The sequence below is a fragment of the Methanoculleus sp. UBA374 genome, assembly GCA_002508705.1.
GTDB lineage: Archaea > Halobacteriota > Methanomicrobia > Methanomicrobiales > Methanoculleaceae > Methanoculleus > Methanoculleus palmolei.
Window position 1 is genome coordinate 11,401 of record DAYL01000033.1, and the last position, 41,049, is coordinate 52,449.

Annotated in this window: 40 protein-coding genes; 12 read left to right on the forward strand and 28 right to left on the reverse strand. The window is 60.8% G+C overall.

Annotated features, from left to right (window positions below; all coding sequences use genetic code 11):
• The coding region (locus BRA42_RS11670) for a CARDB domain-containing protein (protein ID WP_342771583.1) at positions 1-811 on the forward strand (811 nt) is incomplete at its 5' end.
• Positions 812-1,010: 199 nt separating this feature from the next.
• Positions 1,011-2,252, forward strand: a complete 1,242-nt coding sequence (locus BRA42_RS11675) for an oligosaccharide flippase family protein (RefSeq protein ID WP_292405565.1) — start codon at positions 1,011-1,013, stop codon at positions 2,250-2,252.
• Positions 2,253-2,263: 11 nt separating this feature from the next.
• Here BRA42_RS11675 and BRA42_RS11680 read toward each other — a convergent pair whose 3' ends face one another.
• The gene (locus BRA42_RS11680; protein WP_292405568.1) at positions 2,264-4,483 is read right to left on the reverse strand and encodes a DUF2206 domain-containing protein; all 2,220 of its coding nucleotides are present in this window, start codon (positions 4,481-4,483) and stop codon (positions 2,264-2,266) included.
• Positions 4,484-4,683: 200 nt separating this feature from the next.
• Entirely contained in the window at positions 4,684-5,850 is a 1,167-nt protein-coding gene (locus BRA42_RS11685) for a glycosyltransferase family 4 protein (RefSeq protein WP_292405571.1), read from the reverse strand.
• 493 nt (positions 5,851-6,343) lie between these two features.
• Between BRA42_RS11685 and BRA42_RS11690 the strand changes: the two genes are divergently transcribed.
• Positions 6,344-7,792 (forward strand): right-handed parallel beta-helix repeat-containing protein, encoded by a 1,449-nt coding sequence (locus tag BRA42_RS11690; protein ID WP_342686273.1) that lies wholly within the window; start codon positions 6,344-6,346, stop codon positions 7,790-7,792.
• 83 nt (positions 7,793-7,875) lie between these two features.
• On the opposite strand, the gene BRA42_RS11695 is transcribed toward BRA42_RS11690, so the two are convergent.
• The 5 genes from BRA42_RS11695 to BRA42_RS11715 form a co-directional block, all read right to left on the reverse strand.
• Positions 7,876-9,078 (reverse strand): glycosyltransferase, encoded by a 1,203-nt coding sequence (locus BRA42_RS11695; protein ID WP_292405576.1) that lies wholly within the window; start codon positions 9,076-9,078, stop codon positions 7,876-7,878.
• Complete coding sequence (locus BRA42_RS11700) at positions 9,075-10,160, reverse strand: CapA family protein (protein ID WP_292405579.1); 1,086 nt, start codon at positions 10,158-10,160, stop codon at positions 9,075-9,077. The genes BRA42_RS11695 and BRA42_RS11700 overlap by 4 nt, the downstream gene beginning before the upstream one ends.
• A gap of 535 nt (positions 10,161-10,695) precedes the next feature.
• On the reverse strand, positions 10,696-12,243 hold the full coding sequence (locus tag BRA42_RS11705; RefSeq protein ID WP_292405582.1) for a beta-ribofuranosylaminobenzene 5'-phosphate synthase: 1,548 nt from the start codon (positions 12,241-12,243) through the stop codon (positions 10,696-10,698).
• 72 nt (positions 12,244-12,315) lie between these two features.
• On the reverse strand, positions 12,316-13,470 hold the full coding sequence (locus BRA42_RS11710; protein WP_292405585.1) for a cofactor-independent phosphoglycerate mutase: 1,155 nt from the start codon (positions 13,468-13,470) through the stop codon (positions 12,316-12,318).
• A gap of 135 nt (positions 13,471-13,605) precedes the next feature.
• Entirely contained in the window at positions 13,606-14,535 is a 930-nt protein-coding gene (locus BRA42_RS11715) for an NAD-dependent epimerase/dehydratase family protein (protein WP_292405588.1), read from the reverse strand.
• A 208-nt stretch (positions 14,536-14,743) separates the two neighbouring features.
• Here BRA42_RS11715 and BRA42_RS11720 point away from each other — a divergent pair, with 208 nt between their 5' ends.
• The 6 genes from BRA42_RS11720 to BRA42_RS11745 all read left to right on the forward strand — a co-directional run bounded on the left by BRA42_RS11720 (position 14,744) and on the right by BRA42_RS11745 (position 19,365).
• Positions 14,744-15,616: a methanogenesis marker 12 protein gene (locus BRA42_RS11720; RefSeq protein WP_292405591.1), complete on the forward strand. Its 873-nt coding sequence runs from the start codon at positions 14,744-14,746 to the stop codon at positions 15,614-15,616.
• 89 nt (positions 15,617-15,705) lie between these two features.
• Positions 15,706-16,323 carry a 6-phospho-3-hexuloisomerase gene (hxlB, locus tag BRA42_RS11725; protein ID WP_342770583.1) on the forward strand — a complete coding sequence of 206 codons (618 nt, stop codon included), beginning with the start codon at positions 15,706-15,708 and terminating at the stop codon, positions 16,321-16,323.
• A 173-nt stretch (positions 16,324-16,496) separates the two neighbouring features.
• Positions 16,497-17,042: a pyruvate ferredoxin oxidoreductase subunit gamma gene (locus BRA42_RS11730; RefSeq protein WP_292405597.1), complete on the forward strand. Its 546-nt coding sequence runs from the start codon at positions 16,497-16,499 to the stop codon at positions 17,040-17,042.
• Complete coding sequence (locus BRA42_RS11735) at positions 17,042-17,302, forward strand: 4Fe-4S binding protein (protein ID WP_292405600.1); 261 nt, start codon at positions 17,042-17,044, stop codon at positions 17,300-17,302. The genes BRA42_RS11730 and BRA42_RS11735 overlap by 1 nt, the downstream gene beginning before the upstream one ends.
• Positions 17,302-18,456 carry a pyruvate ferredoxin oxidoreductase gene (gene porA, locus BRA42_RS11740; protein ID WP_292405602.1) on the forward strand — a complete coding sequence of 385 codons (1,155 nt, stop codon included), beginning with the start codon at positions 17,302-17,304 and terminating at the stop codon, positions 18,454-18,456. The genes BRA42_RS11735 and porA overlap by 1 nt, the downstream gene beginning before the upstream one ends.
• Complete coding sequence (locus tag BRA42_RS11745; protein ID WP_292405604.1) at positions 18,457-19,365, forward strand: thiamine pyrophosphate-dependent enzyme; 909 nt, start codon at positions 18,457-18,459, stop codon at positions 19,363-19,365.
• A 1,035-nt stretch (positions 19,366-20,400) separates the two neighbouring features.
• On the opposite strand, the gene BRA42_RS11750 is transcribed toward BRA42_RS11745, so the two are convergent.
• From BRA42_RS11750 to BRA42_RS11820, 15 genes are all read right to left on the reverse strand, one after another.
• Positions 20,401-20,976 (reverse strand): LysE family translocator, encoded by a 576-nt coding sequence (locus BRA42_RS11750; RefSeq protein ID WP_342770584.1) that lies wholly within the window; start codon positions 20,974-20,976, stop codon positions 20,401-20,403.
• On the reverse strand, positions 20,973-21,587 hold the full coding sequence (locus BRA42_RS11755; protein WP_342770585.1) for a DUF5803 family protein: 615 nt from the start codon (positions 21,585-21,587) through the stop codon (positions 20,973-20,975). The genes BRA42_RS11750 and BRA42_RS11755 overlap by 4 nt, the downstream gene beginning before the upstream one ends.
• Positions 21,527-22,732, reverse strand: a complete 1,206-nt coding sequence (gene thrC, locus BRA42_RS11760; RefSeq protein WP_342770586.1) for a threonine synthase — start codon at positions 22,730-22,732, stop codon at positions 21,527-21,529. The genes BRA42_RS11755 and thrC overlap by 61 nt, the downstream gene beginning before the upstream one ends.
• A 71-nt stretch (positions 22,733-22,803) precedes the next feature.
• Entirely contained in the window at positions 22,804-23,547 is a 744-nt protein-coding gene (locus tag BRA42_RS11765) for a metal-dependent hydrolase (protein ID WP_292405616.1), read from the reverse strand.
• 9 nt (positions 23,548-23,556) lie between these two features.
• The gene (locus BRA42_RS11770) at positions 23,557-24,354 is read right to left on the reverse strand and encodes a nitrilase-related carbon-nitrogen hydrolase (RefSeq protein ID WP_342771139.1); all 798 of its coding nucleotides are present in this window, start codon (positions 24,352-24,354) and stop codon (positions 23,557-23,559) included.
• Positions 24,351-24,560 carry a hypothetical protein gene (locus BRA42_RS11775; RefSeq protein WP_292405621.1) on the reverse strand — a complete coding sequence of 70 codons (210 nt, stop codon included), beginning with the start codon at positions 24,558-24,560 and terminating at the stop codon, positions 24,351-24,353. The genes BRA42_RS11770 and BRA42_RS11775 overlap by 4 nt, the downstream gene beginning before the upstream one ends.
• Positions 24,557-25,210, reverse strand: a complete 654-nt coding sequence (locus tag BRA42_RS11780) for a MarC family protein (RefSeq protein ID WP_292405624.1) — start codon at positions 25,208-25,210, stop codon at positions 24,557-24,559. Before BRA42_RS11780 ends, BRA42_RS11775 begins: the two co-directional genes overlap by 4 nt.
• 221 nt (positions 25,211-25,431) lie before the next feature.
• Positions 25,432-25,881, reverse strand: a complete 450-nt coding sequence (gene ndk / locus BRA42_RS11785; protein ID WP_292405627.1) for a nucleoside-diphosphate kinase — start codon at positions 25,879-25,881, stop codon at positions 25,432-25,434.
• 5 nt (positions 25,882-25,886) lie between these two features.
• On the reverse strand, positions 25,887-26,078 hold the full coding sequence (locus BRA42_RS11790; RefSeq protein WP_292405630.1) for a 50S ribosomal protein L24e: 192 nt from the start codon (positions 26,076-26,078) through the stop codon (positions 25,887-25,889).
• A gap of 2 nt (positions 26,079-26,080) precedes the next feature.
• The gene (locus tag BRA42_RS11795; protein WP_011843564.1) at positions 26,081-26,290 is read right to left on the reverse strand and encodes a 30S ribosomal protein S28e; all 210 of its coding nucleotides are present in this window, start codon (positions 26,288-26,290) and stop codon (positions 26,081-26,083) included.
• 12 nt (positions 26,291-26,302) lie between these two features.
• A complete protein-coding gene (gene rpl7ae, locus BRA42_RS11800) occupies positions 26,303-26,671 on the reverse strand; it encodes a 50S ribosomal protein L7Ae (protein ID WP_292405633.1) in 369 nt (122 codons plus the stop codon).
• A gap of 184 nt (positions 26,672-26,855) precedes the next feature.
• A complete protein-coding gene (locus tag BRA42_RS11805; RefSeq protein ID WP_342770588.1) occupies positions 26,856-28,856 on the reverse strand; it encodes a DUF2298 domain-containing protein in 2,001 nt (666 codons plus the stop codon).
• On the reverse strand, positions 28,846-29,826 hold the full coding sequence (locus tag BRA42_RS11810) for a lysylphosphatidylglycerol synthase transmembrane domain-containing protein (protein ID WP_342770589.1): 981 nt from the start codon (positions 29,824-29,826) through the stop codon (positions 28,846-28,848). Before BRA42_RS11810 ends, BRA42_RS11805 begins: the two co-directional genes overlap by 11 nt.
• Entirely contained in the window at positions 29,810-30,529 is a 720-nt protein-coding gene (locus BRA42_RS11815) for a dolichyl-phosphate beta-glucosyltransferase (RefSeq protein ID WP_292405640.1), read from the reverse strand. The genes BRA42_RS11810 and BRA42_RS11815 overlap by 17 nt, the downstream gene beginning before the upstream one ends.
• Positions 30,522-31,754, reverse strand: coding sequence for an NAD(P)/FAD-dependent oxidoreductase (locus BRA42_RS11820; RefSeq protein WP_292405643.1), 1,233 nt, complete (start codon positions 31,752-31,754; stop codon positions 30,522-30,524). The genes BRA42_RS11815 and BRA42_RS11820 overlap by 8 nt, the downstream gene beginning before the upstream one ends.
• A 115-nt stretch (positions 31,755-31,869) precedes the next feature.
• On the opposite strand from BRA42_RS11820, the gene BRA42_RS11825 reads away from it, so the two are divergent.
• Complete coding sequence (locus BRA42_RS11825) at positions 31,870-33,036, forward strand: tubulin/FtsZ family protein (protein WP_292405646.1); 1,167 nt, start codon at positions 31,870-31,872, stop codon at positions 33,034-33,036.
• Positions 33,037-33,046: 10 nt separating this feature from the next.
• Positions 33,047-34,129: a hypothetical protein gene (locus BRA42_RS11830; RefSeq protein ID WP_292405650.1), complete on the forward strand. Its 1,083-nt coding sequence runs from the start codon at positions 33,047-33,049 to the stop codon at positions 34,127-34,129.
• Positions 34,130-35,043: 914 nt separating this feature from the next.
• On the opposite strand, the gene BRA42_RS11835 is transcribed toward BRA42_RS11830, so the two are convergent.
• From BRA42_RS11835 to tuf, 3 genes are read right to left on the reverse strand one after another with little or no spacing between them, the layout of a single operon-like run.
• Entirely contained in the window at positions 35,044-36,723 is a 1,680-nt protein-coding gene (locus BRA42_RS11835; protein ID WP_342770590.1) for a flippase activity-associated protein Agl23, read from the reverse strand.
• A gap of 12 nt (positions 36,724-36,735) precedes the next feature.
• Positions 36,736-37,044 carry a 30S ribosomal protein S10 gene (rpsJ, locus tag BRA42_RS11840; protein ID WP_011843573.1) on the reverse strand — a complete coding sequence of 103 codons (309 nt, stop codon included), beginning with the start codon at positions 37,042-37,044 and terminating at the stop codon, positions 36,736-36,738.
• A gap of 30 nt (positions 37,045-37,074) precedes the next feature.
• A complete protein-coding gene (gene tuf, locus BRA42_RS11845) occupies positions 37,075-38,352 on the reverse strand; it encodes a translation elongation factor EF-1 subunit alpha (protein WP_292405655.1) in 1,278 nt (425 codons plus the stop codon).
• Positions 38,353-38,528: 176 nt separating this feature from the next.
• On the opposite strand from tuf, the gene BRA42_RS11850 reads away from it, so the two are divergent.
• Positions 38,529-38,831 (forward strand): hypothetical protein, encoded by a 303-nt coding sequence (locus BRA42_RS11850; RefSeq protein ID WP_342771140.1) that lies wholly within the window; start codon positions 38,529-38,531, stop codon positions 38,829-38,831.
• 29 nt (positions 38,832-38,860) lie between these two features.
• Here BRA42_RS11850 and BRA42_RS11855 read toward each other — a convergent pair whose 3' ends face one another.
• The 3 genes from BRA42_RS11855 to BRA42_RS11865 are packed head-to-tail and all read right to left on the reverse strand — an operon-like array spanning position 38,861 to position 40,930.
• Positions 38,861-39,742 (reverse strand): 4Fe-4S binding protein, encoded by an 882-nt coding sequence (locus tag BRA42_RS11855; RefSeq protein ID WP_342770591.1) that lies wholly within the window; start codon positions 39,740-39,742, stop codon positions 38,861-38,863.
• 37 nt (positions 39,743-39,779) lie between these two features.
• Complete coding sequence (gene cobS, locus BRA42_RS11860; RefSeq protein ID WP_342771141.1) at positions 39,780-40,490, reverse strand: adenosylcobinamide-GDP ribazoletransferase; 711 nt, start codon at positions 40,488-40,490, stop codon at positions 39,780-39,782.
• The gene (locus BRA42_RS11865; RefSeq protein WP_342770594.1) at positions 40,487-40,930 is read right to left on the reverse strand and encodes a phosphatidylglycerophosphatase A; all 444 of its coding nucleotides are present in this window, start codon (positions 40,928-40,930) and stop codon (positions 40,487-40,489) included. Before BRA42_RS11865 ends, cobS begins: the two co-directional genes overlap by 4 nt.
• Between the last annotated feature and the right edge of the window lie 119 nt (positions 40,931-41,049).

The following is a 41,049-nucleotide window of genomic DNA, read 5'->3' on the forward strand; positions in this document are numbered from 1 at the left end:
GGGCGTCTGGTCCGACACCTACATCCGGTCGATTGCTCCGGGCGCATGGGTCACGCTGACTGCAAACGGCGGTTCGGCCGGTGCAACCTGGAAGGCCGCCCTCGGCACTCACACTGTGAAGGCCACCGTCGACGACGTCAACCGGATCGCCGAGAGCGACGAGACAAACAACGTCCGCGCCAAGCAGATCACGGTCTCGAAGGCTGCATCGACCCCGACACCGGTCCCCACCACTCCGGCTCCCTCCGGGAAGCCGGACCTGGTGGTAACCGATATCTCCTGGGAGCCGGCAAACCCGGCCTCCGGGGATGCGGTGACGCTCAAGGCGACCGTCAAGAACCAGGGTGACGCCGCGACGCCTGCGGGCGCTAAACACGGCGTCCTCTTCACGTTCGACGACGGTGCCGCCGGTTCGGGCGTCTGGTCCGACACCTACACCCGGTCGATTGCTCCGGGCGCATGGGTCACGCTGACTGCAAACGGCGGTTCGGCCGGTGCAACCTGGAAGGCCGCCCTCGGCACTCACACCGTGAAGGCCACCGTGGACGATGTCAACCGGATTGCAGAGAGCGATGAGAAGAACAACGTTATGAGTAAAAAGATCGTCGTCGGAGCCCAGCAGGCTCCCGTGAAGGGAGACCTCAACGGAGATGGCAGCGTGGACTGGGCCGACGTGATAATCGCCGCCGATATGGCGCAGGGAAAGACGGACCCCAGTGCGGCTGCCGATCTTGATGGAGACGGCACCGCGGGCTGGAAGGATGTTGCTCTGCTCGCCGACTTCTTCTTCGGCAGAGTTTCATCACTGTAACGTCTTCCGGGAGGCAGGCTATCCACCTGTCTCCCCGATTATTCCGCCCGCAGTTGCCGCTCCATATCTCGTGGCTATGATCTTAACCTTTTCTCATGGTCTGTGAACCCTGCCGGACAGACGACGCCGGAACGTCTCTTCCATCGAAGCGGAAGCGGCGGATACATCTATATAGGTTCCGCCCAATACTGGCGGCCCGATGGCAGTAGCACTCCCCAAAAATTTCAGCGAGGTCAGACAGCAGTTTCAGGAGCCGCTTATCCGGAATTCCTTCTTCATCATGGCGTCGTCGTTTGTCGCTGCGGGATTTGGGTTCTTCTTCTGGATGATCGCGGCCCGGCTCTACTCCCAGGCTGATGTGGGCATTGCTACTGCCCTGATGTCGTCCATGGGGCTTCTCATCCTCATCTCCCGGCTCGGCCTGGACCAGTCGGTTATCCGGTTTTTTCCCACCCGTGACAAGAACAAGGTGCTTGGAACCGCCCTCCTCGTACCGACCGCGGCGGCGCTCGGTGCGGGGCTCGCCTTCATCGCCGCAGTGGACGTCGTATCCCCCGAACTTACAATTGTCCGGACAATCGCGCCGCTCTACCTCGCCATCCTAGGAGCCTACTCCATCACCTGGGTCCTTGAGGGTGCGTTCAATGCTCTCCGAAAGTCCGAACACTACTTCACCCTGAACCTGATCTACGGGTCGAGGATTCTCTTCCTCTTTCCCCTGGTCTTCCTCGGGGCGACGGGCATCTTTAGCGCCTTCGGTCTCTCGTTTATCATCGGCCTCGCCTTTGCCCTTGTTCTCCTCTCCCGGTGCTCCATCCGGCCGGAATTGGGCGTGGACCGGGCCTTCCTGCGGGAAGCATGGCAATTCTCCGCCGGTGCATACGTCGCCGGGATACTGATGTCCGCTCCGAACATGGTCATCCCGATCATGGTGCTTCACGTGCTGGGGGCGGAGAGCACCGCCAACTACTACATCACCTACGCAATCGTCTCGATCCTCTTCATGATCCCGTACGCGTTTACGACCTCGCTCTTCGTCGAGGGGAGTCACGGAGGGGAGATGAAGAAGAGCGTGCTCCGGACGCTTGCAAGCATGTTCGCCCTGCTGATACCTGCAATCATCGGGCTCTCCCTCTTCGGGGAGCCGATCCTCAACCTGATCGGCAAGGATTACGTCGAAGGGATGGCCCTGCTCCGGGTGCTCGCCGCATCCGCTCTCTTTGTCTCCCTCTGCCAGACCTTCATATCCATCGCAAAGGTCAGAAACGATATCCGGAGCCTCATGATTGTCAGCGGGTTCATCAGTGTCGCCCTGCTCGGGCTTGGGTATACCATGATGAACCGGTTCGGCCTCATCGGCATGGGGTATGCGTGGTTCGGCACGTATGCGGCAGGCACGGTCCTGATCGGCGTGATCCTGAAGAAGAAGGGCTGGATCTAATCGCCTGTTCTTCACCGGTAATACACGACGGCACCGACGTTGTCGTAGATCCGGTTCCGGTCCCGGATGTACTGCACGGCGTCGGTATAGCCCGCCACAGTGACCGTGCCCTTCTGCGCCTCGATCCTGACGTTCTCCCGCACCAGGTTGTAAGTGCCGAAGTAGAGATACGAACTCGGCTCCATCAGTGAAGCGTTTGCCGGGAGGTATCGCTGATGGTCCGGATCGAACCCCAGCAGGAGCCACCAGCGCGTGCCGTCAACGTAGATGGGGCGCTCGCTCCCTCCTTCCTGGAAGAGCCATTTTGCTCCCTGCACCTCTTTGCCGTTGAAGACCGGTTTATCTTCGGTGGTTTCAAGCGCCATCGATGTCGGGCTGTCGTTCACGACCTGGTAGATGAGCCCGCTGTTGAAGAGGAAGAACACGACAAAAAATACCGATAGCGCCTGATAGGCCGTTCTCATGAACGGAACAACCTTGAAACCGTGTATTTTTCCGATCAACGTCTCATAGAGCGCTATACCGCCGATGACCGCAAACGGGGCAAGGAAGATCAGGGTGATATGGTAGAGTCGGCTGGTGTTGAGCGAGCTTGCAAAGAACGGGACGATAATCCCGGCTACGTTGATGAGGAAGAAGACAAGCGAGATGGCGAGGTACTCGGGCTCGATACGCCACCGCCCGCGCTTTGCCGTGAGGGTTGCAAGCAGTCCTGCGGCGATGAGCCCCTGGGTGGCGATATGGACGACTTTTGCCAGACTGTGCAGGGGCGTGATCGACTGAGTGGTGAGGATCTGCATCCCCTGAGCGGCTTTCGGGCTGAGGGAGTTTGAAAAGAGAGTATCCCCTATCCTGTCCCCGATGCCGGCAATGGTGGCAAATGCCATACCTCCGGCTACCGTCGAGTACCAGAGGTAGGCGAGGGCGGCAAAGATGAGGATGTAAGGGAGGGCGAGCGTCCGGACCGATCTTCCCCCGCCGGTCCCCGCCGGGGCGAGCGGGTCGATCTTCAGGAAACCAAACCGTTCGGTGATTTTTTCCGGCAGCCGGACCTGCAGGCGTTCGAAAACGACCAGGAGCAGCCATGCCGGGATGAGCGAGAAGAGGTAGATGTACGAGAGGCCGTAATGCGAGACGATCATGGCAAAGCCGAACGTGACCATGAGGAATGCCCGTCTGCCCCTGTCCATGACCTTGTCGATCATCACGAACGCCGTCAGCGCAAGGAAGAGTTCGGCGATCTGCTGGCGGGCAAGGGAGATCATCTCGTTATAAAAGGTGAAGAACGCGACGAAGAAGAAGATCGAGAAAAATCCGATCTTCGGACTCGTCTGTTTTTCTATCACCCGGTAGAGCCCGAGCGGCACGAGCGCAAAGAGGAGGGGGTAGATGATCTTGAAGACCCAGATGGGATCGAGATCGCAGATGAGCGAGTAGGTGGGGACGAGCGCAACGACGGAGAGCATTCCATTCGTGTTATACGGGATGTTCATGTCCCAGAGCCCCGGTATCAGCACGCTGTTTACGAGGTGGAGCTCGTGATGGATATCGTAGCCCCAGACATACTCCGATATCAACGCGGTATGGTAGAGGAGCGCGAGCGCGATTGTGTAGACCGCCAACGGATACGCGGACGCCGGGACGAGGCGGTCGAACCCGACAGCGATCCCGGTGACGGCGACGAGGACGAGGAGCAGGAAGAGCAGGGTGACCATGTGGTATTCGTCGCGCATGTGCGTCCCGATGATCGCAAGGAACGGGAGCAGCGCAAGGAACGGTACCGCGGGGGAGGGTGGAAAACTAACCTCTACCACGGGGCTCACGGCGGCATGCTCCCGGTCTCTGGTGAGCGCGAGGTAGAGCAGGACCTGCACGACGGCGATGATCGTGAGAAAGAGGATTGCAAACGAGAACGGCCGTGCATACCCGAGCAGCGGGTAGACGGTGTTGGCGGCGAGGCCGGTAAGCATGAGAACGACAAGACTCAGCCCGACGGAGTAGAGCGCCGTCTCGATCGTGCCGAGATTGTGGAGTCTGAGTGCCTTCAGGACGAGGACCCCGGGCAGGAAGGTGAGGTAGAGAAAGGCCAGGGCCTCTCGTGCAATCGGGATATGATACCCGACGAGACCCAGAGAGACTACACCGATGAAGGCAATCTGGAATGCCTGGAATGCCCAAAAAAATGTTTTGTTATCCCAGTCGTTCATCTGGAACGGGTTGAGCAGGTGCATGGTCTACGTACCTCTGGTGAATCCCTGGCCGATCCTGTGTCCGAGAGACGTCTCTCCCTTTTCGGTGGCATGCAGGCAGCGTTCGGTGCCGTATCACTGCACCTACTCTTAGGTCCATCTATTAATGGATTTCGCCAACCCGGCCTTTTGCGGCATCCCTTCCTCATGCTGCAACGGTTTCCGCCGGGAGGCACGGGAGATCAACGCTCTTTTCCGACGACGGAGGCTGTCCCGGCGGGTGCCCCGTCTGCAGGCTTTCCCGGGGGAGCCGCGAGCTCACCGTAGACCGCGAAGAGAGATTGCACGATCGTGGACCAGGCCATGTCCGTCTTCAGTTTTATATAGCCCTGTTCTCCCATGAGCCGGCACGCCGCCGGGTCTTTGAGCAGGCTCACGATTGCAGAGGCCAGCGCGGCCGGGTCGCGTGCGGGCACGATATATCCGGTCTTTCCGTCGTCGACGACCTCGGGCAGGCTCCCTACATCCGTGACCACCACCGGCCTTCGGAACCCGTAGGCGGTCGGTATGACGCCGCTCTGGGATGCTTCGACGTACGGGAGCGCCACGACGCTCGCCTGCTGGAAGAGCCGGGCCCCCTCCTCGTAGGGGACTCGATAGTTGTAGACCTCGAATGCGTCCCTGTTCGCCATCGCCATCTCATATCTGGCGAAATCCTCGCCCGTCCCGGCGACGACGATCCGGGCGTCCGGAACTTCCCGGGTGATGAGCGGCTCGGCCTGGATCAGGTAGTCGAGCCCTTTGTAGCGGTGGATGCGGCCGAAGAAGAGGACCCGACGGCCTTCCGGTTCCCGGCCCTGCTGCTCGAACTTTATAAACGGCGCCACTTCGTGCTCGCCGATCGGGATGACATGCACCTTCCGGTCGGGGATGCGGTAATTTTTCACCAGGATATCCCTGAGTGCTTTCCCGTGGACGAAGATCCGGTCGGGGAAGAATCTTGATACGAACAGAGTGAGACGGTAGAGGTGGGAGCCAATATCCAGGAGCCGGTCTTCGCCGGGATGCGGTTCAACGTCGTGGAACGTCGCCACCAGCGGATAATTCCGGAGCATGGGGAGGAGCGGGCAGAGCATGGGGTTGTTCACCTGGAAGTGGACGATATCTGGCTCGAAGTCGTTGATTGCGGCGACGATCTCCCTGAGCACCGGGTAGCATGACGGACCGAATTTCCCGGCGTGTCGTGAGTAGCCGAAGATATGGACTTTCACCCCCGGGTCGATGCTCTCCAGGTACTCCTCCGACCGGTAGTCCGGCAGCAGCAGCAACACCTCGGTGTGCCGGGCAAGTTCGTTCGCCATCTGGATGGTGTAATCGTAGAACCAGAAGGTCAGACAGGCCACTCGCATAGGCCTCCCTCTGTGAGGAGGCTGTATATAGATTTGTGCCCCCGGAAAGGGTGGTCTTGAGCCCCGTGCGGTCTTGCCCGCTCCAGTGCTCAGGGTGCATCCGGCGCCCGTGAGCCTGATTTCCGGTCGATGGGGCTATCTTCCCGTCGTTTCACACCATCGCCGTGCAGCGAGGGTCCGGGTCCCGCGGTCATCCAGGCGCACGGAGCCGATCTCTCATCCACACCGCCGGAAAGCGATTTAGAATGGGTCGTTATGGGTGATCGGAGGGGGTCCGGCGCGAATATTTATAATTTCCGATTTTCCGGAAACTGATAGTATAATATTTTTCTGCACCGCTTGTTCTTCGCCCTGCTCCGCCTTCTTCCGAACCGGCTGATGCTCGAAGGTTTATATTCTAAGCCAATAATTCTCCGCAATTTTATTTTTTGAATAAAATATTTATACACCAATCAAAAGACGGTAGTGATACCTCACAGAGAGGCTGAATGGCATGATAGACAGGAAAAACATACTCAGACTGACTGCACTACTCCTGGCGTGTTTCCTTGTTCCGGCACTCGCTCCGGTGAGTGCAGCCGAGTCTGCAAGCCCGGCCACGCTCACCGTGGCTGCAAGCGATAGTACCGAACTGTCCAAGAACCAGGCAGACTATGTCTGTGATGGAGTCAACGACCAGGCCGAGATCCAGGCAGCGCTCGCCGCACTGCCCGAGGGCGGTACGGTCGCTCTCTCGGAAGGCACGTTCAACTGTGCCGGTGTCATCGCACCGCCGGCGGGGACGACGCTTTCCGGCCAGGGCCCGGATGCGACGAACCTCGTGTTCACCAACGACGGGCGCATCGACGTCGACCGTGAGCATGTGACCCTCGACGGGTTCCACGTCGAAGGCAGCGGCTACAGCAGCGGCGTCAAGTGGCTCGGCGTGATCACCGTCCGGGCAAGCCATGCTGCGGTCCACAACCTCACGGGAACCGCGGATGCAAGCATTCAGGCGGTTTTCCTCCTGATTCACGATCCGGCGGTATACGCTCCGACCCTCGAGGACATCGAGTTCGTCAACTGCAAGGCCGTGGACACCGGGACCTACGGGTTCCTCCACAACGCCTGGGGTTCGTCGAACAAGGTGATCAAGGACGTCCGCTACGAGAACTGTGCCGCGATCAACTGCGGGAGCAAAGGTGCGTTCAACCCCTGGATCACCGGGTTTGACTTTGCGGAGTTAAACGACATCGAGGGTCTCCGGGTGACGAACTGCCTCGCTGAGGGTAACCTCGAGTCCGGATTCCACTTCGAGTTCGACCCGAAGGTGACGGACGCCGTCCTTGAGAACTGCGTGAGCCGGAACAACGGGCAGAAGCCCTACCCGGACCGGCCCTACCAGCAGAGCGACATGTCGACCCACTACTTCGGGGCCGGCTACTACGCCCCGAACGCCGACGTGACGTTCAAGAACTGCACGGCGGAGAGCAACTCGCTCTACGGTTTCTACACGACGAACGGCGGAAAGCTCTATGATTGCGTCGAGAAGGACACCGGTGCCGGGAAGACCGACTACACCCAAAGACAGCCGGCCGGCTACTACAGTGCTCCGTGCCGCTCTGCGAACCCCTCCCTGGTGATGGAGAACTGCACGAGCATCGACTCGCACGGTTACGGTATCCAGATCGATCGCGCGAGCAACGTCCAGATCGAGAATTTCCAGATGGTGAACCCGGCCGGGATCGACGGTAAGGGTTCAAGTCTCGGCGGCCAGTTCAGCGACGCATCGGTAGACATCATCGCCTCCGGCGATCAGGTCGAAACGCTGGTCTGGGCAAAGGACAATCAGAACGCCCAGTACACCGGTGAGATCACCTCCGACTCCCCGAAGGCGTTCCTGGTTGAAGGCGGCCAGAATGTCCGGACAGAGGGCATGACGGTTGCACCTGCCAGCGCGTAAACCTGTTGATACTCTCGGACCCGTTCCCGGGTCCGCCCAATCTTTTTTGGTTTTTTTAAGAAAAATTTGCCGGGGTGTCTCGTTCAGGCCCCTCCCGGCGGGCGCCTGCTCTGGCCGTTGTTTACGATACCCGCATAGAAACGCTCGACGTCGTGCATGATTGCCTGCCAGTTGTACCGCGTTCGAACAAGTTCCTTCGCCTGCTTGCCGAACCTGGCCCGTAAGGCGTCGTCGGCAAGCAGGCGCCCGATAGCATCGGCCAGGGCCTCCGGCGTGTACGCGGTTGTGAACCCGACCGTGTTGTCGACCCATCCGAGCAGGTCCCCCTGCCCCGTCGTCACGATTGGCGTTCCGCAAAGGCATGCTTCGAGGAACGTGACCGGAAACCCGGTGAAACTCGGCGTCACGAAGACATCGGCGTCGGTGTATGCAGCCATCTTATCCTCCTTGCTCACGAACCCTGTGAAGATCACCCGGTCTTCGAGGCCGAGCGACCGAACCCTTTGCTGAAACTTGCCGTCGTGGCCCACACCCCCTCCCACCAGCATAAGGACAACGTCGTCTTCCTCCTGTGCCACCTTTTCAAACGAGCGGATCAGGAGGTCGATCCCTTTTGTCGGATCGAACCGTCCCAGGTAGAGTACGACCCGCGTGGCGTCGTCGATGCCCCACGCCGCGCGGAACCTGCCGCGGGGCGGAAGGTTGGGGTACTCGGCAAGGTCGATACCGTTAGGGACGATTGCAATCTTCTCCTCAGCGATGCCCAGGGCGCGGTAGCGCTCCGCTTCCGTCTCGTTGAGTGCGATCACTCCTGCGGCGTCGAGGAGTATCCTCTTCGACCAGAGCCGGTCGAAGAGCCGCTTCATATGGGTCGAGCCTGTTTCCTGCGGGAGCGCCCCGTGCGCCTGGAGGACATAGGGGACGCCGTACTTCCTCCCGTAGTGCGATGCAATGACGGTAAGCAGGGTGCGATGGTCGTGGATGTGGATCAGGTCGAACTGCGCCACATTCTTTCTCGCAACCTCAGGCATACGGTAGGGTATCACCGGCAGGGTCGCGCCCCCGGCGTACTTTCGCAAATTCTCAAAGTAGTAGACGTTCATCCCGTCGACGCCGGTCGGACGGTTCGTGGGCAGGTCGTTTGGGTAGACGCTCCTGTTCGTCGTATAGACCGTGATGTCATGCCCGTTCTGGTGGAGGTTGTGTGAGATGTCGTACGCGACCCGTGCCACCCCTCCCGCCTCCCAGAGCGGTTTGAAGAACGGGGTGACCTGCAAGATCTTCATGCATGCCCCCCCGCATGCCGTTGTCTCAACCGTTTTCTAATCAGACCCGCATAGCAGTTCAGGCAGAACGGCGTCACCAGCCAGACCCCGCATTCGACCAGGGGCGCGAGTCCGTGCCGCCGGATCCGGTAGCGGTAACTGTCCATGTTGTACGTCAGGTAATTCTCACCGATCTGCTCAAACCACCATTTCCGGGTGATCTCTCCTTTCTGCACCCGGTCCGAGCATTTCGCGATCCAGTGCCTGACCCGTTCCCGGGTCCGCCCTTCCGCCACCGCGGGCTGGAAATTGCTGTTGATGACACAGGGGGTGACTGTGTAATCCCGAATACCGTACCGGTCCAGGTCTACCGAGAGGATCATGGAACTCTTGATCTCCTCCTTGAAGAGTTCGGTATCGAACTGGAAGTTCCCGAGGGAGTAGGCGATCAGGCCGCCGTTGTACTCTTCCAGCCCCTGAATTGTGTGAGAGTGGTGTCCGAGAACCAGGGTCGCCCCGTTGTCGATGAAGTCGTGGGCGAGTCTGACCTGATCCGGGGAAGGGTAATAGACGTTCTCGATCCCCCAGTGCAGGGAGACAACGATATGATCGCAACGGTCCTTTAATGCCCTGATATCCTGGATGACGGTTCTTCTCTTCAGTTTTGAAAGCGTAACACCCGGGGGTGACCGAAACCTCCCGCTCGTGTAGCCGAGAAAACCGATCCGGACCCCATTCCGTTCGAGGACCTGCCCCCGTTCTCTCTGTCTGTCGCCCCGTGCCCCTCCGATATAGGCGATACGACGGGTTTCCAGGCCGTCGAGAGTTTTTTCGAGCCCTTCCCGGCCCATGTCGAGCGTGTGGTTGTTCGCCACGCTGAGGATGTCGAACCCGGCGTCTTTGAGGTAATCGCCTGCTTCAGGAGGGTTTGCATTGATCCAGCGCTTTCTTCTTTCGGTGCCGCTCTCGGAGAGGACCGCCTCCAGGTTCCCGAAGAGCAGGTCCTTCTGCCGGAGTTCGTGCTGTATCAGGGCAAACGGTTTTTTGCCGTTCCTGGTCCAGAGCAGCACGTCCCCGACAGCCTGCAGCCGCATCGCCGTCATGCCGCTGTTCTCCCGGCAGTCCTTTTGCTGCCCTTCGAAGGCCCCGGTCTGAAACCCGGCCTCGTCGCTCCTGGCGCCGGAACTCTGCTGATATCTCCGAAAAAAGGCTTCACGTGCAGATAACCTGGTATACTGTATTCCCCCTTGATGCGTTGAGTTCCAGACGGAACGTGCAACAATATATAGTTTGCTCCGCTTACGGTTTCGCTGGCAGCCGGGATTTGAGCATGTAGTGACCCCGGCGCTCCGGACGGGGCATGGAGGACGCCTGCCGCGTCACATTTCCGACTGCCGAACCATTAACTGTTCTCGCATCGACTATTTATCCGGACCTTCGAACGGCAGATGATGAGAGTTACCCCCACTGATTGGTGATGAAGCAGGGGGCTGATGCCGCATCGACTCTTCTCTTTCAGGTATCCATAGACCGGTACGTGGGCGTCGTTCGGGAAGGCACGGGGCAACCCTATCCGACGTGAGCGGTCGGCACCACGGCGATTATCCCTGTTCAAGACGCCGCATCACGGATCTCCTTTCATTCCCCCCGCACGACCGCCCCGCAGTTCCTCGCCCGCGTCAGGAGTACCTTTCCCCCATAGTCTCCGAGCACCTCCCTCGCCGCGCGGGCCGCATCCTGCATATCCGTATCGCCGACGGCGTAGACCGTCGGCCCGAACGAGCTCAGGCCCGCACCGGCGGCACCGGCCTGAACCGTCGCCTCGATGAGCGAGGAAACGACCGGGTGCTGCATGGCCACCTCGACCTTCTTGAACCCGAGGGTTTGAGTCCTGTTGACCGCCGAGCCGAAGAGGTCGAGGTCGTGCTCGACCAGGCCCGGGATCATCCGCATGAGCACCTCGTGGCAGAGTTCCCGCACCTCATCTAGCGGAACCGGGCAGTACGTGCGGAAAAGATCGGCCTCTCCGCTCCCGTGCGCCCCTGCACCGGTATCGGGGGTGACGAGCAGGATGCGCCAGTCCTCCGGGAAGCGGTGCCGGGTGAGGACCGGCGGCGGCGCCACCCCCCGCGATGCCGCCGACGGGCGGAAGTCCTGCTTTCCTCCCGGAGAACCGAACCGGTGCCCGCCGTCCAGGATGAACCCCCCCTGCTCGAACGCCGCCGTGCCGATCCCGGACGTCCCCCCGCGGCCGACGATCCGCGCAAGGTCGGACACGACTGCGTCCCGTTCGTAGAGCCGGCAGAGGGCGGCGGCGGTGGCGAGCGCGACCTGCGTCCCGCTCCCGAGCCCTGCATGCTGCCGGGCGGCGGCATGTAGCGTGATTTCGGCGCCGCCGGGGAGTCCAAGCCCTTTCGCCACCGTCCGGGCAGCCTCCGCGACCCTGCGCCGGACTTCCTCATCGCCGCCGTGCACGCTGACGTCCGGCCCTTTGCGCGCGTCCAGGACGCATCCGGGCTCGTCGAGGGTGATCCCGACCCCGCCGTCGACTCTGCCCGAGGCGCCGTTCATATCGAGCAGGGTGATGTGGATCCGGGACGGAGCATCGACCAGAACTCTGATCTCGTCCGTAAACGACGTGAAGGGGAAGACCTCCTCGATTGCGATCAGCGGCTCTTCACGGTGGATGATCCGGTACTCCCGGGAGAGCATCGATTCGCACCGATGAACGCCGAATGTCCGGGCCAGGTCCGTACCGGCGGGGACGATGCGGGCATCGGTGATCTCCCGGCGCGACTCTATCCGGTGACGGCGGAGGATCCTGCCGATGGGAATGTCCGCCCTCATGAGGTCCTGCCTGAACTCCGGGGCAAGCCGCCGGAGCGGGGTGCGGGAGACCGCGTAGATGAGGACTTTTCCCGTTACGCTGTCCTTTAACTCGACGATGCGGTAATTGACTTCGTCTCCGGGTTCGATCTCGAGTGCCGCCGCCGTCCCGGCGTCGGCGGCGATGATATCCTGCACCCGGGTGGTGATGGTGACGGGATGACCGGTTGCCATCTCGAGGAGGTTTGTCACCGACCCGTCGGTCCCGATGAGGACCTTCTGCATCGGGGAGAGCCTCCCCACACGCTGCTCGATCTCCTGGATCCTCTCACCGATCTTCTCTGTCGTCAGGGGTTCCATACCTGAATAGGTGTAGTGTACAGCGACTACAAAAAGGTGGTGCCGGGTCGTCCGACCCTGTTCCGGGCCGGTTCATCTTGAGAAGAGCAGAGGGAGGAGATCGGGCGCCTGCATGAGCCCGAACGACCCTTCTGCCGCCTCGCGCTCGGAAAAAGCACAAACGTTGTCCCTCCCTTTCCCGAGTATCGCAAACGGTATCGGGTCCGCGGTGTGGGTCTTGCACCGTACCGGCGTCGGGTGGTCGGGGAGGACCGCGACGGTCGTGTCCGGTCGGTCGAGGATGATCCCGACCGCTTCGTCGAGCCGTTCGATTGCCCGCACCTTCTCCTCCACGCTTCCCATGTGCCCGGCCTCGTCGGGGGCCTCAACGTGCATGTAGACGAAGTCGAGGCGGTCGAGGGCATCGACGGCGTACCTTGCTTTCGCCTCGTAGTCGGTGTCCAGGAACCCGGTGGCGCCCGGAACGCGGATCACCTCCATTCCGGCAAGGCGTGCGATGCCGTTCAGGAGGTCGACTGCGGAGATCATCCCCCCGGAAAGTCCGTATTTCTCCAGGAAAGGCGTAAGCGACGGTCTTGTCCCGCCGCTCCACGGCCAGATCCCGGTTGCCGGGGTCTTTCCCTCCTCTCGACGGCGCAGATTGACCGGGTGGTCGGCAAAGACCTCCCGGGACACCTCCATGCTGTCGAGGAGGACCTCAGCATCGTCCCCGCGCGGGAGGAACGCCGCCACCGGCTGACCGACGATGTCGTGGGGTGCGGTGGTCCCGGCTCCATGCGCCCCCGGGACGACCAGCAGGTTCCGGTAACTGACCCCCGGGTAGACCCGGACCTTCCCGAGTGCGGCGTCCAGAGCGCGGAGGAGTTCGGCACCCTCGGCGCTCGAGATGTGCCCGGCGTTGAAGTCCTCCATCTTCCCGTCCCGAACCGTGACCAGGTTGCAGCGGTAGGCCATCTCCCCGTCCCGGAGGGCGACTCCCATATTGGCCGCTTCAAGCGGCCCTCTCCCGGTATAGAAGGTGCGGGGGTCGTAGCCCAGGATGCAGAGGTTCGCGATGTCGCTCCCTGGTTCGAACCCCTCCGGGACGGTCCGGAGCATCCCGCACCGTCCCTCGCGGGCGATGCGGTCCATATTCGGTGTGTCTGCATATTCGAGGGGTGTTCTGCCCCCAAGTTCGGCCAGCGGATCGTCCGCCATACCGTCCCCGAGAATGACGACGTACTTCATGCATGCCCTTCGTGCTGTTTTGATATTATATTTCAATTCGGCTGCAAGTATAGCCGGGTAATTGCTGTACTTCCGTTTGGCGTTGTATTGCTTATGCTCTTTGGCGTAATCATCCTGGAGGGGACCCGTGCGCCGTTATTCGAGCATGGCGCGAACAGCCGTGCGCACACTTTCTTCCGAGGTGGTCCTGCACTGCCAGCCAAGACCCTTGAGTCTCTCGACCGAGAGCTGCATCCTCGGCACGTCGCCGACCCAGCCGCGTGCACCGCCGGTAAACCGGTAGCGGACACCGGAGAGCCCCATCTCCTCTGCGACGATATCGGCGATCGCGACGACGTCGATCCAGTCTTCAGATCCGATGTTGAAGGTGTTTATCGTGTCGTGGGAATGTTCGATCCCGAACTGCACGGCGCGGACACACTCTCCTACCTCCAGATAGGATTTTGTCTGCCTGCCGTCGCCGAGGATCTCGAGTTCGTGCGGGTTTTTGCGAAGTTTCCAGATGAAGTCGGAGATGACGCCGTGGCCGCTCCGCTCACCTATGATGTTTGCGAACCGATAGACCCACGACCGCATCTCAAACGAATGGCAGTACGACGAAATAAGCGCCTCACAGGCGAGTTTCGTCGCGCCGTAGACCGATATCGGTTCGAGCGGGGTATAGGTCTCCGGCGTCGGGATGACGGTGGCATCGCCGTAGACGGTCGAGGTCGAGGTGAAGACCAGTTCCGGCACGCCATACGCCCGCATCGCCTCGAGTACCCTGTGTGTGGCGATGATGTTGTTTCTCACCTGGGACTCCGGGGTCATGGCGCTCTGCCGGACGTCCGGGTCTGCGGCGATGTGATAGACCCGGTCGGCGCCCTTGATGCGCTCCTGCCAGCCGTCGTCGAGCAGGTTCCGCCTGAGGAAGGTGACCTGCCCGCTCGCTCTGTGGTGTGCGAGGTTCCGCTCGGTACCCGCACTGCAGTCATCGACGACCAGCACGTCGTCACCCGCCGCGACAAGGGCGTCGACGATGTGTGAACCGATAAACCCGGCACCACCTGTTACGATACAGAACATGATAGAGTAATGTCCTTCTCCCGCTATAGGGTTACTGGATGACGGCTCCATCCAGAGCGCCGGGTCTTTTCCTTGCCGGTTCCTGTCGCCGTCGGCGCGGAGGAGTAGGCGAAATGGTGGCACCAGGGTAGTGCAGCCTGATTCCTGCCCCTTCCCGCGGGGGATCCGAAAACTTACTTCAACCCCGGATGTAAAGAGGTACGGTATCATGTTTATCGGCATCGACCACGGCACTACCGCGATGCGTTTCTCCACCGGCGAGGAGGATTATAAGATCTCCCGCGAAGAAGCCCGGCATTTTACGGCCGACGATCTTGCCCGCCTCTCTCCTCTCGACGAGATCGAGGGAATTGCCGTCTGTTATTCGATGGGCGACGGTATCTCGGCCATCACCGATATCAGGAAGGTTACCGGCCGGGGCGTCGTCTCCCGGGAAGGCGCCGGCAAGCATATCGGCGGCGGCACCCGTGTCTACGACGAGATCAGGAGGAGCGGTCTTTCTGCCGTCGTGATTCCCGGACTGCACCGTGCATCCCCGACCGATCCGCGATTCAAGGCCTACTCCCACCAGGCGAGCCCCGAGAAAATCGGGATCCTGTATGAGGTCTCGCACGACCTCGGCGGGGATATCGTGGTCTGCGACACGAGTTCGAACACCGTCACCCTCCTTGTGACCGGCGGCCGGATTGTCGGTGCATTCGATGCCTGCATCTTTGCGCCCGGCACCCGGCACGGTGCTCTCGATGTGGATGCCATCCGTCGGATAGACCGGGGTGAGTCCACGGCGAACGACGCCTTCCTCCACGCGGGCGTGGACAATACGATGAACCCGGAGTTCCGGGTAGAGACGATGGCCATGTTTGCCGCGATGGAGTGCGCCGCGATGCTCCTCCTCAATCCCGGCGCAAAGGTCGCCCTCGCCGGCTCCATGGCGTCTGCCGTTGCACCGGGTGTGGAGGCGCTCCTTTCCCGGAAGGTTGCCGTCTACGACGAGTGGTGCGCGGCCCGGGGGCTTGCCAGGATCGCCCGTGACGTCTTCTCGGGAGCAACCGGGATCCTCGGGCTCGCGGTGGAGCGATAACCCGCACCTTGGCTGTGCTTCCCATCCATACTCTTTTATGTGACCCCGGGTTGTTGTATAATGCACTGAAAAAGAGAGGGACCAGAGACATGCAGCCGGAGTGCCCCAGTATCGCCAACCTCATGCTCCTGATGACGGCACGTCTCGAAGAGACGGCGCGTGCCCTTAGCCAGGAGACTGCCGGTCGGTTTATCGATGAGATCCTCAATGCAAAACGGGTCTATGTGGCCGGCGCCGGACGTTCAGGACTCGTCGCGAGAGCGTTCGCCCAGCGCCTGATGCACCTTGGGTTTGAGAGTTACGTCATCGGCGAGACCATCACGCCGGCGTTCAGGCCGGGGGACGTGCTCGTCGCCTTCTCCGGTTCCGGAGAGACCCGGTCCGTGGTGGACGTCTGTGAGACCGCCCGGGAGATCGGGGGGAGGATCTGCCTCATCACATCGTCACCGAACTCGCACATAGGGCGCATGGCCGACTGCATCGTCGAGATCGGGAATAACCAGTTCAAGGATGCGGATATTCCGCAGGACTTCGAGATCCGCCAGCTTACCGGTCAGTACCGGTCGGTGTCCGGCTCTTTTGCCCCTCTCGGGACGCTCTTTGAGACCGCCGCGCTGGTCTTCTCCGATGCAGTCGTCTCCGCTCTGATGGAAGTGAGGCACTGCACCATTGAGGAGATCAAGAGCCGCCTCGCCAACGTTCAGTAAACGGGAACTTGTCCCGGCACCCCCCCGGGTTTTTCTCTCTTGTTGCCGGAACCGGAAGAGCGCTTTTAAATCGCCTGCGGGCGATGAACGTTCCGACATGCCCGGAACCCGGCCGTGGACTGAGCGCCGGTGTATTTATATTATTAATCATTAAGATTAAAGGGGGTTTTTGTTTGAGAGAGTTACGCATACATGGCAGGGGGGGCCAGGGCTCCGTGACCGCCGCCGAGCTCATTGCTTTCGCAGCATTTGAAGGCGGCGTGTATGCCCAGGCGTTTCCGGCCTTCGGCGTAGAGCGACGGGGCGCCCCGGTTCAGGCCTTCGTCCGCTTCAGTGATGCAAAGATCCGGCTGCGCAGCCAGATCTACGAGCCCGACTACATCATTGTGCAGGACCCGACCCTGATCAAGGATGTAGATGTCTTCATGGGCATGAAGGCGGGCGGCATCGCCATCGTCAATACCGAGAAGCCCGACTTCGGTGCCCGGGTCCCGGAGGGCGTGAAGGTCTACACCATCGATGCGACCACCATCGCGCTCGAAGAACTGGGTGTGCCCATCACCAATACCACCTTGATGGGCGCTTTCGCCGCAGCCACCGGTGAGATACAACTGGAGCCGCTGGAGCACGCGCTGCGGAGCCGTTTCTCCGGGGCTCTGGCCGATAAAAACATCAAGGCGGCGGAGCGCGCATACGACCTGATCGGAGGTGCCGCGTAATGGCGTTGCGGGTCGGCTGCGTCGCGCCGCCGGGCAGGGCGCTCGAGAATAAGACCGGCGCCTGGCGGGTCTTCAAACCTACCTTTGAACCTGAGAAGTGCACGAAGTGCGGCATGTGCGCTATGGTATGCCCTGAAGGGTGCGTCCACGAGACGGAGGAGGGCACGTTCGAGCCGGACCTCGATTACTGCAAAGGTTGCGGCATCTGTGCAGAGGTCTGCCCGAAGAAATGCATCCGGATGGAGAAGGAGGAGAAATAATGCTTGAGTTTATGGAAGGGTCGCACGCGGTGGCCGAGATCGTGAAACGCTGTCGTCCGCAGGTGATTGCAGCGTATCCAATCACGCCGCAGACGCACATCGTCGAAGACCTTGCGCAGATGGTGGCGAACTGTGAGATCGATGCCGAATACATCACGGTCGAGAGCGAGTTCTCCGCCCTCTCCGCCTGCCTCGGTGCGAGCGCGGCCGGGTCCCGGGTCTACTCGGCCACGACCTCCCAGGGTCTCGCCCTGATGTTTGAGGTCTGCTTCAACGTGGCAGGGATGCGCCAGCCGATCGTGATGACGATTGCGAACCGCTCGCTCGGTGCGCCGCTCTCCATCTGGAACGACCAGCAGGACTCGATATCCCTGCGCGACTCCGGGTGGCTGCAGTTCTACGCGGAGGACAACCAGGAGGCTGCCGATCTCCATATGATTGCCTACCGGGTCTGCGAAGATCACGATATCCTCCTCCCTGCCTTCGTCTGTTTCGACGGGTTCATCCTCTCGCACACCTACGAACCGGTCTCCCTCCCCACCCAGGAAGAGGTGGACGCCTACCTGCCCGCTTTTAACCCGTATCAGCGGCTGGACGCCGAGGCGCCGCTGAGCTTCGGGATGTATGCGACGCCCGAGTATTACATGGAGTTCCGCTACGAGGTCGACCGGGCGATGCACCGTGCCGGAGAGGCGTTTGCGAAAGCAGGGCGTGCGTTCGGCGAGCAGTTCGGCAGGGACTACTCCGATCCTGTGGAGGGCTACCGCCTCGAGGATGCTGAGACCGTGCTCGTCGCCATGGGCTCCATCTGCGGCACCATCAAAGACGCCGTCGACGAGATGCGCGAGCACGGCCGGAAGGTGGGACTCTTGAAGATCCGGATGTTCCGGCCGTTCCCGGCCCGGGAGATTGCGGATGCGCTCGAGGGTGCCTCGACGGTGGCGGTGCTTGACCGGAACATCTCGCTCGGCTGCGGGGGAGCGGTCGGTACCGAAGTGAAAGCGGCGCTCCAGGGTTCCGGTGCGGCTGTATACGACTACATCATCGCCCTCGGCGGCCGCGATGTCCGGAAGCGGGACATCGCCGCGGTTGTCGACCTCGCAGAGAAGGGGAAAGGAGACATGTTCTATGGATTACGAACGGAGGTGCTCTGAATGGCTGAAGTAGAACAGGGGTGCGCGCTCTTCTCGGCGGGACACCGGGCGTGCGGAGGGTGCGGACCGGCACTTGCGGCCCGTCTCCTCCTCAAGGCGACCGGAAAGAACGTCATCATTGCCGCAGCGACGGGGTGCATGGAGGTCTTCTCCACGCCCTACCCGGAGACCGCGTGGGGAGTCCCCTGGATCCATTCGCTCTTCGAGAACCCTGCAGCGGTTGCATCGGGCATCGAGGCGTCGCTGAAGAGGCAGGGGCGCAGCGAGAAGGTCGTCTGCATCGGCGGCGACGGGGCAACGCTCGATATCGGCATGCTCTGCATCAGCGGCGCCTTCGAGCGCGGTCACGACATCACCTACGTCTGCTACGACAACGAGGCCTACATGAACACGGGCATCCAGCGGTCGGGTGCGACGCCCTACGGCGCGAGCACCACGACGAGCCCCGCGGGGAAGTGTTCTCCCGGTAACGTGCATCAGAAGAAGGACATGCCCGCGATCCTCGCCGCCCACGGTGCGCCGTACGTGGCAACCGCTTCGATCGCCTACCCGAACGACTTCGTCCAGAAAGTCGAGCGCGCGATCAACACCCCCGGGCCCTGTTACATCCAGGTGCACACCCCCTGCTGCACGGGGTGGGGCTTTGAGTCGGGGGAGACGCTCGCCATGGGAAAACTCGCCATCGAGACCGGTCTCTGGGTGAACTACGAAATGGTCGACGGCGCGGTAGAGAAGGTAAAGAAAGTGAAGCGAAAACCCGTCGAGGAGTACCTCTCAAAACAGAAGCGGTTCCGGCACCTCTTCAAGCCCGCCCGGCGGGACGATGAGATCGCAAAGATCCAGGCGATCGCCGATGCGAATGCCGAACGGTTCGGGATAGACATCAAGCGGAAAGAGCCTTCGGAGTAAACCGGGTCGGCGACGGGACCCCTTCACATTTTTTTTTGGTCGAGCCCGCACGAGGCTGGCCGTCTATCGGACGACCCCTTTTCCCGGGAGCCACCAGTAGTGCCGGTGTTTCATCGACGGTAACCTATAAATAGTTCCACTTCATTAGAACTATTTGTTATCCGATGTTACGTATGATATTATTCATCATACTATCGGAGAGCGGCCTCCCGGGCCGAAGCCGGGTGGGATTGATCGGGAAACCTTCTTCCGTTCTTCGCACCGCCGGTTGCTACAATCCGGTCCGCAGGCATTGTTGTCTGAACAATGAAGGCATGAGGCTGCCGCAGGAGGTGATATGACAAGACGCAGGTCGATCCATCCAGAACCGGGACCTCAAATGAGGTCCGAACCGTCCGGTCCTGGTGAGGGTGCCTATCTCCATAGGGTAATGGATTTGTTCCGGGGTCAATCACGATAAGGCCGACCGGATGAAAGATCTACTCCGGAACTGCTCTCGAATAATGAAGATTCCGTCGAATGCCGTGTTCTCCTCCGTTAAATGTCCGTCCATCCGGCCGGCCGCTTTTTTTCCGGCGTCCCGCGTGTCTGGCGAATCGATGAGTGTACAAACCTTAAAGCAGGTATATCTCCTGGATGTTTCGACCCGCCGATAGCGGTTGCGACGCTGTTTTTGTGATCGCACCCGACGGCCGCAATGTACCTCAGGAATTCGCTCATTTTAGAATCCGCACAGAACTCCCTCAACTCCCCGGCCGGCACAAAAGAGGTGGCAACGAGTACGAGATCATCGGTCTTCTCAAACTCCTGCCCGTCGGCCAGTCGTTCCCCCCCAAAACTTGCGATCTTCCAGAATCGGTGCTATCGCTCATGTTAGCGTCCGGCGACGATACGGTCTCCCGCGACGCCTTAACGGGAGTCGGCCGCACCCGGAATTCGGTAGTTTGACCTCCGGGAGCTTCTTCAGAACGTTACTTTAGCGAAGTACTGTGCCCGCATCGTCGGAGTTCGGGACCACCGACAGAAGGCCCGGGATCAGGCCGAAAGGATCGTCCAGATAAAGTACAGTCCGAAGAGCATCATGGCGATCCCGCTCGCCTGCACCACTCGTTTGTAATGGGGACCGAGCACGTTCGCTCCCCGTGAGACGGCAAGAGCAAGGAGCCCGAGCCAGGCGATGTCCGCACCGATGTGCCCGACGTAGAACGCGCCAAACGACGGGTGGAGTGCGAGAAACCCGACGCCGAACGTGAGCCACCAGACCCACCAGTAGGGGTTGCCGAGCGTGCAGGCCACCCCGAATGCAACCGGCATCCGGGCCTCTTCGTTCACGACGGCGACTTCTTCCGCGTGGAGAAACTGCCCGATACCGAGTGTGATGAGAACGCCCGATCCGAGGAGAGCGATGAAATCGATGTAGGGGACGTCGCGCACGCCGCAGGCTATGGCCGCGACCATGACGGCCTCGGGGATGCCGTGCCCTGCGACAAGCCCTGCAACGAACGGCGCCGGTCGCTGCGAACCGAGGCCGAGGACCGAGGCGGTCATGGGTCCGGGCGATGCGGCCCCGGAGAGCCCGATCAGGAACGACGCAACGATTATATCGATCATCCCCCGCCCCTCCGCCGCGAGAGGAGGAGAGGGAGGAGCATGGTGAGCGCGACCGCGAGCCATATGGTCCCGAACGTGGTGAGCAGGATCTCGCGGTCGGGGGTATAATAGCGGACCTCCACGCCCGTCGTCCGGTTCCAGGCGATCTCTGCGGTTCCGTTCGTCCCGGAGGAGACGACTCCTCCAGGGCTGATCATGCCGATAAGCGGGTTTCTTACGTCGAGCCCCTCGGGCAGGGTGACGGTTACGGCGTACGGGTCATCGAATGCCGCCACGAGGTGGTTGTTTCTCACGGGAGCCTGGTAGGTGACGGTGTAGTTCCCCTCCGGGAAGGTGATGACACCCCGGCCCGCATCCTTGTATTCAACCGGTCCCGAGGGGCCGAGCACTTCGATATCTTCGACCTGGAGCGGGACCCGTTCCCCCATCAGTCCCGGGGTCCAGAAGGCGTGCTCGCTCCCCGTAACCTCGACCGATGCTTCATAGGCGGTGCCGTCGGAGACCACCCGGAAGGCGGCCTCCCCGGCCGCAACCGGGGTGCTGACCAGGATCAGCGCAAGACAGAGAGCAATGACTGCAGGTCCGCGTCGATCTCGAGGGGAGGTTCGCATTGTCGTACCACTGTTTCAGGATCTTTTAAGAGATGCCCGGTCACCACGCAGACGATCCGCTCATCCTTATCGATCAGACCGAGTTCGGCGAGTTTCCGTATTCCGGCAACCGAAGCTGCAGAAGCGGGCTCGACGCCGATGCCCTCTTTTCTTGCGAGGTCCCGCTGCATGGCAAGGATCTCTTCGTCCGTCACGGCCGCCGCCGTCCCGCCGGTTGCGCGGATGGCGACAAGCGCTTTCTCCGCGTTTACCGGAGCGCCGATCCGGATTGCGGTCGCAACGGTCTCGGGGGCGGCTTCCGGGACCAGTACGTCGAGGTTTTGCTCTATCGCTTTCACCAGCGGCTGCGAGCCGGCCGCCTGGATGCCGGTCATCATCGGCAGACGGTCGATGAACCCGAGCGCCTCAAGTTCGCGGAGACCCTTGTAGACCGCGGAGATGTTGCCCGCGTTTCCGACGGGGAGGACCATCCGGTCGGGCACCTCGCCGCCGAGTTGGTCGACGGCCTCAAACCCGATCGTCTTCTGTCCCTCCAGACGGTAAGGATTGACCGAATTTAAGAGATAGATGCCCTGGCTGATGCAGAGCTCATGTACCATCTCGAGTGCCCGATCAAAGTTGCCGCGGATGGAGATGACCCGCGCGCCGTGCATAAGTGCCTGAGCGACCTTGCCGAGGGCGACCTTCCCCGCCGGCAGGAGGACGACGCAGGGGAGGTCGGCCTTCGCCGCGTAGGCGGCAAGGCTTGCCGAGGTGTTCCCGGTGCTCGCGCAGGCGACGCTGGTCATCCCGAGTTCGCGGGCCATGCTGACGCCCACGGTCATGCCGCGGTCCTTAAACGAGCCGGTCGGGTTCATCCCCTCATGCTTTGCGTAGAGTTCGGAGAGACCAAGTTCCTTACCGATCTTCGTTAAGTGGTAGAGCGGCGTGCCTCCTTCCTGGAGAGAGACCGGCTCGCCCCTGACCGGAAGAATCTCCCGGTAGCGCCAGACCGAGAGGGGGCGCCGGTTCCATTCATCCCGGGAGACGTCAATGCCGTCCAGGTCGTATTCGACGGTCAGCAGGTGTCCGCAACGGCTGCAGGTATAGATGATCTGGTCCGGCGTGTAAGTTGCACCACAGTGAACACAGACGAGACGGTACATAGAAAACCGTTGATCGCCCGAATACGTATAGATATGGTATCCCGGATCGGCGCCGGGTTCCGTCGACCGGTTCAACCGCGCCGCTCGCGCCGGACGCGGCAGATGAGCATGAAGAGGAGCCAGAGGACAATAGTGCCGGCGAGCGCAAGAAGCCTGAGGTCCTCGGACGATGCAGTGGTCACGAACGGTGCAATGAGCATTCCGGCCGCCGCCAGCACGAGAACGACGGCGAAGGCTGCCGGACGCACTTCGAGACCCCCCTGTGTCCGGATGCTGCCTGCTATCCGCCTCCGGGAGAAGGGGTAGAACCAGGCGATGCCGGCCCGGGTGCAGGTGTCCTCAACGAGGTGGAGGACGCACCCCGCAAAGAATGCACACCCGAAGGCGGGGAGGAGTGTCAGAGGTCCGCCGAGCCAGGTGAGGATGAGGGCCAGGTAGCCGGAGAGGATCAGGGAGGTCAGTCCGATGCCCGCGAACGAGTGGAGCAGCCCCCGGTGCCGGTGCCGGTAGCTCTTCCGGAGGAGCAGCGAGAATACAAGGGAGAGCGGGTAGTAGATGAGATACCTGATGGTATAGCCGAAGATTGGAAGCACCACGGCAAGGCCGTTTAAGACCTGCCCCCTCTTTCCTTTCAGTCCGCCGATCCTGCCGTTGAATATCGCTGCATCGACGGCGTCCGCGTCCGGTGCGAGCGATCCGACGAATACGCCGAAGAAAAGAACGGCAATCCTGACCGGGTCGAGGACGGGAGCCCAGGGAGCAATTACGAGTCCGGCCGTGGCGAGACTGAGAGATACGTGCTGGTCACCCCGCATGGACGATCTCTAGAGTTTAGAGAGCAATCTGTGATAAAGGTCGCTTCTGCGGTCTGAAAGTGAAGGGAGCCTGATCCGGGCCTCACGAACCGCCCCCGGGTCCAGTTCCATAATGAGGACTTCTTCGCCGGCCCCGCACCGGGCGATGACCGTGCCGTCCGGGTCGGCGCCGAGCGATCTCCCACAGTAAATCCCGCCCGGCCCGCCGGCCGTGTTGATCCCGGCCACGTAGTACCGGTTCTCGATGGCGCGTGCGGAAAGCAGGGTCTCCCAGTGGGAGAGCCGCGAGCAGGGCCATGCAGCCGGCACCAGCATGCACTCCGCCCCGGCGAGCGCGTAGATCCGGAAGAGTTCCGGGAACCGGAGGTCGTAGCAGACGGCAAGCCCGAACGTCATTCCGCCGACGGTGAAAGTTGCGATCCGGTCGCCTGCAGCGTAGTTGTCGTCTTCTCCATCGGGAGAGAAGAGGTGGATCTTTGCATAGGCAGCGAGGAGTTCGCCGCCTGCATCCAGCACGACGACGGTATTTCGGGGGAGGCGCCCCGGCACCGCTTCGACGATCGACCCTGCGACCGCGATATCGTTCTTTTGCGCCACATCCCGAAAGGCCGCCGCGAGCGGGCCGTCCACGGGCTCTCCGGCGGCGGGAGAGACCGTCGGGGACCAGCCGGTTACAAACTGTTCGGGAAAACAGATAAGCGATGCTCCGGCCGCCGCGGCCTCCCCGGCCATCCGGCCTGCCGCATCGAGCACCCTGGCCGGGCCGCCCCGACCGCCGGCAACCTGGGCGAGCGCTATCCTTGTCATCGCTGGGGCGACCGAATTTCGTCCCGGTCCCTGCAGGAGAGGATGAGCACGAAGGCGCCGAGGACGACGAGTGCGGCGAGTACCACCATGATATACGGGGCGAACGGGACCTCAACTGCGAATATCCGTGCTCCAATGAGGAGCCCGCCTGCAATGATGCAACTGCTGACGAGGACCGCCCCGAGAAATGTCCGGTCGGGTTTCATACGGAGCCTCCGGAGAGTATGGGGAATGCGGCCCGAAGCCCTACGATGATGAACTGGACTGCAATCGCGATGAGGAGCATGCCCATCAGCCGGTTGACGGCACGAAACTCCCGCTGGCCGATGCGCCGGACGATGAGATCGGATCGTTGCATCATGTAGTAGGTGATCCCGATCGCTGTGACAACGGCAAGCGGTACGACGGCGATTGCGGCGATGCCTATCAGCATCGCCTCGTTCATCAATACGATCACGGAGGCGATTGCGCCGGGCCCCGCAATCATCGGAATCGCAAGCGGCATGATGGCGATGTCGTCCGTGTCCTGTCCCCCGTACTTCTCGGTAGCGGTCATCTTGGCCCGCGAGGTCTTTGCGTAGACCATGTCCATGCCGATCCCGAAGAGAAGAAGACCGCCTGCGATACGAAATGCTTCGATGGAGATGCCGAAGAGTTGCAGAATCCATCCGCCCACGAACGTGAATATCAACAGGACGATCAGGGCGAACTGGCTTGCATCATGTGCGACCTTGAGTTTTGCCGGCCCGTCCATCGTGTTCGTGAGGGAGACGAAGATCAGGGTGGCTGCGAGCGGGTTCACTATGATGATGACTGAAGAGAAACAGAGCAGCGCAAAACTCAGAAAGTCCACCATTCGCGATCAGGTATATGACAGGTCCAATATTAGCCCTTGTGGTTTGCCGGTGGAACGGACGATCCGGCTTTGCAAAAATCTCCTCAAGAATGGTCTTCTCAGGCCGGATGGACCCAAATCCTGTTGACGCCCGAAGGCACATCCGGGCACGCTGTTTTTGCGTCGGAGACCCGGAAAAAAAGTATGCGTTTGGTCCCGCCGGCATCGGGCGGTCTACGGCTTCACTCGTAGATTACGGACTCGTCGATCTTTTTGTAGTCGACCAGTTCGCCGGGTGCGAAATGGATGCCGAGTTCGCGGGCGGCGCTCTCGGGAGAGTCTGATGCGTGGATCACGTTCCGCCCGATGTCGAGGGCGAAGTCGCCGCGGATGGAGCCCGGTGCAGCCTCGGCAGGATTTGTGGCGCCGATCATCCTGCGGACGACTGCGACGGCACCTTTCCCTTCCCAGGCCATCAGGAAGCAGGGGCCGCTCATGATGTAGGCCGCGAGACCCGGGAAGAAAGGCTTCTCCCGGTGCTCGCGGTACTGCTCAATAACCCGTTCTTCGGGAAGGAGTTCTAACCTGGCCCCTGCGAGTTTGAGTCCCCGGGCTTCAAACCGGGAGACGATCTCCCCGATGAGTCCGCGCTGGACGCCGTCCGGCTTGACCATCACAAAGGTGCGTTCCATACCGGTCACTCTTTGCCGCGGGCTTTGCGCCCCGCCGCGGTCCACTCGACGCGACGCGGCACCCGACCGAGTTTGTAGTTGTTCTGGCACTTCGTGCTGCAGAAGTAATAGATGGTCCCGTCTTTACGGACAAACATCTTGCCGGTGCCGGGTTCGAGCGTCTCTCCGCAGAAATTGCAGACGTATTTGTCAGCCATGTTTACCGCCTCGAGAGTTTCTTGGCTTCACGCTCGGTCTCGAGCAGCGAGAGGATGTCCCCCTCCCTGATAGGGCCCACCGTATTGCGGGTGATGATCCGCCCCTTGTTCGGGCCATCGAGGACCCGGCACTTCACCTGCTGGGCTTCGCCATGCATACCGGTCATGCCGATGATCTCGATAACTTCTGCGGGCGTTCCGTCGTTTGCCATTGCTCTTACTCCTCACGCTCTCAGTGCTGCAATCTGCTTTGCGATCTCGTCGACGAGGTCCTTCGCCTTGCCCGACTTGACGATAGCGGCGGCTGCCGAGCCGACTTCAAGGCCGCTCGCGGAGCCGATATCGTTCTGCTTCGTGATGTAGACGTACGGGATCTGCTTCTCTTCGCAGAGCGGCGGCAGATGCATTACAATCTCTTCAGGCTCAACGTCCGAACCGATGAGAACCAGCTGGGCGATGCTCCGCTCGACTGCTTTTGTTGCCTCGTTGGACCCTTTCTTCACCTTGCCGGTATCTCTTGCGATCTCAAGGGCTTCAAGGGCCTTATTCTGGATCTCTTCCGGAATCTCGAATTTTACGTATGCCTTTGCCATAACTCGCCTCTTTCGAGGGCAGATTTCTACTGCCCCGTCATCATTCATCAGTAGCGTAGCTGATCGAATGCGCTCTATTATGTCAATAGGAGGACTGATAAATGTTTGTCATTCGCCCTCATGCGACGAGGATACCGTTCGGCAGTTCCGGCGGCCGGAGATGTGTGTGCGGCTGCTTACGCTATCATGCAGGGATTCGGTAGATCTGGACCCCCCGGGCGTCGTAGATGAGTTCGAGCGTATCCGTCGGGATCGAGACATTATAGCGTTCGCGCTCTTCTGCACCCACGTAGAGGAGCGTGGCGTTGTATGCCCGCGCGAGGTCGACAGTTCGGGACGGTTGTTCATAGATAGCCCGCACGTCGGCGCTCCGCTCGCCTATGCGTCCTTCGTCCCCGCGCCACATGTACTCGTGGAACGGCATCCCGATGACGGCCGGTATCCCGGTGAACGACGAGACTCGTGAGTAGTAGGTGTAGTCCCCGCCCTCCGCCTCGACAATGATGTTGTCGCCGGGAAGATCCCGGAGGAACGTGATCGCCGCCGCATCTTCCGGATGCGAGCCCTCAAGGTACGCCGCCCCGTCCAGGGTATGGCTCCCGTAGCCGAAGTCGACGTTGATCGCGAAAGGTGCAACAAGGAGGAGCGCCGCGGCGAGAACCGGCAGTACCCATTTTGTCCCGGCAGGCATACGCCGACCTATTCCGGCGTTCCGGAGCCACTCCCCGACGACGGCAAGGCTTGCCGTTCCCATCAGGAACCAGGCGGGGAGATAGAACTTGAAGACCGTATTCATCCGGAAGTAGGTCTCCCCCATGTTGTCCACAAGGTAGACCAGTTCGGTGGCGAGGATAATCAGGAGCCCGAGGATGGCGAGCGTGTCGGCGGCCGAGAACCGGCGGCGGGCGAGGAGGTAGGCCAGCGGGACGGCGGCGATGGCCGCGGCCGGATAGCCGGCGAGCACGAACGGCACCGCGGCGAGCAGCAGGTAAGGGCGCTTTTTGATGTCCGGGACGCAGGAGGCGGTGAGGATCGCGAGGAAGAGTCCATGGACTAACAGGAACTCCACCGGATCGGAGGGCACCGGAACGATCCCGATCCCTTCGATACCGGGGCTGTTGAGTTGCAGGTAGAACGGGAGATATGTTGCGATGGCAAGCGGCGGCACCACAGCGAGCACCATCCAGGACCGCTCCCGGTCCGGTGAAAAGTTCCCGTAGCGCCGCCATACGAGGAGGCCGAAGACCAGCGTGACCGGGGCGTAGACCAGCACGTCCCAGGAGTTGAACCCGGGCATGGACCCAAGGGAGAGGGCGGCAAGCCCCGAGAGGATTACGCGCCCCCGCGCCGTGAGGGTCCCCCACCGCATGTAGGCAAATACGAGGAGGAAGAGCAGGAGCCCCTGGTTGAAGAAACTCATGACGTGCGGGTGTACGTCGCCCCAGAGCATCGAGAAGAGGGGATATTCGTTGATCGTGTTCGTGATCGTCCGGGTGCTCCCCCAGAGGACATCGAACCACGAATCTCCGATCGCGATGTGGTAAATCGCCGAAGGGTTGGGGAGGAAGAGCGCAAGCACCGGAAGCCAGCGATAGCGCTCAAGGAGGAGATGCCCGAGGGCGTAGAGCGAGACAGCGGCAAGACCGAGCACCGTCGGGAGGACAAGATTGAATGTTATCGTCGAAGGCACGCCGGCCGTAAGCCCGAGCGCTCCGCTCATCCAGTAACCGAGATAGTAGTAAACGTCGAGCGTTCCTCCCGCATACCAGGGGTCGAGCGGCGGGACGGCCGGCTGCCGCATGATCGACGCGAGGATTGCGTGGTCCATGAACTTCTCGGCGTAGGAGATGGTCGGGTTGATCCAGCGCACCTCAAGCATGAAGAGGAAAGGGACCAGGAAGGCGAGGTCCCAGGTGAGGCCAGATCGTAAGCGCTCTCGTGTGTAGAATCCCTGCGACCCTGCATAGGCGACTATGGCGAGGAACGGCAGGAGGGGGAGCCAGACCGGGAGGCCAAGTTGTCCACAGTACCAGGACCCGAGCGTGAAGAGGAGGACCGATACCGGGTATGCGACGGCGGCCGAGAGAGTGCCGAAGGTGCGGTCGAGTGCAGGCCAGGTGCCGAGGTGGAGCAGTTTGACAACCGCAAGCCAGAGCAGCACGGAGACAATCAGTTCACCTGCCAAACGTCTCCTCCTTCTCGATCTCCCTGGAAAAAGCCTTTCTTAAGAGGTCCATCGACCAATCGCCGAAGTAGTAGATCGATCCGACCCCGCCGACGAGCGTGACCAGATTCTTGACCAGGTGGTCGATGACGGCGATCAGTGTCGCCGTGGCGACCGGGGTTCCCGCGAGCCCGAGGGTCAGCGCGAGTGCGAGTTCATAGGTTCCCACCCCCCCCGGGGTGATCGGGACCGCCTTGACGAGGTTTCCGATGACGATTGCAAGGACGACGATGGCGAACGGGACTGACTCCCGAAACATCAGGACGACCGCGTAGCAGACCAGCACATCGACGAGCCATATGAGGAGCGAGGACCCGCCGAGGGTAAGAAGGGCCCGGGGATTGAGGGAGACCTGCTTCACCTCGTCGAGCATCCTCTGGATGGCAACGACGATCCGGTTCTCGGACTTCAGTCTGCCGGACCAGAGGAGCACGGCAAAGAAGACGCCGCCTGCGGCGAGGGGGACGATGATGACCGTGATGAACCAGTCGGGAACGTCGAGCACCGCGAGGACGAACGGGAGCGCGACGGCGCCGAGCACCGCGATCATTATGATATCGAAGACGCGCTCGACGACGATGGATGAGAACCCCTGCGAGTAGGTGGCGTCGTCCTCGTGCTTGAGGATGAGCATCCGCACAAGGTCGCCGAGGCGTGCGGGGATGATGAGGTTCGCCGTCTGGGAGACGAAGATGCAGGCGATCGAGAACCCGAGACTCTCTCTGATGTCAAGGCCGTTCAGGATGAACCGGTACCGGAACCCCCGGAGGACCCAGGCGACGACGCAGATCCCGACGGCGGCAAAGAGGAAGGGTATCACGGCGTGTTCGAGCGTCAGCAGGAGGTCGTCCCAGACGCGGTAGAGCATGTAGCCGACGATCCCGATCGCGATCAGGGTGGGAATGACGATCGCGCTAGCCTTTTTCCACATGGAGTCTCCACCAGAGGCGTAAGATCGCCGATCCCATCTCGACAACGTCTTTTCTGCGCACGGTCGTCCCCTCCCCCTGCCGCCACCTCACAGGAAGTTCTTTTATGCGATATTCGTTCTTCTGGGCCCGTATCAGCACTTCGGTGTCCCAGAACCAGTGGCCTGCGGTCACCGATGGAAGCAGGTCGAGGAGCCGGTCGCGCCGGAACGCTTTGAACCCGCACTGGTGGTCGTGGAGCGAGCTTCCGAGGATCGTCCTGACCAGCATGTTGTAGCCGCGGCTCGCGATCTCCCGGCCCCCGCTCCGGGTGATTACGCTTTCCGGGAGGAGACGGGAGCCCGTTGCGGCATCGTAGCCGTCGCGGACGGCGCCGACGAGTTCGGCGAGGTGCTGCATGTCGGTGGCAAGGTCGACGTCGTAGTAGCAGACGATTGACCCGTTTGCCCCGGAAAACGCACGATTGAGGGCCCGACCCCGCCCGAGCCGCTCGTCGGAATGAAGCAGGCGGACCCGGGGGTCGTTCGTTTCGTACGCTCTGACGAACTCGGCGCTCCCGTCGGTGCTCCCGTCCTCGGCGACGATCAGTTCGAACCTCTCCGGGGCTATCGACTCCAGTGCCTCAAGCGACCGCGGTATGGCGGTCTTGAGCGCCGTAAGGTCGTTATAGACCGGCAGGACGGCGCTCACCTCGATCTCACGCATTCGGGAACCTCGCGAGAACCCGCTTTGCCGCTTCCTGTCCGGCGACGACCGAGCCGTTCATGCTCCGCTCCGGGTAGTTCGGGGGGCTGAACATCCCGGCGAGGAAAAGGCCGTGCTCTTCGTAGGCAGGCAGGCGATTTCGGAGCCCGGTCGTGTAGACCGGGCCTGCATACCTATCGACAGCGAGCCGGTGCCAGTGCACCTCATCTTCGCTGACGGAAAATCGCCTGCAGAAATCCGTGAGCATCGACTGCTCGAAGCCTTCCGGGAGCCGGTCGGTGAAGTAGGACGCGAGGTAGATAAGATGTTCGCCGTACCACGCGAGCGGGGCGAAGTTGGTGTGCGAGACCACCGCACCATAGGGGGCCGCGTCCTTCATGTTCAGCCAGTATATGCCGCGGGTTACGTCCCGGTCGAGTGCGAGGGTCATGCAGGCGGCGCCCTGGTAAGGAATCGGGGTGATATCGAGTCCGGTGAGGTCCGAAGTCACCTGCAGCGGGAGTGTCGAGACGACGGCGTCGTAGGCCTCGTTGTCGACAAGCCAGCCGTCGCCGTTTGGCCGGATCTCCGTGACGGGGGAGTCGAGCATGATCGAGGCGCCCCGCTTCGCTGCTGCTTCTTCGAGTCGGGCGATGAGGTGTCGGAATCCCCCTTTCAGGTAGCCCAGGCGCTCGCCCCGGACACCCCGGTCGGATCGGATTGCGATGCGGGATATGAGCCAGGCCGCCGAGACTTCGCCCGCACGATCCCCGAATTTGCTCTTTAAGAGCGGTTCAAAGAACGAAGCGTAGAGGCCGGGACCGAGATGTTCCAGGATATATTCCTTTGCGGTGACGCCGTCGAGCGCTGAGACGTCGAGCCGCCGCGAGCGCAGGGTCAGCAGGCCGAGGCGGGCTTTCTCGGCGAGTGTGAGGTGGGGGTAGCGCAGGATCTCGGTCGGGGTGGTGAGCGGGTGGATGGTCCCGTCGACGTAGTAGCCGGTGGACCCTCGAAGCCATTCCAGCCGGTCGGTCAACTGCAGCGTATCGAATAGGCTGAGAAGGCTGGTATCACCGGCAAAACAATGGTGGTAATACTCTTCGATCCAGTAATCGTCAATCCGGTACGAACTGAGGCATCCTCCCGGAATGGGGCGTTTTTCGAAGAGATCTACCTGGTGTGTTTCGGCAAGTTCGAGAGCCGAGACAAGTCCGCACAACCCTCCCCCTACGACGCAGATCTTCATTGCTCATCACTATGTACTGAAAATTATAAGAACACTTTTGAAATATAAAGTATACAATGTCTTTATACATAAACGGCGATATTATTAACCAGTCCATATGAGGGTGTGAAGCTGAATGAGGGTCTTCTTTATAGGATTCGGTCAGGCTGGGGGCAAAATTGTCGATATGTTCATTGGACAGGACAAGCGGATGCAGACCCAGAATTTCAGGGGAATTGCAGTCAACACAGCACGTACCGACCTGATGGGGCTTAAAAATATCGAACTTAAAGATCGGCTCCTGATCGGGCAGACGGTGGTCAAAGGCCACGGCGTCGGGACCGATAACGTAACCGGTGCACGGGTGACTGCCGATGAGATCGACGCCATCATCAACGCGATCGACTCGAGGGGGACGCATGATGTCGATGCCTTCGTCATCATCGCCGGTCTCGGCGGCGGGACCGGTTCCGGGGGCTCGCCGGTTCTTGCCCGGCACCTGAAGCGCATCTACCGGGAACCGGTCTACGCGATCGGCATCCTTCCCGCTCCGGAGGAAGGCAGGCTCTACTCATACAATGCAGCCCGTTCCCTGAGCACCCTGGTGAACGAGGCGGATAATACCTTCATCTTCGACAACAGCGCCTGGAAGAACGAGGGAGAGAGCGTTAAAGACGCCTATAACCGGCTGAACGACGAGATCGTCCGCCGGTTCGGCGTGCTCTTCCGTGCGGGCGAGGTCGGTAAGGCGGGTGTCGGGGAGATGGTCGTGGACTCAAGCGAGGTCATCAACACCCTGCGCGGCGGCGGCATCAGCACCGTCGGATACGCCATCAGCGAGAAGGTCAGCCCGCGTACAAAGCAGAATCAGGGGCTCTTCTCCGGCCTGATGCGCAAGAAGGAGAAGACCGAAGAGGTGCTGACCGGGGAGGACAAGTCGGCGAAGATCATCGCTCTCGTCAGGCGTGCCATGCTCGGGCGTCTCACCCTGCCGTGCGATTACTCGACGGCGGAGCGGGGTTTGGTTCTTCTCGCGGGCCCGCCCGATGAGATGGACCGGAAGGGTGTGGAGAAGTCGAAGAGCTGGGTGGAGGAGAACATCGCAGGCGTCGAGGTGCGTGGCGGGGATTACCCGGTGCAGAGCGACTACGTCGCAGCTGTCGTGGTCCTTGCGACGATCGGGGACGCTCCCCGGATCACCGATCTCCTTGAGATTGCAAAGGCTACAAAGGAAGATGTCATCAAATCGAAGGAAAAGCGCTCGACTATGTTCGATGACGGCATTGAACCGCTGTTCGAGTGAGGGGGGCATTATGAAGGCGAACAGCGGCAAATGGATTGTTCTCCTGCTCGCACTCTTCTGTTTCGTGCAGGCTGTATCGGCATTCGACGTCAAGACCGAGACCGTTGACCCGTCGAGCGGCGCTCTCGAACCCGGTCAACAGGTGAGCGCGCGTTATGTGCTCACCTACGATATGATCACCTCCGACCTGAGCGATGAGACGTTCGAGCTCAGCACCGGGCTGCAAAATCCCTCCTGGGACATAACGGTCTACCACGACGGGGTTGGGACCCCAATCAAGAAGGCCGGGTATTACCCGGTCCTGTTGGAGTTCGAGATCGACTACGGTCAGGGTGATACCGAACTGGACATTAAGGTGCGTGGCACCGTCCCTTCGAGTGCGAGCGGAACGATTCTGGTGACCAAGATCGAGCACCTGCGGGATAAAGATGTGAAGGACACTCATTCCGTGACCCGGGACGTTGTGAGCGCGGGTCAGGTCGAGGATTCTCTCTCCGCCCAGCAGCAGCGCCTCAAGGACCTGAAGGCCGACATGGATGGAAAGGCCGGAGAGGGCGTGGACGTCTCTGCCGCACAGACCAAGTACAACGCCGCGAGCCAGGCGCTCACGAGCGCCGCGGCGGCAAGTCCGTCACAGGCAGCGGGTTACATCACCACCGCCACGAAGAATATAGACGAGGCGAAGTCGCTCCTCGATAGGGCATGGGCCGAGAAGGAGGTCTCGAACGCCGCCGCGACAATCGAGTCTCTCGACGGGATGATCACCTACTTCGTCGAGAACCGCTCGATGGCGAGCGACCCGCAGGTGGTCGCCATCATGACCAAGCGCGAGAGCTCCGTCCAGTTCTACTCCCAGGCAAAGGATGCCCTGAACGCGAACAACTACTCTCTCGCGCGTTCGAAGGCAGCCGATGGTCTGAATAAGGCGAACGAGGCCCTGACCGATGCAAACGCCCTCCGGGAGAAGCTCGGTGAGGGATTCAGCCTCGGCGGCAACCTCCTCCTCTACATCGGCATCGGGGTCGTCATCATCCTGATCGTTGTGGGTGTTGTGATCTACCGAAAGAGGACCGGCTGGGACGAACTCGGGTGACCCCGGCAACTAACTCCCCTCTTCTCCACACCAGCTTTTTTCGTCCGTATCCTGCCCCTCCCGGACCTTGAGTATTCGCGGGGCACCAGTGTCTCTGACTGGACGTTTTTCTTGCCGCCATAATCGATCCTCAGCCCGTACGGATGAACGGCATCCCTTGGGTCGAATGCATGTTCATCCTGCATATGGCAAGGGGGCTTGTAGGCCGGGGACGCCCAAACCGACGCCTGGGGGGGGAGGCGAAGTACTCTCACGCAAAGATTCGAGCACCGTGATCTTGTGCGAAATGCGGGAAATGGAACGTTTGAAACGCGAAAATTCCGGAGAGGTTTGAGGCGCGATCAAAGGGAAACCTGATGAAAAACAGTAACCGGGGCGGTCCCGGAATAAGGTATTTCATTGTCCCTTATTGTGCATCCTCGAAGGACGTAATCGATTTTTCATCGGATATCTCCATGACTGCCCTCGCCCCCCCACCAAGGGGGGACGGGGGAGGAGCGCCGCAGGTGCGGGAGGGGTGGGGTCGACAAGGCCGGAGAGTGGAGTGCGAGCGTAGCGAGCTTGAGAAACCTGGAGGATTTCGAGGGGGATTTTCCCCCTCCCGCAGGAGGGTATCCGTACGTCCTTCTGGAGATATATTCCGTGCAGTGGAACGTAGCGGCTATTCGCCTCCCGGGGGGCCGGGGGCAGTCATGACGATATCCGTAGCCCTGAAATCTCGCGATCTTCCGGGCTTCGGTCATGTGAGCGTCCGGCAACGATACGGTCTCCCGCGACGCCGTAACGGGAGTCAGCAGTACCCGGACCCCGGAATGCGGTAGTTTGACCTCCGGGGGCTTCCTACAGAGCCGTTGCTTGAGCGAAGTATCGGATCTCAAAAGAGCGTCGGCAGGGGGGCCGCCCTGCATCGGGTCTCAGGCGGTCGGCCCTCCGGGAACCTTCGAGAAGACCTCGATGTTTCTGCTCCCCGACTTCCCGTCCCGCAGGAAGTAATACTCGATCAGCCGATCCTTATTCTCTTCATACGAGAACCAGTAGTTCAGCCGGTAGGTCTCCTTAACGTAGCCGTCGAGGGTCGGATAGGTGTCGGCATCATGGGTGATCACGACGTCGTAATCGCCGCTGTAGATCGTCGATTCGCTTACCTTCTGACTGTAGTAACTGAGTTTCGAGGCGTTTTCACCCCGGTAATACCAGGGCAGCGGCCAATAATTCTCGGTCGCGATCGCTACCCGGTCCGCGGCATTGATCTCTCTAAAGACCTCCCGCAGGTCTTCGGAGTTCTGCACCTGCACGATAGGCTCGTTGATGTCTGCGGGGGTGAACGCCACATGGAACATCATGACGACCAGGAAGATGCTTGCCGCGACGGCGACGACCGCCTTCTTCGTGGTCATCGCATAGACCGCGACGAAGATCATGGGCAGGAGCTGGTGGAGGATCAGCCACGGCACCTTCTCGCCGATGTAGGCGTAGGCTGTCATTGAGAGCAGCATCCAGATGATGGCGAACCGTGCGAACTCCTTCTGCCGGTCTATCAGCCGGATCTCCCCGCCGCCCGAAAGGATCTCGCGGAGTCGGTCCCTCCAGCCCTGTGGCTGGATGGGGGGGGGGGCTGCAACCTCCGGGACCCCCTCTTCCGCCTCCTCGGCCCCTTCTCCATCCTCAGGGGTTCCTGCATGGCGGCTCTTCCGCTCTCTCCACTGAGAGACAAGGGCGGGGATGTTGATGAACTGGAAGACCCCGACTATGGCGAGGAGCAGGATCGGCAACTCGTAGAGGATGAAGAGCAGGATGTAGAAGTACGGCGGTCCTCCGAGGCGCTGCATCTGGTGCATGGCGGTCCAGTGCTCGATGGCCCGGAGCCACCAGTCCAGAACCATCTCCGGATGGGCGCCGAACGACGAATAGAAGACTGCCGCGATTCCGACTGCGAGGAGGACGCCGAGCGCGAGGTCCCGGACCCAGCGGGTCGGAAGGCGAACCTTTCCTGTCCAGACCAGGTAAAGGAGGTATGCTCCGAAGATCAGGATGACTATCGGCATGTTCTCCATCGTGGACATCCCGAGGCCGACCGCCGCCCCGGCAAGGAGTGCATACCGCGTCTTCTGCCGCTCGAAGTAGTAGAGAAGGGCGATGAGGAGCACCATCGTGAAGAAGATGATGAAGGGATCGTCCCGGAGGAACCGTGAGAAGTAGACCATGTTCGGCGATACGGCGAGGAAAAGCGCCGCTACCAGGGTCTGCTTCTTATCGAGGTAGCCGAGTCTGTAGATCGGGTAGAGCAGCGGGACGAGCAGGGTGCCGAGCAGCGCCGGGATGAGCCTTCCTACAAGGTCGGAATCCCCGAAGAGCGCGAACATCCCGGCCGTGACGTAGTAGCGCAGCGGCCCGTGGTACATGGGATCGTAGATATAGGTCCCTTCGGTCAGGAGTTTATAGGAGAACCACGCGTGAATAGCCTCATCGTGATGAAAAAGCTTTAAGTCGAGAGTGTAAAAGCGAAGAATAATTGCGGCCAGAAATATGAGGAGGAAAATCCCCTCGAATGAGAGTCGTTCACGGATTCGGGCCGTGACCACGGCGGTCTTCACGCCGCTCCCACCTCAACTCTCCAGCACAATTTCGATGCCGATGTCCTTTGGAACCTGGATACGCATTAACTGGCGCAGTGCGCGCTCGTCGGCGTCAATGTCAATGAGCCTCTTGTGCACCCGCATCTGCCAGCGGTCCCATGTTGCGGTACCTTCGCCGTCAGGGCTTTTCCTGGTGGGCACGACGAGTTTCTTCGTGGGCAGCGGAATTGGGCCTGCCAGATTGACGCCGGTACGCTCTGCTATTTCTTTGATCCTATCACAGACCATCTCGATCTTTTCAAAATCGGTTCCGGAAAGACGTATTCTGGCCTTCTGCATATCTACCACCAAAAAATTATGGGTACCTTCTTATCTCATCTGCTTGGGCGTGATGTCGATGCACACGCCTGCGGCAATGGTGGAGCCCATATCACGAACGGCGAACCGTCCAAGCTGCGGGATAACCTTGACCTTCTCGATGACCATGGCTTGGGTCGGCTTGATCTTGACGATCGCGGCATCGCCGGTCTTGAGGAACGTGGGGTTCTCTTCCTTGACCTGACCCGTGCGGGGGTCGAGTTTTTTCTGGAGTTCGACGAAGGTGCACGCAACCTGAGCGGTGTGGCAGTGGAAGACCGGGGTGTAACCGACTGTCAGGGCGCTCGGGTGGTGGAGCACGACAACCTGTGCGATGAACTCGTCTGCGACGGTCGGCGGCACATCGGCGGGACCGCAGACATCGCCGCGGCGGATGTCCCCTTTGCCGATGCCACGGACGTTGAACCCGACGTTGTCGCCCGGGAGCGCCTGCGGGATCTCCTCATGGTGCATCTCGATGGACTTGACTTCACCCTCCTTGTTCGCGGGCATGAAGCTGACCTTCATCCCCTTCTTCATGATACCGGTCTCGACACGGCCGACGGGCACCGTTCCGATACCGGAGATGGAGTAGACATCCTGGATCGGGAGACGCATGGGCAGGGTTGTGGGCTTCTCGGGTTCCTTAAGCGCGTTGAGCGCATCGAGCACCGTCGGTCCCTTGTACCATGGGGTATTTGCACTGGGCTTCGAGATGTTGTCGCCGACGAACGAACTGATCGGGATGAAGCTGATGCTGTCGGGCTTGTAACCGACAATCTTGAGCAACTGGGATAACTGCTCCTTAACCTCGTTGAAACGCTTCTCGTCGTACTTGACGGCGTCCATCTTGTTGATGCCGATGATCAACTGGTTGATGCCGAGTGTGCGGGAAAGGAAGACGTGCTCCTTGGTCTGCTCCATCACACCGTCGGGTGCGGCGACGATCAACAGTGCGGCGTCTGCCTGGGATGCTCCCGTGATCATATTCTTGACGAAGTCACGGTGTCCGGGGCAGTCCACGACGGTGAAATAGAACTTGTCGGTATCGAACCGCTTGTGGGCGATATCGATGGTGATACCACGCTCACGCTCTTCCTTGAGGCTGTCCATAACCCAGGCGAACTCGAATGAGCCCTTACCCTTGGCTTCAGCCTCCTTTCTGTACGTCTCGATGATGTGGGGCGGTACGGCTCCCGTCTCAAAGAGCAGCCGGCCGACGGTAGTAGACTTCCCGTGGTCGATGTGTCCGATTACTGCTAAATTCATGTGGGGCTTTTCAACTGCCATGATATATCCTCCACTCAAATAGGTCTGTCAGCTCAAACAGCCTGCTTATGCGAGTAACTTATACGTATGACGTTCTCCATATAAAGCATTTCTATCCACGTGACGAGCGTGCATTCCCTGAAAATCCCGGGTAATCGACAGAATCTTATTCTCCGGAAATCTACGTTCTTCATACCATGAAGACACTTGAGTTTCACCGCGATGATTGCCCGGATCGCGTAACGGTTGCCTGCGCAGGCCGTGAAGTCTCGGTATACTCTTACTGCGGCTATTGTCGACACTGTGCGGGTGTCCGGGTGGGCAGGCGGACGATTCCGACGCCCCAGCGTCAGGCCCTCTCGGGCGTGAGGCAGGGCGCCGGCCTCGATGAGAATCTGCTGAATGCCGCCCTTATGTTCAATACCCTCGTCCGGGACGGCGCTGCCGTCGAGTGCGAGGACGACGCGGGCGCAGGGTTCTCTTCGATGTATCGGTATTAGACTCGGTGGGGTCTCCCTTCCCGGGTTTTTCAGTCTTCAGCCGCCTTTTCTTTCGGCCCAAACTTTTTGCGGATCTCCTCCGCGAACTTATCGTATCCGATCTCGTCCATCTGGTCGGCGAGGAGCCGGTCGCTCCAGGCGCTGCGGTAGACCCAGTAGACGATACGGTCGATCACTTCGACGACCTCCTCCTCGGTCTCGACGGTGATAAGTTCCCTGCCCACAGCGGGATTGGCTCCGCGCCGGCCGCCGACCGTGATCTGGTAGTGATCATACTCGGACTTCAGGAGCTCGTACGGACAGGAGTGAATGCAGATGCCGCACTGGACGCATTTGCTCTCATCGAGGACGGATATGCCATTTTTCAACGCAATGGCGCACTGTCTGCAGTATTTCGCGCAGGTGCCGCACCCCGTGCAGAGTCCGGGTATGCGCAGCGGCCGGATCCTGCCGATGATTCCGATGTCGTTTAAGAGCGGGCTGTTGCACATGTAGGTGCATCCGGATATGGCGATGCGGAGCCGTATCGGGAGTTCTTTTCCAAAAACCCGTTCATCGACCTTGCGCGCAAGGTCGATCGTCTCGCAGTTGGCGTACTTGCACCGCTCCGTGCCCGGGCAGGCCATGATGTTCACCACTTCGTTCTGCTCTGCCCCGAGGGGCGTCCCGTTCTTTTCGAGGGCTTTCGCGATCTTCTCGAAATTTTCGGGGCTCACGTGCGGGATCTCCGCCGTCTGACGCATGGTAAGATGGAGCGAACCATCTCCATATTTCTCACTGAGTTTTGCGAGCTGCTTGACCTGAGCCGCGGAGAGGACTCCTGCCGGAATCCGCACCCGTATCGTTGCGTAGTCTGCGTTCCGCTCGGTGATGATCCCTCCCCGGCTGTAGAGGGAATAGTCTTTCATCATTCTACATTAGTAGCGGTCACCGGGATAAAAAAGGTGCTTACAGGAGGGCAAGGAGGAGGATGATCCCCGCCCGGGTGATCTCGTTTGTGGCACCGACGACGTCGCCGTTGACGCCGCCAAAGATGCGCCGGGAGAGCGTGAGCGTCAGGACGACGATGACGGCTGTGACCACGAGAGCAAGCGCGACGCTCGCCCGGGAGAGCGGCAGCAGGAAGAGCGGTAGCGCGAGCAGGGTTGCCGGAATCAGAAACCACGGTTTTGCGAACCCATGGAGGTAGGAGTGAATACCCTCCCGGAACGGAACGCCGAGCGTGGTGAGGTAGGACATCGCGACTTTCGCGCAGACCTCGGCGGTGAGAATGGCTGCCGGGAGGTTCGCCGTGCTCTGGAGCCCGGCGAACGCAAGGAGGGTGACGACGATCCCCGCCGCGACGGCACCGGCTCCCGTGGTCCGGTCGGTCATGGCCGCGACCCTTTTCTCCCGGCTCCCGTGGGCCATGAGCCCGTCGCCGAAGTCCAGCAGGCCGTCGAAGTGGTTGCACCCGGAAAGAACCAGCACCGCCGCAAGGGCGACCGCCGCGCCCACCGTCGGGGATGTTATCCAGTAGGCGACACCGGCCGCTATCCCGCCGATGACGTAACCGGCAAGCGGGTAGAGGTAGGAGCGGCGGGCGAAATACTCGAAATCAACCGGCTTTCCCAGGGGAAGCGAGGTGCAGAACTGCAGAAGGGCGACGACGGACTTCACATCGACCCCATCGACTCGCTATAAAGGCGCGACGTGCAGCCCGCGATCAGCCCGGCAACGGCGTCGTCGAGGAACGGCCCGAGGCTGCCTAATATTCCCGGTTTCTTCTGGTCGTAACGGGTGAACTCGAACCGCGCGTAGGTCCCCCCGATCACTTCGGCAATGGCCATCCCGATGATCTCGTCGGAGAGCAGAAAGACCGGGTCATCGGCAATCTCGGAGTCCTTCCGTTTCAGGTAGAGTTCATCCTCAAGCAGGATGGCGCCGAGGAGCAGCGACGATATGTTGGGGTCCTGAAGCGCCTTCCCAATCATCTCGCCCAGCCGCTTCGCGGCCTCTTCCACCCCGATCCCGTGAGGGACATAGAGTTCCATTGCAGAGGCGACGATATTGCCCCTTGTGATACCCTTCTCCTCCAGCCTGCGCTCGATCTCGAACATTGTTCATTTGTTGAACCCCGCAGGTATTTCCGCGTTTCGAACAGCGCTGGGCTGAAGGGCCAGCGCTCGAGAAAACGCGAAGCGTTTTCGAGTAATACCGGGCCGAAGGGCCGGTATTG

Bases quoted from the DNA above. Each gene is read 5' to 3' on its own strand.
- porA (WP_292405602.1), top strand. From the start codon at position 17,302: ATGCTTGAGTTTATGGAAGGGTCGCACGCGGTGGCCGAGATCGTGAAA.
- BRA42_RS11865 (WP_342770594.1), bottom strand. From the start codon at position 40,930: ATGTTCGAGATCGAGCGCAGGCTGGAGGAGAAGGGTATCACAAGGGGC.
- BRA42_RS11705 (WP_292405582.1), bottom strand. From the start codon at position 12,243: ATGGAACCCCTGACGACAGAGAAGATCGGTGAGAGGATCCAGGAGATC.
- rpsJ (WP_011843573.1), bottom strand. From the start codon at position 37,044: ATGCAGAAGGCCAGAATACGTCTTTCCGGAACCGATTTTGAAAAGATC.
- tuf (WP_292405655.1), bottom strand. From the start codon at position 38,352: ATGGCAGTTGAAAAGCCCCACATGAATTTAGCAGTAATCGGACACATC.
- BRA42_RS11795 (WP_011843564.1), bottom strand. From the start codon at position 26,290: ATGGCAAACGACGGAACGCCCGCAGAAGTTATCGAGATCATCGGCATG.
- BRA42_RS11825 (WP_292405646.1), top strand. From the start codon at position 31,870: ATGAGGGTCTTCTTTATAGGATTCGGTCAGGCTGGGGGCAAAATTGTC.
- BRA42_RS11680 (WP_292405568.1), bottom strand. From the start codon at position 4,483: ATGCACCTGCTCAACCCGTTCCAGATGAACGACTGGGATAACAAAACA.
- BRA42_RS11675 (WP_292405565.1), top strand. From the start codon at position 1,011: ATGGCAGTAGCACTCCCCAAAAATTTCAGCGAGGTCAGACAGCAGTTT.
- BRA42_RS11735 (WP_292405600.1), top strand. From the start codon at position 17,042: ATGGCGTTGCGGGTCGGCTGCGTCGCGCCGCCGGGCAGGGCGCTCGAG.
- BRA42_RS11770 (WP_342771139.1), bottom strand. From the start codon at position 24,354: ATGACAAGGATAGCGCTCGCCCAGGTTGCCGGCGGTCGGGGCGGCCCG.
- thrC (WP_342770586.1), bottom strand. From the start codon at position 22,732: ATGTACCGTCTCGTCTGTGTTCACTGTGGTGCAACTTACACGCCGGAC.
- BRA42_RS11850 (WP_342771140.1), top strand. From the start codon at position 38,529: ATGAAGACACTTGAGTTTCACCGCGATGATTGCCCGGATCGCGTAACG.
- BRA42_RS11775 (WP_292405621.1), bottom strand. From the start codon at position 24,560: ATGAAACCCGACCGGACATTTCTCGGGGCGGTCCTCGTCAGCAGTTGC.
- BRA42_RS11790 (WP_292405630.1), bottom strand. From the start codon at position 26,078: ATGGCTGACAAATACGTCTGCAATTTCTGCGGAGAGACGCTCGAACCC.
- BRA42_RS11815 (WP_292405640.1), bottom strand. From the start codon at position 30,529: ATGCGTGAGATCGAGGTGAGCGCCGTCCTGCCGGTCTATAACGACCTT.
- BRA42_RS11720 (WP_292405591.1), top strand. From the start codon at position 14,744: ATGTTTATCGGCATCGACCACGGCACTACCGCGATGCGTTTCTCCACC.
- BRA42_RS11765 (WP_292405616.1), bottom strand. From the start codon at position 23,547: ATGCGGGGTGACCAGCACGTATCTCTCAGTCTCGCCACGGCCGGACTC.
- BRA42_RS11820 (WP_292405643.1), bottom strand. From the start codon at position 31,754: ATGAAGATCTGCGTCGTAGGGGGAGGGTTGTGCGGACTTGTCTCGGCT.
- BRA42_RS11715 (WP_292405588.1), bottom strand. From the start codon at position 14,535: ATGTTCTGTATCGTAACAGGTGGTGCCGGGTTTATCGGTTCACACATC.
- BRA42_RS11810 (WP_342770589.1), bottom strand. From the start codon at position 29,826: ATGTGGAAAAAGGCTAGCGCGATCGTCATTCCCACCCTGATCGCGATC.
- rpl7ae (WP_292405633.1), bottom strand. From the start codon at position 26,671: ATGGCAAAGGCATACGTAAAATTCGAGATTCCGGAAGAGATCCAGAAT.
- BRA42_RS11710 (WP_292405585.1), bottom strand. From the start codon at position 13,470: ATGAAGTACGTCGTCATTCTCGGGGACGGTATGGCGGACGATCCGCTG.
- ndk (WP_292405627.1), bottom strand. From the start codon at position 25,881: ATGGAACGCACCTTTGTGATGGTCAAGCCGGACGGCGTCCAGCGCGGA.
- BRA42_RS11750 (WP_342770584.1), bottom strand. From the start codon at position 20,976: ATGATCGATATAATCGTTGCGTCGTTCCTGATCGGGCTCTCCGGGGCC.
- BRA42_RS11830 (WP_292405650.1), top strand. From the start codon at position 33,047: ATGAAGGCGAACAGCGGCAAATGGATTGTTCTCCTGCTCGCACTCTTC.
- BRA42_RS11690 (WP_342686273.1), top strand. From the start codon at position 6,344: ATGATAGACAGGAAAAACATACTCAGACTGACTGCACTACTCCTGGCG.
- BRA42_RS11755 (WP_342770585.1), bottom strand. From the start codon at position 21,587: ATGCGAACCTCCCCTCGAGATCGACGCGGACCTGCAGTCATTGCTCTC.
- hxlB (WP_342770583.1), top strand. From the start codon at position 15,706: ATGCAGCCGGAGTGCCCCAGTATCGCCAACCTCATGCTCCTGATGACG.
- BRA42_RS11685 (WP_292405571.1), bottom strand. From the start codon at position 5,850: ATGCGAGTGGCCTGTCTGACCTTCTGGTTCTACGATTACACCATCCAG.
- BRA42_RS11855 (WP_342770591.1), bottom strand. From the start codon at position 39,742: ATGATGAAAGACTATTCCCTCTACAGCCGGGGAGGGATCATCACCGAG.
- BRA42_RS11745 (WP_292405604.1), top strand. From the start codon at position 18,457: ATGGCTGAAGTAGAACAGGGGTGCGCGCTCTTCTCGGCGGGACACCGG.
- BRA42_RS11695 (WP_292405576.1), bottom strand. From the start codon at position 9,078: ATGAAGATCTTGCAGGTCACCCCGTTCTTCAAACCGCTCTGGGAGGCG.
- BRA42_RS11780 (WP_292405624.1), bottom strand. From the start codon at position 25,210: ATGGTGGACTTTCTGAGTTTTGCGCTGCTCTGTTTCTCTTCAGTCATC.
- BRA42_RS11700 (WP_292405579.1), bottom strand. From the start codon at position 10,160: ATGACGGCGATGCGGCTGCAGGCTGTCGGGGACGTGCTGCTCTGGACC.